Here is a 56,225-nt window from a genome sequence, read left to right on the forward strand (position 1 = left end):
GGGTTGCGCGGTCCGTGCAGCTGCGCGATCGGCACGAGCGTGCCGTCCAGGGCCACGAACGGCCACTGCTCGGTGCGGGCGGTGGCCAGGACGTCGTGCAGGTCGGGTGCCTTGTCGGCGACGACGTCGATCGCCTCGTGCAGGTACCGGTAGGCCGTCGCCAGCGAGATGCCCGCGTCCCGAGCGAGCAGGTGCACGCGGGTCGCGTCCTTGAACCAGCGCAGCACGAGCAGTGCTTGGGTGCGCGCGGTCGCGGCGCGCTGCCAGGGACGGATGTCGCGGGCGCGGCGATGGGCCGCGATCCATCGGGTCACGACCGTCAGGGTGTGGGCGGGCACGTCGAGGGTGGCACCATAAGTGATCAAGCAGGGTCCCAGTCGTCCAGTTTGTGCGTTTGGCGACTTGCATCCTGGTCCTGGGACCCTGCTGCTGCCAAACTCACGACCGAACGAACCTGCAGGTCAGCGCGCCGTCGCGCCGATCACATCACCGCGCCTGGTGAGAACGCCTCTCAGGTCAATCGTTCGGACAGGTGGACGGTCACGGTGTCCCCGATGCCCTTGCCGAGCTGTGTGCGGAGCTTGGCGCTGATCGAGAGCATGTGCCCGCCGGACCCTGTCGGCATCAGCCCGGCCCTGAGGGGGTGGTCGTCCACGGTCGCGACGACCCGCACGGCCTTGCCCGTTCCCAGCAGCTCGAGCGAGTCGGGAATCTCGACGCACGACCACACGTCGTCGCGCACCGTCACGCCGATCGGTGCGGTGAAGGTGACATCCATCGGACCTGGCCTGGCGCTCACCACGTACCTCCCTCGTCGTCGACGGGGCTCGTGTGCCCGCACGTCGTCGCTCCGACCCTATCGAGCGACACGGACAGAGCGCTCGGTGCGCGCCGTCCGTGCGCGGCCCGGGCCCCGACGTATCGGGCCGTGGGTCGGGTTCCGTGATCGGTCGTCGGGGGTGCGCTGCACCCAAAGTCTCTTGATATCGACAGACTTCCCCAGGAAGCGTTGAGAGCGTCGAACGCCTCGGGAGGACTCTGTCGTTTCGGGTGACTCGCGGCTCGTTCGAGGATTGTCGGCGATGACCGTTTCGCCCTCGTCTGCGGCCTGCCCCGTGAGTGCTAGACCCACGGGGCGAGCAGCCGGTCTCCCCCGGTTTCCCCTGGAAACTCAACGTTCTGAGCCGCCGACCGCGCCCCCTTCGGAGGTCCGTGGGCACACCCTGGGCACTAGCCGGGCGAGACCGCGCGCAGCCGGGCCGTCTCCAGGGCGACCGCGACGCCGTCGAGATCCTTCTCGAAGAGGTCCGCGTAGACGTCCAGAGTCATGCTCGCGGAGGCATGTCCCAGCATGCGCTGGACGGCCTTGACGTTCGCGCCCGCGGACACGGCGAGGCTCGCGGCGCTGTGCCGGAGGTCGTGCGGGGTGAGGTGGTCGTCGATGCCCGCCTCGCGGGCCGCGCGCGAGAACCAGCCCGTGCCGGACTTGGAGCGCTTGAGGTACGTGCCGCGGTCGCCGTGGAAGACGACGTCGTCGCGCCCCTTGCCCTCGCACGCCGCCGCGAGGCGCAGGGACAGGAAGGCGGGGAACGGGACGGAGCGCCGCTCGTGCGACTTGGGTGTGCCGATCACGATGTCGGAGCCGACCTCGACGGCGTTCTGGTTGATGCGCATGCGCTGTCGGAGCATGTCGAGGTCGCGGACGCGCAGCCCCGCGGCCTCTCCCCATCGCAGGCCGCAGTACGCGAGGACCAGGACGAGGGTCTCGTGCCTCCCGGCGGCAGCGGCGAGCGCGGCGACCTGCTGGTGGTCGAGGTAGGTGTGCTCGCGACGGACCTTGCGCGGCAGGTTGACTCCGCGGGCGGGGTTCGTCAGGATGCGGCGGTCGTCGACCGCGTCGTCGAGCAACGATGCCAGTGCGCCGTGCGCGCGGGCGACGGTCGTGGGGCTGTACGTCGCGCTCAGGTCGGAGACCCACGCCTGGACCGCGGTGCGCCGGATCTCCGCGACGGGCACGCTCCCCCAACGTGGCGTGACGTGCAGGCGCCACGAGCTCTCGATCGCGCGGGCCGTGGAGGGCTTGAGGTGGGTCTGGCGCTGGAGCCACGCTCCCCCGAGCTCGTGCACGGTCGAGCGGGCGGCCGTGGGGTCGATGAACTCCCCGCGCAGGATGGACACCTCGAGCGAGGACGCGAAGGCCTCGGCGCTGCGCTTGGTCTTGAAGCCGCGCTTCTTGGTCTGCTTGCGCTCGGGGGTACGGAATCGGACCATGTACCGCCGTCCGGCCGTGGTCTCGTACGCCTCAACGGTCGCCATGACCGCCCGTCCGCCGTGCGTCGTGTGCCTGGTTCCTCACAGGACGAACGGTACCGCGATTCAGCGCATTGACGACGATCCGGACAGGACGCCCCGGGGCTCAGGATCCTGCGACGCGTCGCCGACCAGCGCGTGCCGCGAACGCGTCGAGGGCGGCCAGCACCTCGGTCGCCTGCCAGGTCCGGCCTCGTCGTCGGCGCGGGTCGGTCGGCGTCAGGGCGCCTGCGTCGACGAGGCGATCGATCGCGCCCTGCGCTGCGGGCAGGCTCACCCCGAGCGCGTCTGCGAGGAACGAGACCGAGACGACGGGTTGCCCCAGGACGACGTCGATCGCCCGCCAGGCGGCTGCGCCTCGACGGGCGTCGATCCGTGCGGTCCAGGCGTTCCGCACCTGCGAGAGCTCGTCGGCCAGTGCCCTGCCGTTCCCGACGGCGACGAGCGCAGCCTCGTTGACCTGGTGGACGATGGGCACGACGTCTCCGCGACGGTAGGCCGTCAGGGCGTCGACGTAGGCATCGGTGTCGACGAGGAGCCCGGCGGAGACCGGGACGGTGACTCGGCGAGTGAGCCCGGCGTGGCGGAGCATCGCGTGAATGAGTGCCCTGCCCGACCGTCCGTTGCCGTCCGTGAAGGGGTGGATGGTCTCGAACTGCGCATGGGTGAGGGCCGCGTGGGCGAGCACCGGGAGGTCGGTGCGGCGCGCGAAGGCGACCAGGTCGTCGATCGCGGCCGGGATGCGTTCGTGATGGATCGCGACGTACTCGGCCAGGTGAGGGCCGGCGGACGTCCCCCCGATCCAGACCTGCTCCTGCCTCCACCGACCGGCCGAGCCGTCGCGCTCGCCCATGAGCGCACGGTGGACGGCCAAGATCGCGTCGCCGTCGAGGCGGTCCGCCAGGTCGATCGCCGCCTGCATGGCGTGGACGTTGCCTGCGACGGTCGTGGCGTTGCGGGAGGCGTCCTCGCCGATCTCCGCCAGGGCGAGCTGTCGTGCCCCGACGGTCAGGTTCTCGATCTGGGAGGAGGCTGCCGACTCGCTGCGGAGCAGAACGCTGCGCAGCGGGGCGAGCTCGCCGGTGCCGAGGAGGGTGTCCATCTCGACGTCGAAGCGGGCGACCTCGGTGGCGGCGTCCTCGCACTCGGCGACGAGGGCGGCGGGCAGCGGCACCTCGCGGCCTGCGATCGCCGGGGCGAGCGCCGACCTGTACGGCCCCGCGTGCAGCTCACGCTGGCGCCGAGAGACGGGTGAGTCGGCGTGGAGTCGCCACGGGTGCTCCTCGAACGAGATCGAGGGCCAGGGCCCGCCCGCCGCCGGAACGAGCGGGGAGCTGTCGGTTCCGTGCATGCGCCACCTCCTTGTCCAAGGATCATGCCGTAACCTTGGACAAGCGAGCGGGTGACGCACGGCTGCGTGTCGAGGCGCGCTGCCTCACATGCCTTGCCTCGGGCAACATCACACCCGTGTTCGTGCGTGTGGAGTTGCGCCGACCTGCGAAAACCGGAAACCTGGTCGGTGGTCTCGCGGGTGTGCGCGTCCTCCCCGATGCGCGTGGTCTGCTGGGCAGCCTCGACGGGTGGGTTTGGCGCGCCTCCTGCGTTCACCGGACCTTCACGCCCCTGCGGAACATGCGTTCCCGCCGGGACGTTGACCCCCATAGACAACCCTGCCGCTACCCCTTGGAGGACGACATGCCAGACCGGTCCCTACGTGGAATGAGCATCGGTGCGAAGAGCATGGAGTCCGACGCGGGCGTCGACTTCGCCCCTCGTTTCCAGGCGCACTACGACTGCCCCAACGGCCACACCATCATCCTGCCGTTCTCGACCGAGGCCGAGGTCCCGGCGGTGTGGGAGTGTCGGTGCGGCGAGGAGGCCCTCCTGCGTGACGCGGAGCGCCCCGAGCCCAAGGCCGGCAAGCCCGCCCGTACGCACTGGGACATGCTGCTCGAGCGCCGCACGATCAAGGAGCTCGAGGAGCTCCTCGACGAGCGCCTCGGCCTGCTGCGTGCCGGCAAGCTGCGCCGCAGCGCCTGACCGACTGCCTCGAAGGGCCCGGAACTCCTCGGAGCTTCCGGGCCCTTCGTCGTGCGCGGACCGGATAGTGCGCTGCGCAGGACGCCCCCGCCGTCGGCTCGCGTCACCACGTCGACGACGGTCCGGCTCAGGACGTCGAGGGCGGCGCGCTCGCTGCCGGCTGCGTGCCCGCCGTGCGGGCTAGCGGCGCTTCCCGGCGACCGGCCGGCTGGCGGCCTGCTTGCGGGCCGGGGCGCTCGCTGCCGGCGCCCGTCGCACCCGGGCCACCACTCCCCCCACGACGAACAGGACGGTCAGCCCGCCGGCGATCCATCCCGGCCAGTACCCGGCGCGAACGGCCGGGGTCAGCGAGTCGCGCAGCGGGAGCGTCGCGATCATCTGGTCGGCCGTGAACAGCTCGGTGCTCTCGAGCAGCGCCCCGTTGGGGGCGATGACGCCGCTCACGCCGACGGTCGAGATCTGCACGGTCGCGCGACCGGTCTCGATGGCCCGCAGGCGCGACATCGCGAGCTGCTGCGTGGACTCGGCGCTGTACCCGAACGACGCGTTGTTCGTCGGGACGACCAGCATCTCGGCGCCCTCGTTGACGGCGTCCCGGATCAGCTCCTCGTACGCCACCTCGAAGCAGATGACGTTGCCGAGCCGCACGACGCGCCCCAGCCGCTCGGAGGGCAGGTCGATCACGGCGACCTCGTCGCCCGCGATCATGTCGGTGGTCACCCGGTCCACCTGGTCGGAGAAGATCCGCACGAAGTCGCGCAGGGGGATGTACTCGCCGAACGGGGCCGGGTGCTGCTTGGCGTACCGGTCGATGACGCCCTCCCCCGGGGCCCACAGCAGGGACACGTTGTAGCGCCCGCCCGTCTCGGGGAACTCCTGCGCCCCGACCAGGACGGGGGCGTCGACGGCGCTCGCGGCCGCGTCGATGTCGGCGGCCACGTCCGGTGTGGTCTGGGGGTCGAGGTCCGACCCGTTCTCCGGCCACAGGACGACGTCGAGCTCGCCGGGCTCGACCTCCTCGAGCAGGGCGAGCGTGCCGTCGACGTGGTTCTGCAGGACCTCGCCGCGGTTGGCGAACGAGCCGAGGCCTGGCTCTCCGACGTTGCCCTGGACCGCGCCGACCGTGAGCGTGCCCGTCTCGGGGCGCACGTCGAGCGGGACGACGAGGCCGACCCCGAGGATGACCGCGGCGGTGCCGAGCGAGCACAGGGCCGGCAGGGTGCGGACCCGGCGCGCCTCGACGAGGAACACCGCGACGAGGACACCGATCGCGGCCGTCAGGAGCGACACGAGCAGTCCGCCGCCAAGCCAGGCCGTGCGTCCCAGGAGGGAGTCGACCTGGGAGAACGCGAGCCGCCCCCAGGGGAACCCGCCGAAGGGGAACTCCGAGCGCCACTGCTCGACCGCGACCCACACGACCGAGAACGTCACGACCTGCCAGGCGAGGTTGCGGGCGACGAACGGCAGCCGCCGCACCCAGGTCCACATCGCGCCGAAGAGCGCGAGGAACGCGGCCTCCAGGACGCTCAGCGCGAGCCACGGCACGGTGTCCGTCGCGATCTGGGCCCACTGGATGTGCGGGAGGAAGAACGCCAGTCCCCACAGGAGCCCGACGAGAGCGTTCCACCACGCGCCGTCGCGCCGCAGGGCGAGGAACAGTGCAGCGACCCCGGCGAACGCCATGGGCCACCACCCGCGGTCGGGGAAGGCGGTGTTGGTGAGGAAGCCGCCACCGACGGCGAGAAGGATCAGCAGCCAGCGGTTCGGCTCACGGGTCGACACCAGTGCAGGGTACGCCACGTACCTGCAGGTCGGCCCATGGATCCGGTGGATGTGGGCCGACCCGCGCGTCCTTCGGACCACGTCCCACCGCCACCGGTGGAGCCGTGTTGTCTACTGAACGCGCGGGTCGAACCGATGCGCGCCAGAACCGGCAGGACGAACGGTGAGATGGTGGCTCGTTCCCCTGTGGCGCTGACGGCCGGAACACGTCAACGAACTTACCTTCCCTCCGTGTGGTGTCAATCCGAACACCCGGGACGAAGGTCCCTCGTCCGCCGCGGTCCTGCGACCTGTACGCACGAGGGCGCGGACGAGGGGTGGGAGCGGCGGTGACGACGTTCAGTCGAACGTGTCGTACAGCACGACGCCGTCGCGCACCGTCTGCAGGCACGTCGGGTCGGGGGCGTCGTCCGTGAGGTCGGGCAGCAGGGGCGTGCCCGCGCGGGCGTCCGTGCTCCACGAGGACACCGCGGTCCCCGTGCCCTGCACCGCGAGGTGCTCGGCCCGCCAGACCGCGAGGTGCGCGGGGGCGCCGACGCGCAGCTGACCGGCGCCGGTGTGGTCGAGCCCGGCGATGCGCCAGCCCCCGCGCGTGTGCGCACGGAACGCCGCACGGGCGGAGATACGCTGGTCGGGGTCGGCGTGCGACATCGCCGCCCGGACCGCTGACCACGGGTCCATCGCGGTCACGGGCGAGTCGGACCCGAACGCGAGCGGGACGCCCGCGCCCGCCAGGTCCGCGAACGGCGACAGCCCGGCCACGCGTGTGGGCCCCAGGCGAGAGGCGTACATGCCGTCCGGGCCGCCCCACGCGGCGTCGAACACGGGCTGGATGCTCAGGGACACCCCGAAGAGCAGGAGTGTCGACAGGGCGTTGGTGTCGACGAACAGGGCGTGCTCGACTCGGTGCCCCGCCCGGCGGTGCGCGGCGGCGCCGTCGGCCTCCGCGGCGGCGCGCAGCCCCACGAGGAACGTGTCCATGGCGCGGTCACCGATGACGTGGAACCCGCCCTGCGTGCCGGCCGCCGCGACCGCGGACAGGTGCGCCGCGACCTCCTCGGGGCTCAGGTACTGGTTGCCGCGGCCGTCAGGACCGGCCTCCCCCGGGGTGCCGGTCCAGTCGGAGTACGGGTGCCGCAGGGCCGCGGTGCGCGAACCGAGCGAGCCGTCGACGTTGAGGTCCCCCGCGATGCCCGTGAGGCCCGGCAGGTCGGCGAGCAGGGCGCGCGCGTCGTCGGACGTGGCGCACAGCTCGCCCCGGTAGGCGACCAGGTGCGGCAGGGCACCCTGGGGGTCCCGCGTGAGCGCGATGAGCTCGCGCAGGCCGTCCCGCGTGTCGATCGAGGGGGCGCTGTTCTCGTGCACCGACACGATGCCACGCCGGGCCGCGGCGTCCAGGGCCGCACGGTACAGCGCGGTGCGCCGCTCGGGGCTCAGGGCGCGCGCCGCGTCCCGGGCGGCGTGGTGCGCGTCGAGCGTGACCCAGCCGCTGTCCGTCCAGCCCTGCCGGCCTTCGAGGCCCGCACGCTGCGCGAGGGACGTCGAGACGACCGCCGAGTGCACGTCGACCCTCGCCGCGTACACGGGGGCTCCCCCGCACGCCGCGTCGAGCTCCGCGCGCGTCGGGGCACGGTGCTCGGGCCACTCCTGCTCGTCCCACCCGAACGCGAGCAGGACGTCGTCGGCCTCCGCGGCCGGGCGGGCCGCGGCCGCGGCGCGCAACGCGTCCAGGGCGCCCGCGAGGGACGTGACGCCGGCGCTCGCGGACAGGTCGACGCCTGCGAGGGCGAGGCCGGTCTCGAGGACGTGGACGTGGGAGTCGACGAAGCCGGGGGCGACGAGGGCGCCGTCGAGGTCGATGACGCGGTCGGCGCGCGCGGCGAGCCCGGCGGCGGTGTCGTCCGCGCCGATCCAGGTGATCACCCCGTCGTCGACCAGCATCGCCTCGGCGAAGGGGTCGGTCGAGGAGTGGATGACGCCGTTGCGGTACAGGGTGGAGGCCACGAAACCACACGATATGCCACGGTGCGCCCGGTGCGCCCCTTCACGGGGGTGCGCCGGGCGCCCGTGACGCGAAGGTCACACGCTCGAGTAGGCCACGACGCCGCGGCGGACGGCCTCGATGGCGCGGACCGCGGTCCTGCGCATCGCGGGGGTGGGGGCCGCGGTCGCGAGCTGGTCGAGGACGTCGATGATCTGCTTGCACCAGCGCACGAAGTCGCCCGCGGCGAGCTCGGAGCCCCGCAGGACGGCGTCGAGGCTGCGGCCGGTCGCCCACCGGTGCACGGCCGCGACGAGCCCCAGGTCGAGGCTGCCGGTCGCGTCGATGTGGTGGGCCTCCTCGAGGTCGTCGACCTCGGACCACACGACGACGGTCGCGTCGAGCGCCCGTGCGAGCCTGCCCTGGGGGCCGCCGGGCACGTAGGGCTCGCCCGGCTCCTCGCGGCGCGCCGAGAAGACGAGGGCCGAGACGACGGCGGCGAGCCCTGCCGGGTCGAGGTCGTCCCACACGCCGCGGCGCAGGCACTCGGCGAGCAGCAGGTCGTTCTCGGCGTAGAGCCGGCGCAGCCACTGGCCGGCGTCGGTCACCCGGACGTCGGGGGCGGGCGTCCGTCCTGGTCGGGGGCGGGTCGTGGCGGGTGCTGTCCCGGTCGTGCCCGGGCCAGCGGCGGGCGTGTCCTCGAGTGCGCCACCGCTCGCGGGGTGCGGGTCGACCTCGAGGTAGCCCAGGCCCGTGAGGATGTCGCAGATGCGGTCGAAGACGCGCGCGATCGACCCGGTGCGGCCCTCGACGCGGCGCACCAGGGCGTCGTGCTCCTTCTTGAGCCGGGCCCAGCGCTCGGCCCAGCGGGCGTGGTCCTCGCGGTCGGGGCAGTCGTGGCAGGGGTGGGCGCGCAGGGCGGCGCGCAGGCGGCTGAGCTCCTTGTCGTCGGCGGCGGCCGCGCGCACCCGGTGGGCCTTGCCGTGGGCGGGTGCGCCGGGGGTGTCGACGAACGCGCCGAGGGCGTTGCGCAGCGACGAGGCCAGGTCGCGGCGGGCGGCGGGGACGCGCGGGTTGAAGGTCTTGGGGATGCGGACCTTGCCGACGGTGCGGATCCCTGACGGGGCGTCGGCGACCGTGAGCTTCTTGACGTGCTTGTCCTCGGTCAGCACGGTGGGGCGCGGGCCGTCGAAGCCGCCGTCCTTGCCCGGGTCGAGCACCACGACGTAGCCGGCGCGCCGGCCCGTGGGGAGCTCGACGACGTCGCCCACGCGCAGGTTCTCGAAGTCGGCCACGACCTGGGCGCGCCGGGCCCGCTGGTCCGACTTCGACAGGTCGGCCTCGCGGTTCGCGATGGCGCGCCGCAGCCGGGCGTACTCGCTGAAGTCGCCGCGGTCGCACGTCATGGCCTGCGCGTACCCCTCGAGGGCCTCGGCGTGCGCCTGGGCCTGCTTGGCCAGGCCCACGACGCCACGGTCGGCCTGGAACTGGGCGAACGACGTCTCCAGGACGTCGCGGGCGCGCTCGCGGCCGACCTGCGCCACGAGGTTGACGGCCATGTTGTACGTGGGCCGGAACGAGGACTTGAGGGGGTACAGGCGCTTGGACGCGAGTCCCGCGAGGGCGACCGGGTCGAGCCCGGGGTGGTCGACGACGACGGCGTGCCCCTCGACGTCGATGCCTCGCCGTCCGGCGCGCCCCGTGAGCTGGGTGTACTCCCCCGGGGTCATGTCGACGTGCGAGGTCCCGTCCCACTTCACGAGCTTCTCGAGCACGACCGAGCGGGCGGGCATGTTGATGCCGAGGGCGAGGGTCTCGGTCGCGAACACGACCTTGACCAGTCCCCTGCTGAACAGGTCCTCGACGATCTCCTTGAAGATGGGCAGCATCCCGGCGTGGTGGGCGGCGATGCCGCGCGCGAGGGACTCGCTCCACGTCCAGTACCCCAGGACGTCGAGGTCCTCGGCGGGCAGGGTCGCGCTGCGTTCCTCGACGGTCGCGCGGATCTCGGCCTCCTGCGCGGGCGTCGTCAGCCGCAGCCCCGCGGCCAGGCACTGGGTCACGGCGGCCTCGCACCCCGCGCGGGAGAAGATGAAGAAGATCGCGGGCAGCAGGCCGTCGGCGTCCAGGGCGTCGACCACGGCGAACCGCGGCGGGGTGCGGCGTCCGCCCCCGTCCCCCGACCCGCCGCCGCGGTACCCACCCGGCCCGCCGCGGCCCCCGCGTCCGCGATAGCCGCGGTCACCTCCCCGGCCGCCGCGCCCGGGGTACCCGCCGTCGCGGGAGCCGCTGCGGAACGCGGCGAGGAGGTCGGGGTTGATGGGCGGGTTGACCCCGGGGTCGGTCGGGTCGACGTGCCCCGCGTACAGGTCGATCAGGTCCGCCCCGGTGCCGGGGCGCACGACCTCGCCCGGGGTGCGGGGGCCGCGGTGGCGCGAGCCGACGAGGACGTGCTGCCACAGGGGGACGGGTCGGCGCTCGCTGACGATGACGGCGGTGTCGCCGCGGACCATCTCGAGCCAGTCGCCGAACTCCTCGGCGTTGGACACGGTCGCGGACAGGGACACGAGCTGGACGTCGTCGTCGAGGTGGATGATGACCTCTTCCCAGACGGGTCCGCGGAAGCGGTCGGCGAGGTAGTGGACCTCGTCCATGACGACGAACGCGAGGCCGTCGAGGGCGCGCGAGCCCGCGTAGAGCATGTTGCGCAGGACCTCGGTCGTCATGACGACGACGGGGGCGTCGCCGTTGATGGAGGTGTCGCCCGTGAGCAGGCCCACCTGGTCGGCGCCGTGGCGGCGGACGAGGTCGGCGTACTTCTGGTTCGACAGGGCCTTGATGGGGGTCGTGTAGAAGGCCTTGCGGCCGCCGGCGAGCGCGAGGTGGACGGCGAACTCCCCCACGACGGTCTTGCCGGCGCCCGTGGGGGCGGCGACGAGGACGCCGCGGCCCTCCTCGAGGGCTTGGCAGGCGCGGACCTGGAAGTCGTCGAAGGGGAAGCCGACGACCTCGCGGAACGCGGCGAGCTGGGTGCGGGACGCGGCCTGGAGGGCGCGTGAGGCCGCGTACCGTTCCGCGGGGCTCGCCGGGCCGTGGGTGTCGTCGTCTCCGGAGGTGCCGGCGGTGCGGGGTGCTGCGGTCATGCCACCACCCTACGGTCCGGGGGTGTCGGTCCGTGGGGCTTTTCGCCGTCGGGCGCGCACGGGCCGCGCGTGCCCGGGGCTGCGCGCCCGACCGGGTGGGTCAGTCCCGCGGCGCGGTGGTGCGTCCGTCGAGGACGTGCAGCGCACCGGGGACGACGCGCACGCGCACGGGCAGCCGGGAGATGCGTTCCCCGTCGGCGAAGGCCGGGGGTGGTGGGCGTCCTGCGTCGGTCGCCTCCAGGAGGACGGACGTGACCTGGCGGACGTCGACCGCGGGGTGGTGCACGTGCTTCCCCCGGTACATGCCGGGGAAGACGCGGGCGGCGCCCAGGCGGGTCAGGGGTCCGGCGGTGACGAGGTCGAGGAGGCCGTCGTCGATCGCGGCGTCGGGGGCGATCTGCACGCCGCCGCCGAAGCGGTGGCCGTTGGCGACGGCGACCACGGTCCCGGGCGAGGACCACACGAAGGGGTGCGCTGCGGCGTCGGGCCCGTCGCCGGGCGCGAGGTCGGCGGTGATGCGGTACCCGTAGGGGTGGAAGCGGGCGAGCTCGCTCGCGACGGCGCGCACGTACTTGGCGCCGCCGCGCGGCCACGTCAGGGCGTTGGCGTGGGCGTTGACGGCGGCGTCGAGCCCCGCGGACAGGACGCCGCAGAACCAGCGTGCGCGCCCCGGGCGGGGTGCGAGGTCGGTGTCGAGGGGTTCGGCGCGGGCGGCGTCCACGACCCGCACCCCGCCCGTCCCCGCCGAGCGGGCGGCGAGGGCCGTGGTGAGGAGCCCGACGGCGGCGGGCACGTCGTGCACGGGGAGGTCGAGGGCCGAGGCGAAGTCGTTGCCGGTGCCTGCCGCGACGACGCCCAGCGGGACGTGCGTCCCGGCGACGGCGTTGACGCCGAGGTGGACCATGCCGTCGCCGCCGACGACGACGAGCGCGTCGACCCGCCCGGCCGGGCCGCGGCCCGCCACGGCGTCGCGGGCGTTCTCGAGCGCGAGGGGTGCGTTGGGGGCGCTGAGGTCGACGACGTCGTGGCCGGCCTCCCGCAGGAGGGCGAGGGTGCGCAGCCCGTCCCCCCGTCCCCGCCCGCGGTCGGCCGTCGGGTTGACGACGACGGCGAGGCGGGCAGGGCGGGGTGCGGGCCGCTCAGGCACCGGAGAGCGCGGCGGCCAGGCGCTTGTCGGTGCTGCGGTCGCGCAGGATCGCGATCCCCAGGGCGGCGAAGTACAGGAAGCAGATGGGCAGGGCCACGAAGATCATGGTGAGCGCGTCGGGCGTCGGGGTCATGACGGCCGCGAACACGAACGCCACGAGGATGGCCCAGCGCCACCCGGCGAGCAGGGTCGTCGCCCGCAGCAGGCCGGCGAAGTTCAGCGCGACCAGGACCACGGGCAGGACGAACGCGAGCCCGAACGCCAGGACCAGGCGCATCACGAAGCTCAGGTACCCCTGGGCGTCCGTGAGGTTGGACGCCCCGTCCGGAAGGAACGACGCCAGGATGTCGACCGCGTGCGGCAGGACCCACCACGCCAGGAACACCCCGCCCAGGAAGAGCGGCACCGACGCCCCGAGGAACCCCACGGCGTAGTGGCGCTCCTTGCGCGTCAGTCCCGGGGTGATGAACGCCCAGAGCTGGTAGAGCCACCACGGGCACGACACCAGGACCCCGAGGAACAAGGAGACCTTGATCTTCATGTCGAGCGCGGTCGCCATGCCCGAGTAGTTCAGGTTGATGACCTTGTCCTGCGCGGCCGCGGCCGCCTCGAGAGGAGCCTGGAGCGCGGCCAGCAGCGGTTCGTACAGGAACCACCCGCCGATCGCACCCACGACGAGCCCGCACGAGACCAGGAAGAGCCGCTTGCGGATCTCCAGCAGGTGCTCACGCAGGGGCATGCGCCCCTCGGGGGACCTGGCCGTCTTCGAACCGGCCACGGGTCAGGCCTTGGGGGCGTCGTCATCCTTGACGGCAGGCTCCGCGGGCTTGTCGTCGTCGCGCAGGTCCTTGACCTCGCTCTTGAAGATCTTGAGCGACTGGCCCACGCTGCGCGCCAGGTCAGGAAGTCGCTTCGCCCCGAACAGGAGCAGCACGACGACAAGAAGGACGATGATGTGCCAGGGCTTCAGCATGCCCATGAGATGGCTCCTCGGAGTCGGACGCAAGTCTTGTTGTCGCAGATCCTACGCGTTGAATCGGCGCCACCGGACCCACGTCTCCTGGTTGCGTGTCCTGCGCAGCGCCCGACGCTCGGCGCGCTGCTCCCGCAGCTCCTCCACGCGCTCGCGCAGCGGCTCCGGGTCGTCGAACAGGGTGGGCGCCGTGCTGGGCTGGGAAGCCTGCAGGGCCGCCGTGATCTCGTCGGTCCGCTGCGCGAACCGGTCCATCACGACCGACGCCTCCGACACCTGCCGCAGGAGCGCCTTCGCCTTGCGCCACAGGTCGCGCCCCAGGAAGAACGCGCCGACGAGCGTGCCGACGACCAGGACCGACCAGATGGTGAACCACATGCCGTCCAGCCTAGTTCGCGGACGGCGCGCCCGGGGCCGGGTCCCCGAACTCGTGCCCGTACGCGGCCAGGGCGGCGCTCGCGGCCTGCGCGACGTCGTCGGCGACCTCCTGGGGCGTGACCGCCAGGACGTGGCGGGCGTGCTCGAGGAGCAGGCGGCGCAACCACACCGGGTTGGTGACGCGCAAGGACACCTCGAACGCGCCGTCGGGCAGGTTGCGGACCTTCTCGACGGGGACCTGCTCCGCGACCCAGCGCGCCGGGCTCGCGAACGTGATCGTCGCCAGCGGTGCGTCGCCCGTGGGCGTGAAGTCGACCTCGGTCGGCAGGTCGTGCTCGCCCGCGGGCACGTCGAGCTCGGTCGCGGCCAGGAGCCGGTCGAGCCGGAACGTGCGCTGCCCCTGCGCCCGGTGGCACCACGCGAGGAGGTAGGAGTACGCGTCCTGGGTGTGCAGGGCCACGGGGTCGATCTCGCGCTCGGACACGACGTCGGAGCTCGTCACGTACCGCACGCGCAGCCGGTGCCGGTTCGCCAGCGCCGACGACACCGCGGCCACGACCTCGGGGGCGCCGTCGGGAGACAGCCGCACGTCCAGTGCCGCCGCGGCCTCGCCCGTCGCGCCCGTGAGCTTGTCCAGGACGGACGCGACGACGTCGGCCCGCGCCCGGTCCGAGCGCACCGCCGGGGTCTCCCCCATGGCGCGCAGCGCCGCGATGAGCGCCACCGCCTCCCGCGTCCCCAGCCGCAGGGGACGCGTCATGCCGCGCGCCTCCGTGAGCCGTACCACGCCCCGCTCCAGGGAGTCCGCGTCGAAGTCGATCAGGTCGTCCGGCCAGTACCCCGGGGTGCCGGACACCCACAGGGCGTCGACGTCCTCCACGATCTGGCGCGTCGACACCCCGAACCGGGCCGCGAGCTCCTCCACGGGCACCCCGCCCGCACCGTCCAGGTAGGACACGATGCCCAGCAGCCGCACCAACCGGTCGTCCGCGCGCTCAGCCACGCTGCTCCTCCGTGCTCGTCGAACCCTGCTCGTCGGACCCGACCTGACCGGCCACCGCGGCAGGCGGCCGCCCCAGAGCCGCCGCGGACCACAGACGGCGCACGACGGCGTCACGCAGCTCCGCAGGGCTCAGCACCACGACCGCGTCGCCGTACCCCGCGATCTCGTCCGCGAACGCGTGCGGGTTCGTGAACGTCACGTGCACCACGTCCCGCCCGTCCGCACGCGGACCCGCGCCCGCACCGTCGCCGTCGCTGCGCCCACGGGCCCGCAACGCCTCGGCACGCTCCGGCCCGATCGCCAGCCGCGCCTCCTGCTCCGTGCCCGCCCGCGCCCCCAGCAACGCGTCCACGTCCACCCCGTCCGGGATCGTGAAAGCCCCCCCGCGGCCCAGCAGCCGCACCCTGCCCTCGATCCGGCTCAACCGGTACGCACGCGGCGCCAGGCGCTCGCGGTCGAACCCGAGCAGGTACCAGCCGCCCCGCCGGGCCGCGATCCGCCACGGCTCGACCGTGCGCGTCCGCACCTCGCCCGTCGACGCCGCCCGGTACGTGAACGACACGACCCGCAGGGCGTCGATCGCGTCGAGCAGCGGCCCGTACGCGTCGCCCACGGCCCGCACCCGCGGAGCCAGCCCCGCGACCGCGTCGTTCGCGACCTCCCCCGCACCCGCGGCCCGCAGCTTCGTCAGGGCGCGCGAGATGTCCGTGCGCAACGTCTTGTCCTGCCAGAACTGCGCCGCCAGGGACAGCACCCCGAACTCCGCCGGGGTCAGGTCCACCGCAGGCAACGCGTACGCGTCCTGGTCGATCCGGTACCCGACGTCGTCGCTGTGCCCCCCGGCGTCGACCGTCACGATCGGTATCCCCAGGTCGCGCAACGAGTCCTTGTCGCGCTCGAACATGCGCTCGAACGCCTCCGGGGACGGCGCGTCGGCGTACCCCGCGACGCTCGTGCGGATCTGCTGCTTCGTCATCGACACGCTCGTGTTCACGAGGGCGATCACGAGGTTCAGAAGCCTCGCGGCAGGGTTGACTGGTTGACTCGTCTGATCAGGCATCGGCACCCACGCTAACGAACGCTATCCTCACCCGTGTGATGACGTGGCGTACAGCAAGGGTGATCTCCCGCGGCCGAGCCTGGCAAGGCGCGCAGGAGCTGACCGTCGAGCTCGACCACCCCCTGCCCTCCACGGCCGCCCCAGGCGCCGAGGAACGCCCCCGCACCGTGCGCGCCCTCGCCTACACGCAGGTCGTCGGCGACCCCCAGGAAGGCGACCAGGTCCTCCTCAACGTCAGCGCCCTCGCCCGCGGCCTCGGGACCGGCGGCTACGCCCTCGTCGTCGCCCTCCCCGACGCGCTCCCCACCGACCCGGCGCCCGGCCCCGGCCACCTCGTCAAGGCCCGCTACACCCCCCTGCAAGCCCTCGTCCTCGGCGTCGACGAGCAGGAGTCCCCCCACCACGACACCCTGCGCGACGCCGACGACCTCCACGGCATGCCCGTCGTCGTCGCCGACCTCCACTCCGCGCTGCCCGCCATCGTCGCCGGCGCCCGCCTCGCCGCCGCCCAGGACGGACGCCCCGCCCCCCGCATCGCCTACGTCATGACCGACGGCGGCGCCCTGCCCGCCGCGTTCTCCCGCACCGTCGCCGGCCTGCGCGACGCAGGATGGCTCCACACCTGCCTCACCGTCGGCCAGGCCTACGGCGGCGACCACGAGGCCGTCACCGTCCACACCGGGCTCCTCGCCGCCCGCCACGTCACCGGCGCAGACCTCACCATCGTCACCCAGGGCCCCGGCAACCTCGGCACCGGCACCCGCTGGGGCTTCTCCGGCGTCGCCGCCGGCGAAGCCCTCAACGCCACCGCCACCCTCGGCGGCCTCCCCGTCGCCTCCCTGCGCGTCTCCGGCGCAGACCCCCGCGACCGCCACCTCGGCATCTCCCACCACTCCCTGACCGCCTACGGCCGCGTGGCGCTCGCGGCCAGCGACGTCGTCGTCCCCGTCCCCAGCCCCGACGTCGAAGCCCTCCCCGGGTGGGGGACCACCCTCACCACCCGCATCACCGAGCAGGCCGCACGGCTCGCCGCCCCCCACGGGCGCCACCGCCTCGTCCACGCCGACGCCGACGCCGCCCTCCTCAGCGCCCTGCGCACCACCCCCGTCGGCCTGTCCACCATGGGCCGCGGGCTCGACGACGACCCCGCCGCCTTCCTGGCCGCCGCCACCGCAGGCCTCCACGCCGAGAGGAACCGACCCGCATGAGCAAGCGGACACGACTGGGGGGTGTCGTCGTCCTGATCGCTCTCGTCCTCGTCGGCGCCGCCGCAGGCAACCGCTGGACCTACCACCGCCCCGGGTGGCTCTCCAGCGGACCCGACACCTCCACGCCACCACCCCCGCCCCCGGTCGACGAGCACCCCCCGGAGGTCGAGCTCCTCCGCGAAGGCCTCGACGACCGCGCCGCAGGCCTCACCATCGGCCAGTACATGACCGCCCTCGCCCTCGTGGTCGCCGTCGCCCTCGTCGTCATCACGATCGTCTACCTGCGCCGCCGCAGGCTCGAACCCCCAGAGATCAGCACCCCCCGCCACCACGTCACCGCAGGAGACGCGCTCGCGATCCCCGCCCTCGACGTCCAGCTCCCCGCCCTCCGCCGAGGCGTCAAGCACGCCAGACACCTGCTCGACACCGCCGGCACCCCCCGCGACGCCGTCACCGCCGCCTGGATCGCGCTCGAGGACGCCGCCGCGGACACCGGCCACCGCAGGCACCCCGCCCAGACCCCCACCGAGTTCACCACGACCGTCCTCGACGCCACCCCCGCCGACCCCGACGCCGTCACCACCCTCCTCGGCCTCTACCAGCGCGCACGCTTCACCACCCACGACCTCACCCCCCACGACGTCGAGACCGCCCGCCACTGCCTCGAACGCCTCGCCATCGCCTTCACCCCACCCGACGACGACCCCCTCCCCGACGACGTCCACACCAGCACCCCCCAGGACACGCGAGGAACGACGGCATGAAGCACCGGATCACCGCCGACCGCACGCTCCTCCCCCACGCAGCGCTCCTCGGCACGGCCGGGCTCCTCCTCGCCCTCCTCGGCCTCGACCTGCCCCACACCCTCGCCCTCACCACCAGCGCACTCGTCCTCCTCGTCCTCTACCGACGCACCGACCCCGGGTACGACGCCGAGCACCACGCGCTCCCCGACGTCAACCGCGACGGCGCCCGCCGAGACCTCTCCGAGCTCACCTGGGCCATGCACGGCTCCCACGGACGCGTCAGCGAACGCGCACACCGACGCGTCCGGGCGCTCGCGGCCACGGCGCTCGCGGACGAGGGCATCGACCTGTTCAGCACCGACCCCGCGCAGGCCGAGGCGGCCGCCGAGAGGCTCGGTCCGACGGTGCACCGGCAGATGACGTCCGACACCCGCCCGCCGACCATCAACGTCCTGCGGACCTGGGTGAGCGCGGTCGAGGCGCTGGCCGACGCCCCCGCAAGCAGCCACCACGTACCCACCCCGTAGCCACCCGCACCGAGAGGCGAACCCGATGACGGACTCCCCTGCCCCCGCGCTCAGCATCCCCGAGGTGGCCGCGCACGGCCGCCGCATCCTCGACGAGGTCGGCACGGCCATCGTCGGGATGCGCGACTCGCTCGAGCTCGCGCTCGCCACGATCCTCGCGGGCGGGCACGTGCTCTTCGAGGACGTGCCCGGGCTCGGCAAGACGCTCGCCGCACGCAGCCTCGCGACCGCTCTGGGGCTGGACTTCGCGCGACTCCAGTGCACCCCGGACCTGCTGCCCGCGGACATCACGGGCTCGTCGGTCTACGACCCGGCGACGACCGAGTTCGTGTTCCGCCCGGGCCCCGTCTTCACGGGCGTCTTCCTGGCGGACGAGATCAACCGCACGGCGCCCAAGACGCAGTCCGCGCTCCTGGAGGCCATGGCCGAGCGGCAGGTCTCGATCGAGGGCAGCACGTATCCGCTGCAGCGCCCGTTCCACGTGCTCGCGACGTCGAACCCGGTCGAGTACGAGGGCACCTACCCGCTGCCCGAGGCGCAGCTTGACCGCTTCATGGTGCGTCTCGGCGTCGGGTACCCGGGCCGCGACGACGAGCGCGAGGTCCTGCGCCGTCGTCTCGACCGTCGCCAGGAGCAGGCCGACGTCCGTCAGGTCGTCGACGCACGGACCGTGCTCGCGATGCAGGCCGGGGTCGAGGCGACCGACGTCGACCCGGACGTGCTCACGTACTGCGTGGACCTGGTCGCGGCGACGCGCACGGACTCGCAGCTCGAGGTCGGCGCCTCGCCCCGCGGGTCGCAGAACCTCGTCCTGCTCGCGCGTGCCGTCGCAGCCCTCGACGGCCGGGACTACGTGCTGCCGGAGGACGTCAAGCGGGTCGCCGTCCCGGTGCTCGCGCACCGGCTCACCCTGACCCCCACGGCCTGGGCGTCGAACGCGCAGCCGCAGGCCATCGTCCGAGCCATCCTCGACCGCGTGCCCGGCCCCGCTGCGGTCGCCAGCACGACGCGATGACCTCGCTCGCCACGACCGGGCGCCTGACGAGCTGGCAGCAGACCACGAGCCTGGCCGGCGGCGTGGTGCTGGGCCTGGTGCTCCTCACGACCGGCCTCCTCGCCGGGCGCGCGGACGTCGCCGTGCTCGGCGCACCCGCCCTGCTCGGGGCGGCCTGGGGGTGGACGACCCGTCCACGGGGCGAGGGCGTCGTCGCGACGTTCGTCCCGACGGACGCCACGGGTCGGCGGCCGGGGGAGCTGCGGGCGCGGCTGCGCCTCGACGTGCCCGACGACGCCACACCGGTCCGTCTGCGCGTCACCAGCCCCGGGAACGCGGACGCGGACGTCACGGTCCTCGTCGACCGGACCAGGACGCTCGACCTGACGACGCACTCGGCACGCACGGGGCCGCACCGCATGTTCAGGGTCGACCACGTCGGGGTGGGGCCGGAGGGCGCCTTCGAGTCCGTCCCGGACGCGGTCCAGGCGCCGGGGACGCTCGTGCTGCCCACCGCACGACCCCTGGGCCTGCTCCCCCTGCCGCGACAGCTCGCGGGGCTCACCGGCCCGCACACGACGCGTCGGCTGGGGGACGGTACCGAGCTCCGGGACATCCACCCGTTCGCTCCCGGTGACCGGCTGCGCCGCATCGACTGGCGCGCCACGGCGCGCCGGTCCCCCGGGCTCGAGACGCTGTACGTCCGGCGGACCCAGGCGACGGCAGAGGCGACCGTCGTGCTGGTGCTGGACTCGCGCGACGAGGTGGGGCCGGACGTGACGACCTGGCGCGGACGTGGCCCGCTGCCGATGGACCGGGCGACGTCGCTGGACATCGCCCGCCATGCCGCAGCCTCGGTCGCGCAGACCGCGCTGGACGGCGGTGACCGGGTGGGTTTCGAGGACCTCGGCTGGGTCCGCAGCCCTCTCCCGCCGGCCGCGGGCAAGCGTCAGCTCCAGCGGATCGTCCATGCGCTCGCGCTCGCGCACCCCGTGGGCGAGCCCAGTCGTCGCATGCGTCCTCCGCAGATCCCTGCGGGCGCGCTCGTGTACATGTTCTCGACCTTCCTCGACGACGAGAGCGCCACGATCGCCCAGACGTGGCGCTCCACAGGACACCCGGTGGTCGCGGTCGACATCCTGCCGACCGTGGAGGTCCCCCGGGACGAGCCCGGCGCCGCCCTGGCCTGGCGCATCACCCGCCTCGAGCGCGAGCAGCGGCTCGAGGCCGTCCGACGGGAAGGGGTCGTGGTGGTCCGGTGGAGCGCCGCGTCCTCCGGGCCGGGCGGCGCACGGTCCGCCCTCGAGCTCGCCGCTCGACGGCAACGCCACAGCCAGCGAGGGGTGACCCGATGAACGCACTGCCCGTCGACCGGTCGGACGAGCCCCACGGCCCTCCTGCGAACGAGGTGGACACGGGGCCCACCTTCTCGGGGAGGCACCTGCGGGTGGTCCTGGCCGCTGCGACGTTCCTGTTCGGCGTCCTCGCGGTGCACGGCCTGGTCCCGTCTCCGGTGGGCGGCGTGGTGGTGGGCGTGCTCCTGACGGTGGTCGTCCTCGTCCGCCCGCACACCCCGGTCCCCCAGCTCGTCCTGTTCGCCGGCGGTGCCGCGATGCTCGGGGCGGACACGGCGTTCTCGCCCGTGGTCTTCCTGCTCCTCCCTCTCGCGCAGACCGTGCTGCGAGCGTCCTGGTGGGTCGCGCGCGTCCCCCGAGCGGGTCGCGTCGAGCGCTCCGTCCTCCTGCTGGACCTGCGACGTGCGGGAGCGGTCCAGGCCGCGAGCCAGGGCCTCGCCCTGGTCGGGTACGCGGCGACCACGCTCGACGGGAGCGGGCTCTTCCTGGTCGTGGCCGCCGTCGCCCTGGCTGGACTCGTCGCTCTCACGGTCCCACGCTCCTGGTGGCCGTGACGGGTCCTTCGGCCCGCGGTCCCCGAGCGCGCCCTCGCTGACGTCTCAGGTCCGATCAGCTCCCTCGACGAAAGGCCCCGGCCCCTCGGTCCGGGGCCTTTCCCCTCGCCCCTGTCCTTCTGGGCTGTCTGGCGAGTCGGACAACTGACTGGTGTGGTGTCGTTTCGACGCTTGGCACACTATTTATTCCTCGAACAACGGAAGCAGATGATCGATCTCTGGCTACCGTGGACCCATGACCGACACCGACGCACGTCCCCCCGTCCTGCAGCTCCGTCTCGTCGTCGAGGCGGAGGACTACGAGGCGGCGCTCACCTTCTACCGCGACACGCTGGGCCTCCCCCAGCTCGAGGCGTACAGCGGCGAGGGTGACGCCGAGGTCGCGATCCTCGACGCCGGCCGCGCCACCCTGGAGATCGCCAACCCCGCGCAGAAACGCATGATCGACGACGTCGAGGTGGGCCGGCAGGTCGCCCCCCGGCTGCGCGTCGCGTTCGAGGTCACCGACGCCGCGTCGGTCACGTCCGACCTCGTCGACGGCGGCGCCACCCTCCTCGCCGCACCCGTCCGCACGCCGTGGGACTCGCTCAACGCGCGGCTCGAGGCACCCGCAGGGCTGCAGGTCACGGTGTTCCAGGAGCTCTCCCCCGCCCCTCCCCGCTCCCCCGCGCAGGCCGGGCCCACAGGGTGAGCGACGCCGTCGGGCCGTCTCCTCGCGGCACTACCCGGGCGACGCGGCCTCGTCCGTGACGTCCGCGTGCCAGGCCCGGCGGACCTGCTCGAAGCGCGTCGGCAGCGGCGGGCGCACCCCGCCGTAGCGCGCGTTGGTGCGCTGCACGAACCTGCGCCAGGACAGCACCAGCCCCTGCTTGGTGATGGGCAGGCCGCTCGCCACGGTCACCCCGTTGTCGTGCGTGTGGTGGACCGTCAGGAGCAGCGCGCGCGGTACCGAGCCCTCGAGCTCGGCGCAGAGGTCCTCCCGGACGTCCAGCCAGCGGCGCAGGACCATGACGACGCCCGGCTCGAGGCGGTGCACGCGCACCGTCCTGTGCTTGCCGTGCTGGACGACGACGCTCCCCTCCCCCACCTGCGCGCCGACGGGCCCGAGGTCCAGCGAGTCGACAGTGCACCGCAGCAGATCCGAGTACCGGGCACCGGTCGCGCGCGTCAGCCCGACGACGACCGCCAGACGCACCAGCTCCGGCTTGGTCGCAGCGTGCATGGCTCCGACCGACAGCTCGCGCCAGACCCACTCGGCCTCGTCGCGCGTGACCGGTGGGCGGGGGTAGCGCGGGGCGAGCGCATGGGCCTCCTCCTGCGGGGCCTCCTCGGCTGTCGAGGCGTCCTGCGGTGAGTCGGTGTCGTCGGTGACCATGGAGCGAACCTATCCGCTTGGCACACTATTTCCAAGAGGCGACGACGGTGAGCCGTCGGACGCCTCCGTCGATCAGCCTTCCCGCAGGCGACGCGTGAGGTCGTCGATCTCGCCCAGCACCTCGGTGGCCGCCCACACCCCGTGCCGCTGGGACGTCGAGAGCTGCGACAGCACCCCTGCCTCGGTCAGCCGGTGGAGCGCCTCGTAGGCGGCCGCCGACGAGGTCCCGGCGACCTGCCGGGCGAGGTCCCCGTCGAGCACCGGGTGGTCCAGCAACCTGTCCAGGATCGCCGCCGCCGCCGAACCTGCCCGCGGGCGCACCTCCCCCCGCCACGCCGCCGGCAGCTCGGAGAGGTTGTCGGCGGAGATCCGGGCCTCGCGCGCAGCAGCCGAGGCGCTGGTCGCCAGGTACCGCACGAACTGTGCGACCTGCCCGGCCCGGTAGGCGTTGACGCGGGAGAAGTACTCCCCCGTGTCGGCCAGCATGGCCGAGGCGACCGGGACGACCAGCGTCGGGGCGAGCCCACGCCGCCGCCACACGGCCCCGATCAGAGCGCGGCCGATCCGCCCGTTGCCGTCGGTGAACGGGTGGATGGACTCGAACTGGGCGTGCGCAATGGCCGCCTGCGCCACGGCAGGGAGGTCCTCGCGCCCCAGGAAGACGATCAGGTCCTCCATGTACCCGGGCACGAGCTCGGGCGGCGGGGGCACGTGCACCGCCCCGCGTGGCGACCAGTCGGACCCGCCGATCCAGTTCTGCACCGTCCTGAGGCTGCCCGCGGTGGGCCCGTCGAGCGGGTCGTCCTTGAGGAGCGTCCGGTGAGCCGCCAGGAGGTCCTCGAGCTCGATCACCCCCGCGCTGCCCGCGGCATCGACGAGCCGGGACACCGCCCGGGCGGCGGCGACCGTGACCTGGGCGTCCTTCCCTGCCTTCATGCCGATCGTCGCCCTGGCCAGGTCGGCCAGGCTCGCGTCGTGACGCTCGATCCGCGACGAGGCGACCGCCTCGGTGCGCAGCAGGAACGTCGCGAACGACGAGAGCACGGGCCCGTGGACCGCGTCGAGCCGGGTGATGTCGACCGCGGCCCGCTCGATGTCTGCGGCCTCCTCGGCCGACGGGACGTAGGCGAGGTCCGCGATCAGGGGTGGCAACGACACCGTGATCTCACGCAGCATGCGGTCCTCGCGCGGACCGCGCGAGGCCGACGCCCACGGCCTGACCTCGGCACCGTGCGGCGGCCACGTGACACCCGCCGGAGCGGCCCTCCCGGCACCTTCGTCCGTCATGACAACCCTTCCTTGTCGCTCGTCACGTCAAGGTTATGCCCCCTAACCTGGACTTGCGCCACCACAAGTCCAGGTTGGCTAGGCTGGCCGACGATGTCCTCCGCCCCGTTCTCCCCCGAGCGCGCGCCGCTCCCCTCGACCGTCGCCCGACCCGTCGAGCACGAGCTCGTGGTCAAGAAGTCGCGGTTCATCACGCTCCTGCACCCCGTCACGTCCGTCGCGGACGCCGAGGCGGTGATCGCTCGCGTCCGCAAGGAGCACTGGGACGCCCGGCACCACTGCACGGCGCTCGTCGTGGGGACGCACGCCGACCAGCAGCGGTCGAGCGACGACGGCGAGCCGTCGGGGACGGCCGGCATCCCCATGCTCGAGGTCCTGCGGCACCGTCACGTGACCGACGTCGTCGCGGTCGTCACGCGCTACTTCGGCGGGGTCCTGCTCGGCGCGGGAGGGCTCGTGCGGGCCTACTCGAACGCCGTGAGCGAGACCCTCGACATGGCCCCGATGCTGCGCCGCGAGATCATGGTCGAGGTCACGGTCGAGGTCCCGCACGCGGACGCAGGCCGGATGGGCAACGTCCTGCACGAGTGGTGCCAGACCCACGGCGCGGTCCTCGAGGGCACCGACTACGCGGGGTCCGCCGTCTTCCGCCTCCTGGTCCCGCCGGCACGGCTCGGGGCGCTCGACGCCGACGGCGCGGCGGCGGCGAGCGGCACCCTCTCCCCCGCGGTGGGGGACAGCCGCATCGTCGACGTCCCCGCCTGAGACCCTCCGTGCGCCCGGCGAGGGCCCCTTCCCGGCCGCGCGGCGCCGTCGGGCACCAGCAACTGCCCGACGGCGTCTCGCGGCCCCTCAGGGCGTGTCAGCGCCCTGGGGGGCCGCCAGAAGGTCCGAGCGCGACGACGCCGAGCGGTCCGCGGCAGGGCACGCGTCAGACCGTGCCGACGATGCCCTCGGGCCCCACGCGCGCGCCGTCCGGGACGGCCGAGGGCTCACCCGCGTCCTGCAGGACCGCGCTCCCCTCGGCCACCACACCCCGGCCGAACGTCCAGTCGCCCCGCACCGTGAGCCCCGACGCGCCCCGCAACGAGGGCGCCCCCCGGCCGAACCGCGCGTCGAAGTCCCCGACGAGCTTGTAGTACGTGCTGTCGAGGTCGACGAGCGGCGCCCCGACCTGGGCCGCGAGCGTGAAGTCCTCCCCCAGCTCGTACACGTCGGAGCGCAGCAGGAGCAGGTCGCTCGTGGCCTTGACCGGCAGGAAGCGGCTGCGGTCGACCTCGATGACGGTCGGGCCCTCGAAGACCTCGATCGCCGCGCCCATCGCGGACTCGACCTGGATCACGGGCGTCGACGACGCGTCGGTCGGGTCGACCGTCTTGGGGTTGACGATGAGCGGCAGCTCGAGGACTCCCCCGGTCCGGTCGAGCTCGGCGGCCAGCGCCCGCAGGTCGAGCCACAGGTTGTTCGTGTTGAAGTACCGGTGACGCTCGATGTCCCCCGCCGCGGCGAGGTCCTCCTGCGGCGTCTGCGCGGTCTCGCGCAGCACCAGCCGACCGTCCGAGCGCCGCACCACCAGGTGGCCGCCCTTGCGGTCCGCAGGGGTCCGGCGAGCCACCTCGGCCGCGAACGGGGCTCCCGACGCCGCGAACCAGCCCGCCATCGCCGCGTCCGGGGCCGCCCCGAGGTTGTCGGAGTTGGACACGCTCGCGTACAGGTAGCCCGCGTCGAGGAGCTGCTGGAGCACCCCCGACGTGACCAGGGCCGTGTAGAGGTCCCCGTGGCCCGGCGGGCACCACTCGAGGTCGGGGTCCGCGGGCCACTCCACGGGCTCGAGGTCGTCCGCGCGCAGCTTGGGCTCGCGGTTCTGCAGGAAGTCCAGGGGCAGGCCGTCGACCGCGAGGTCCGGGTAGGCCGCGAGCGCCGCGAGCGTGTCGTCGCGGGTGCGGAAGCTGTTCATGAAGAGCAGCGGGAGGGGCGCGCCGGTCGTGGAGCGGGCGGCGAGGGTCTGGCGGGCGATGATGTCGAGGAAGGTGAGTGCACCGTCGTCGGTGTCGCGCACGGTCAGGAGGGACTTGGCGCGGTCCATGCCCATGGAGGTGCCGAGGCCGCCGTTGAGCTTGATGAGGACGGTGCGGGAGAGGGCGGCGTTGGCGTCGTCGGGGGCGACGGTGAGGTCGTCGCGATGGGTGACGCCGGTGAGGGGTTGGACGTCCGTCTCGGGGACGGTGCCGGTGGCGCCGCTGTCGAGGAGTGCGTAGAAGCGGCTGAAGACGTCGATCGCGGTGCGGTGGACGCCGGCGTCGGCCATCTTGTGCTGGGAGTGGGTGAGGCCCTGGCTGCTCATGGTGTCGATGCTAGGGCGGGTGGGGCTGGTCGTGCCGGTCGGGCGGTGGGGTGTCGGTCACGGGGCATGGACCTGTGCGGTGCGGCGCCCCTACGCTCGGCGGCATGACGATGCTGGGGTGCGTTCCTGGGGGCGGGGCTGGACGGGTGCGGGGGCGGGCGTGGTGAGCGGGCCTGTCTCGCACCGGGATCGCGTGAAGATCTCGACGGCGTTGCTCACCCAGGTGGCTGATCACGTCGAGTCGGACGCGAGCCTGGTCACCAAGGAGGATGCGGTGCGGGTGCTGCGGGACCTGGCGCTGGTGCTCGATCTGCGGGAGTTCTTGCCGGAGATCGACATCGGGTGGCCGGGGAAGGGTCCGGGGACGGGTCCGGTGCAGGGGGCCGGGGGGTCCTGAGGGGGTCGGCCCGGACGGGTGGGGCTACTCGAAGCGGGTGGGGTCGCCGGCGCCGACGCGGACGACCTCGGCGCTGCCGGAGGAGAAGTCGACGACGGTGGTGGGTTCGGTGCCGCAGTCGCCGGAGTCGACGACGGCGTCGACCTGGTGGTCGAGCGCTTCCTTGATCTCCCAGCCCTGGGTCATGGGTTCGTCCTCGCCGGGCAGGAGGAGGGTGCTGGACAGCAGGGGTTCGCCGAGGGCGCGCAGGATGGCCTGGGTGACGGCGTGGTCGGGGATGCGGACGCCGACGGTCTTCTTCTTGGGGTGCGCGAGGCGTCGGGGGACCTCTGCGGTCGCGGGCAGGATGAAGGTGTAGCTGCCGGGGGTGGAGGCCTTGATGGCGCGGAAGGCGGCGTTGTCGATCTTGACGAGCTGCCCGAGCTGGGCGAAGTCGGCGCACACGAGGGTGAAGTGGTGCTTGTCGCCGAGATGGCGGATGTCGCGGATGCGCTGGGTGGCGCTGTGGGAGCCGATCCGGGCGCCGAGCGCGTAGCAGGAGTCGGTGGGGTAGGCGATGAGGGCGTCGTCGCGCAGGAGCGTGACGATCTGGTCGATCGCGCGGGGCTGGGGGTCGACGGGGTGCACGTCGAAGTACTTGGCCATGGCGTGAGCCTAGGCCTGCGTGGCCGGGGGTGCAGGGCGCGGGCCCGACGGTGGGCGGCGCTCCCGGGGTGGGGGCAGAATCGGTGCGATGCGACTTGCGACCTTCAACATCCTGCACGGTCGGTCCACGGCGGACGACGTCGTGGACGTGGACCGTTTCGCCCGTGCGGTGGCGGACCTCGACGCGGACGTCCTCGCGCTGCAGGAGGTGGACCGCAACCAGCGCCGTTCGGGGCGGGCCGACCTCGCCCGGGTGGCGGCAGAGGCCATGGGTGCGGTCGACGTGCGCTTCGCGCCGACGCTGGACCGGTGGGGGGCGAGCGGGCGGTCTCAGTACGGGGTGGCGCTGCTGTCGCGTTTCCCGGTGCTGGAGTGGCGCACGCTGCCGCTGCCGCGCCGCCCGTGGTGGCGGCCGCTGCCCCGAGGGGCTGGGGGTCGGCGTCTGCGGTGGGGGTGGGACGAGCCGCGGACCGCGGTCGTGGCGGTGGTCGCGACGCCGCAGGGCCGCCTGACCGTGGTCGCGACGCACCTGAGCTTCCTCGACGGGTGGGGTGAGCACCAGCTGGAGCGGCTGGCGCGGGGGCTGGAGGGCGCGCCGCGGCCGCTCGTGCTGCTGGGTGACCTGAACCTGCGCTCGGAGACCCCGGCGATCGTCACGGGGTGGAGCCCTCTGGTGGTCGCACGGTCGTACCCGGTGGCTCACCCGATGCTGCAGATCGACCACGTGCTGGCGGACGGCGAGGTCCGGCCGCTCGCGCCGGGCCGGGCGGTCGACACGGGGTTGTCGGACCACCGGGCGCTCGTCGTCGACGTCGAGCTCGACGGGCCGGGCGGCGCCTGACCTCCCACGAGCATCGCATCGAACAGGTGTTCGACACCTCAAGGCGCCCCGAGAGCGACCACTCGAACACCTGTTCGACATACGAGCCGTCGAGCGGCAGAATCCCTCGAACAGGCGTTCGACTTCTCACCCGCCCGTGGGGCCAGGGCACCTCGCCGGAGGTCAACGCCCCGTCGCTTCCCTCTCCCCGGAGGTGATCCGGACCACCGGAAGGCGCAGGGCCGCCGGGGCGGACTCCGGGACCCGCGGGGCACGGGGTGCCACCGGGGCCAGCCGCCGGTAGGCGCTGCCGAGCGGCGGCCGCTGGTCGGCCTCGCCGCGGTTCGGCCACAGGGCCAGGGCCCGCTCGGCCTGCGCCGTGATCGTGAGCGACGGGTTGACGCCCAGGTTCGCGCTCACCGCCGCCCCGTCGAGCACGTGCAGGCCCTCGTGCCCGAACACCCGCTGGTAGGCGTCCACGACCCCGTCCGCCGAGGACGCGCCGATCGCGCACCCGCCCAGGAAGTGTGCGGTGAGCGGCATCCCGAAGGGTTCCCCGATGCTCCCGCCCGGCGAGCCGCCCATGACCCGGGCCAAGCGCCTCGCGGCCTCGTGCGCCGCGGGGATCCAGCCGGGGTTCGGGGCGCCGTGGCCCTGGCGCGACGTCATCCGACGCCGCCCGGTCCACGTCCGACGCGTGTACGTCGTCAGCGAGTTGTCGTGGCTCTGCATGACCAGGGCGATCACGGTCCGCTCGGACCAGCCCCGCAGGTCGACCATGGCCGGCAGCCGTCGACGCTGGGCCCACAGCTCGCGCAACCACCCCCGGGGCGAGGGCGAGGATCCTGGGTGCGCGGCGCCGTCGGGCACCTCCCCCGGGGCGCCACCCGTGGACGGGCCGCGAGCGCCCCGGGGAGTGACGAGGACGGTCTGCAGGAGGGCCATGGCGTTGGACCCGCGGCCGTAGCGCACGGGTTCGACGTGCGTGTGGGCGTCCGGGTGGAACGAGGACGTGATGGCGACGCCGCGCGTGTAGTCGGGGACGGGGGCACCGGTGGGGCGCCGGTCGGCCGTCGCGCCCAGGAGCGCCTCGGAGTTGGTGCGCGTGAGCATCCCCAGGCGCTCGGAGAGGTGCGGGAGGGTGCCCGCGTCACGCTGGGCGTGCAGGAGCCGTTGCGTGCCGTGGGCCCCTGCGGCGAGGACGACGTGCTCGGCGGTCCATCGGTGCGGGCGGGCGAAGGGACGGTCCGTGCGCCGGGCCGTGACCTCGTAGCGCCCGTCGGGCAGCGGGGCGATGCGGTTCACGGTCGTCAGGGGGTGGATCGTGGCGCCCCCACCCTCGGCGAGGTGCAGGTAGTTCTTGACCAGGGTGTTCTTGGCGCCGTGGCGGCACCCGGTCATGCACTGCCCGCACTCGAGGCACCCGCGCCGCTCGGGCCCCGCACCGCCGAAGAACGGGTCGGGCACCGGGACGCCCGGGGCACCGAAGAGCACGCCCACGGGGGCGGGCGTGAACGTTTCCCCCACGCCCATCTCGCGGGCGACCTGGGCCATGGCCTCGTCGGCGGGCGTGCGGCCCGCGTAGGTGACGACGCCGAGCATGCGCCGCGCCTGGTCGTAGTACGGCGCGAGCTCGGCCTTCCAGTCGGCCAGGTGACCCCACGAGGGGTCGGTGTAGAACGCGTCGAGCGGCTCGTACAGGGTGTTGGCGTAGACGAGCGAGCCGCCGCCCACCCCGGCACCGGCCAGGACCAGGACGTCGCGCAGGCGGTGCACGCGCTGGATGCCGAGGCAGCCCAGGCGCGGCGCCCACAGGAAGTCGCGCAGGTGCCAGGAGGTCGCGGCGAAGTCCTCGTCCGCGAAACGGCGCCCGGCCTCGAGGACCGCGACCCGGTACCCCTTCTCCGTGAGGCGCAGGGCCGCGACCGACCCGCCGAAGCCCGAGCCGACCACGAGCACGTCGACGTCGCGACCGGTGTCCTGCCGGGCGTGGTGCCCGTCGTCCTGGGTCATGCGTGTGCCACCTCGTTCCGCCGGCCGGCACCCCGTCGTGACCGGCAGGTGCTCATCCTGCCACCGGGACGCGGGCCCACGGTGCGGCACGGCGCCCCACGCTGCGAGGCAGCGAGCGCCGACCTAGCGTGGACGAGACCCGTGACGGTCCCGGACCCCCTCCGCGCCGGGCCGTCACCACCGCCACCTCCGTCCCCGGGCGGACCGTCAGAAGGAGAACCACATGGCCGAGCAGCAGCCCGCCTTCCCCGCGCAGCAGCAGGAGCCTCCTGGGCTCACGAGCCCCATGGACCCACAGCCCGACCACGGGGAGCACTCCTACCGGGGGTCGGGCCGGCTCGAGGGTCTACGTGCCCTGGTGACGGGCGGCGACTCCGGGATCGGGCGGGCGGTCGCCATCGCGTTCGCCCGCGAGGGCGCCGACGTCGCGATCGGCTACCTGCCGCAGGAGCAGGAGGACGCCGAGGAGACCGCCCGCTGGGTCCGCGACGCGGGACGCACGGCCGTGCTGCTGCCCGGGGACCTGCGCGAGGAGGCGACCTCGCGGGCGACGGTCACCGGCGCCGTCGAGCAGCTGGGCGGCCTGGACGTGCTCGTGAACAACGCGGGCTTCCAGATGGCCCGGCGCGGGTCCGTCGCCGACGTGACGACCGAGGACCTCGACCAGGTCCTCAAGACCAACCTGTACGCGCTGTTCTGGGTCACGCAGACCGCGCTCGAGCACCTGGGCGAGGGGGGATCGATCATCAACGTCTCCTCGATCCAGGCCTACCAGCCGTCCACGTCCCTCCTGGACTACGCCTCGACGAAGGCCGCGATCAACAACTTCACGGTCAACCTGGCAGCCGAGGTGGGTGTGCGCGGCATCCGGGTCAACGCCGTGGCTCCGGGACCCGTCTGGACCCCGTTGCAGCCCGCGACCCAGCCGCCCGAGAAGATCGAGGCGTTCGGGACCGACACCCCGCTGGGGCGTGCCGGGCAGCCCGCCGAGGTGGCGCCCGCGTTCGTGTTCCTCGCCTCGCCGTCCGACGCGAGCTACGTCTCGGGCACGGTCCTGGGCGTCACGGGCGGCAAGCCCGTCTTCTGACAGCCGTACCCCTCCTCGACGCCTCCGGGAGGCGGTCCGGACCGGGCTCTCCCCGGACCGCCTCCCGCGCCGTCCGGGGCTAGTCTGGAGGCCGGGTCGAGGAGCGGCTCGACCTCGCTCGGAGGAAGTTCGCAAGAAGTTCGCAGGAACACGGAGGCGACGATGCCGACGACGATCGCGCAGCTCATGTCCACGACGTTCTCCACGGTCGAGCAGACCGCGACCGTGGCCCAGGCGGCCCGTGCCATGGTCGACGACGACTCGGGGGACGCGGTCGTGCTGGACGACGGCGACGTCGTCGGCATCCTCACCGACCGCAGCATCGTGCGGGCGCTGGCCGCCGACGCCTCGACCGACCACCCCGTCGGAGACCTCTGCACCGAGGACCTGGTAGTGCTGAGCCCGCAGGACCCGGCCCGGGAAGCCGTGCGGATCATGGAGCGCCACGCCCTGCTGCGCCTGCCCGTCATGGTCGGGGCAGAGCTCGTGGGCATCGTCCGGCTCTCCGACCTGGTCACCGCGATCGAGCGCGGCCAGGTCACGGTGGGCGCCCGCGACGACGACCTCCAGGACGCCTGACCTGCGACCCCGCGCACCACCGGGCACGCACGGCCCCGCAGCGCCCACGGACCGCGTAGCGTTGTCCCCGACAGGTGGAGGAACGGCGCGCTCGTGCGCCGGAGACCGCCCACCCCGAGCACGAACGGGAACGCACGATGACGCAGGATCTGCAGCAGACGAAGGACGACGCCCTCGACGTCCCCACGAGCGCCGAGTACGGCACCGGGGCGACCCCGGCCACCGCCATCGAGTCCTCGATCGCCTCCGCGGCCCGGACGCTGGCCGAGGAACCGTCCCTCCAGGAGACTCTCGACCGCACCGTCGAGCTCGCGGTCGCGATGGTCGACGGGTGCGACGCCGCAGGGATCTCCCTCGTGACCCGCAAGGGCCGGATCGAGACCCCCGCGGCTTCCCACGCGCTGGCCCGGCGCGGCGACGAGCTCCAGTACGCGCTGAACCAGGGGCCGTGCCTGGACGCGATCCGTGAGACCGACCTGGTGCGCACCAACGACCTCGCGGCCGAGCCCCGCTGGCAGACCTGGGCCGACCAGGTCCAGGAGGAGCTCGGCGTGCGCTCGATGCTATGCGTCCAGCTCTTCACGAGCGAGACGTCGCACGGCGCGCTGAACCTGTACTCCCGCTCCACGGGCGCCTTCCCCGCGACCGCGCTGTCGATCGTCTCGACGTTCGCCGCGGTCGCTGCGGCCGCCCTGACCGCGGCACGCACCGAGGAGCAGCTCACGAGCGCCGTGCAGACCCGCACCGTGATCGGCCAGGCGCAGGGCATCCTCATGGAGCGCTACCAGCTCTCCCCCCAGCGCGCCTTCTCGGTCCTGAGCCGCGTCTCGCAGGACTCGAACGTCAAGCTCTTCGACCTCGCGCTGCAGGTCGTCGAGACGCGCGAGCTGCCGGTCCCGTAGCGCGGCCGTCCGGCGCCGTCGCTGTCCCCGGCACCCGCCGTCACCCCGGCGAGGGGGGCGGCGGGGCCGGCGGGTCAGCCCGGGAGCGCGCCCTTGCGACGGAAGAGCTGTGCGCCTCCCAGGCGGGTCACGCTGCCCGGCTCGAGGGCCGCCAGTCGGGCCTCGACGCGCTCCTTGGCGTCCTCCCCCAGGCCCCCCTCGGCCGCCAGGGCGCCGATCAGCTCGCGCGCCACGTCGGGCAGGCGTCGGCTGCTCTCGCTCGCGTGGACGACGAGCAGGTCGAGCGCACCGTCCGGGTCGAGCCCGTGGGAGGCCATGAGGACGCCCTTGGCCTGGTCGACGACCGCGCGGTCCTCGAGCCCGACCGCGACCTGGCGCGTCACCTCGCGCCGCAGCGTCTCCTCGTACGCGGCCGAGGTGTCGATCACCATGCCGATGACCTCCACGACCGCCCCGGAGGCGTCCCGCCGGCCCTGCCCCGTGACGGTCACGGTCTTCGTGCGGCCGCGGGCGTCCACGATCCGGTGGCTGCAGCTGAAGGGGCGCCCCGTCGTGCGCAGGACCGAGAGCTCGCGCAGGACCGTGTCGCGGTCGTCGGGGTGCTTGTGGGAGGCCAGGAGGCCCGCGCTGGGCGCCGCGGCGTCCGGGGTCAGCCCGTGCAGGTGGTAGACCTCCTCGGACCACCACCACTCGCCGGTCCGCAGGTCGACGCGGTACTGGCCGGCAGGATGGGCTCGCCCGACGCTCAGCGCCTCGGCGAGCGGGTCGCGTCGGCGTCGACGGGGGGACTGTTCGGTAGGCATGGGGGCTCGCTCTCAGCACGTGCGTGTCGAGGGGCCTCTTCCTGACTCCTTGGTGGCCCATCGTAGTCGGCTGCGAGCGGGAGAACCAGCGAGTACCCTGCACCGGCCCTCGGGCACCGCCCCCGGGGCCGACCGCAGGACGGGCCCCGGGCACCCGGGCACCGCGCCACCGGGCCGGGCCCGTGCGATCCTGGGCTCGTGTCCGACCTGACGTCCCGCCGCATCCCGCCCGGCCCCATCCTGCAGGCGCTGCGCACGCACCGCTACCTGCCCGACTGGGCCCTCGAGGTCCCGCAGGTCGCGCTCGAGCACGCGCTGAACCTCGCGGACGGCGACCCGCACCGGCTCGTCCTCGAGCAGGACGGCACGATCCGGGTCGAGAACTCCCCGCAGCGCTGAGGCTCAGCGCTTCCCGTGCGGGTAGACGTCGGCGAGCACGGGCTCGAACGGCCGCGAGCGCAGGGTCATGCCCGCCTCCTGGGGCGTGCGCCCGGCCTTGGCGGAGTTGCACGGCTCGCACGCCGCGACGGCGTTGAGCCAGGTCGTCGCGCCGCCCTGGCAGCGGGGCACGACGTGGTCCATGGTCGTCGCGGGCTGACCGCAGTACGCGCACCGGTGCCGGTCGCGGCGCAGCAGCGCGGCGCGCGAGTAGGGGACGCGGCCCGTGCGCTCGTAGACCCAGCGGGTGTGGACGTAGCGGACGAGCTCGACCGAGACGGGACGCTGGTACGGGCCGAACGTCTCTCCCTCGACCGCTTCGCGCACGGCCGCGACGCGCCGGTGCAGCATGCGGATCGCGTGTCCGAGCGAGACGCGGCCGAGGACCTGCCCGCCACCCAGGTTGTAGATGAGGACCTCGCTCATCGACCGGCTCCTGTCTGCGGCCCGGAGCCGTCAGGCCCCGCGACCGCCCACGTCGTCTGCGGAGAGGGCGGGAATCGAACCCGCCCACGGGACGCTGGTGCGTTCCGTCGCCATCCTTGGCACATGCCTCTCCAGGGGTGCCGCCCGACTGCAGTCCGGGCGACTTGGGACCTCCACGCACACCACGGGTCCCCGTCGTGGCCAGGTTCATGTGCCTGGCTCGCCGCGCTACCACCGTGGCGCGGTCTCGTGTGCGTCAGCTCGTGCGGGCCGCCGGGGCGGCACCTCATGAGAACGGGCCAGGAGGGGTGCCGCCCGGGCTGGGCCGTGCGGCGACCGGTCTCCTGACCGGACGAGCACCACAGTAGCGGGGTCCCCCGGGGCGAGGGCAAGGGTTTTCCGCAGGATCGGCGAGGCGGGGCCGGGCGGTCACGGACCGTCCGGGACGTGGGAGGCGGTCCGGCACGTCGCGCACGTGCCGGACAGCGCGACGTGCGCGGGCGCCAGCGTGAAGCCTGCCTCGGTCGCGAGCCACGTGGTGACGGGGTCCAGGAGGTCGCCGGGCAGGTCGATGATGCGACCGCACACGTCGCAGATCGCGTGCAGGTGCTCGCGGGCGGGGGAACCCGCCGCGAGGTGGTACGCGGTGGCTCCGCCGCCGATGTGCACGTGGGTCAGCACGCCCAGCGTCGTGAGCCGGTCCACCGTGCGGTAGACGGTCGCTCGGTGGATGCCCGGGTGGCGTTCGTGCACCCGGGCGCAGAGCTCGTCGGCGCTGGGGTGCCCCTCCCCCGTCGCGAGGACCTCGAGGACCGCGCGCCGGGCCTCGGTCACGCGGTGCCCTCCCGAGCGCAGCAGCCCCAGGGCCTCCTCGACCCGACCGGGACCGGGACGGTCGCCTCCCGGCCCGGGTCCCGTCCCCCTGTCCGTCGCGTCGTCCACGGTCATGTCCTCCGCTCCCTTCACAGCGCCGCGATCCCGTCGCCGACCATCTTGGCCCCGAGCACCACGAGCAGCACGGCCATGATGACGGCGTTGTTCCGTGTCATCCAGGTCTTGAGCCCGTCGAGGAGCGTGGCCGCGCGCTCGCCCATCGACAGGTAGATCACGAGGGGGGCGGCGACGCCGAGGCTCGCCACGACGACGAACACCGCGAGCGCCCCGAGCTGCTCACCGGTCTGGGAGGTCGCGGCGGCGATGGCCGCGGCCCCGGACACGACGAGGAGCAGGTTCTTGGGGTTGACCGCACCGAGCAGGACGGCGAGGCCGAACGCCTTGACGGGCGTGAAGGCGTCGATCGCGGTCATCCACCTCGGTGTCGCGGGGGTCGTGCCCGCGCGCGGGCGCCCGCGCCACTGCGTGACGGCGAGGAGCAGCAGGAGCACGCCCAGGAGGATCTTCACGACGCTCGCCCAGGCCGGCGGCCCGCCCGCGGCGGGCGTCGCGGCCCCGGCCACGAGCAGCACGATCGTCCCGAGGGCCGCGATCCCCACGATCCACCCCAGCAGGAACGCGAAGCCGTTGGCCCTGGCCCTCGCGCTGACGAGCATCAGCACGACCGCGACGATCGGCATGGGGCTGATGAGGACCCCGACCGCGATGGGCAGGGACTGACCGATGGCTGGGCCCACGGCACTTCCTTCCGTCGTGCGGCGCCCCGGGTGGGGCGTCGTGTCCCCGGCGCTGCGGGCTGCCCGCGGGCCGGTCACCCCGACCGTAGTGCCGGGCCCGGCGGACCGCGCGCGAGGGCGGCGGTGGCCGCGCGGGGTGGGCGGCGTCGTCGGGCCTCAGGCGGGCGGCGCGTCCGCCCGGGCCGGGCCGACGCGCCCGGGAGCGGTCGGCAGGAGGTCGCGCAGGGCGGTGTCGACGTCGGGGTACGTGGGGGGCAGGTCGTCGGGCCCGACGGCGCCGCGCAGCACGTCGCGCACCTGGCCCACGTCCCGGGCCAGCACGAGCCGCGCGCCCGTGCGGTCCAGGTCGCGGCGCAGCGTGGCGAGCATCTCGGCGGCCTCGACGTCGACGAACGGCACGGTCTCCGCGTCGAGGACCACGACCCGGGGCGACGCGTCGGCGGCCAGGCGCCGGACGGCCGCGCGCACGGTGTCGGCGTTGGCGAAGAACAGGCCCGACTCGACGCGCACCACGAGCGCCCCCTCGACGCCCTGGCCCCCGTCCTTGCCCGTGGCCACGCGGCGCGCGCGGTCGACCCACACGCCGTGCGGGTTGCGCACGAGCACGGCCACGTGCGGGCGCGAGGCCCGCCCCAGGAGCAGGAACAGCGAGAGCACGATCCCGAGCACCAGGCCGGGCAGGGTGTCGAACACCAGGACGCCGACCATGGCCGCGAGCGCCGCCCAGAAGTCGTGCCGGGCCGCGCCCCCGTACAGGGCCGTGCTGCGTGGGGTCGCGAGGCGGTAGAGGCGGCGCAGCGCCGCGACGTCGACGAGCTCGACCACGGCCCCGATGACGACGGCCGCGAGGGTGGCCTCGGGCAGGGACTCGAACACGGGCGTGAGGAACAGCAGGGTCAGGAGGGTCAGGGCGGCCGCGACGAGGCCCGAGACCTGGCTCTGGGCCCCCGCTCCGCCGTTGACCGCGGTCTTGGACAGGCTGCCGTTGACGACCATCCCGGACGCGAGGCCCGAGCCGAGGTTCGCGGCGCCCATGCCGACGAGCTCGCGGTCGGCGTCGATGTCGTAGCCCTCGCGCGACGCGTACGCCTTGGCGGCGCCCAGCGCCTCGGCGAAGCCCACGAGCATGACGCCCGCGGCGGGCCCGATCAGGTCGGTGTACGTGGTCCAGTCGACGCCGGTCGGCAGGCCGAGCGTGGGGAGACCGGCCTGGATGGGGCCGACGACGTCGACGCCGTCGTCGTCGAGCCCGAGCAGCAGGACCAGGGCGATCCCGGCCCCGACCACGACGAGCGAGCCGGGCACCCTGGGCAGCCAGCGCTTGATCGCGAGCACCGCGGCGAGCGATCCGAGCCCCAGGACGACGGTCAGGGGGTGCGCGGTGCCGAGCTCGGTGAGGATCGCCCAGAGCTCCTCGAAGAAGTTCCCCTCGCCCTTGTCGACGCCCAGCAGCGCGGGCACCTGCCCGATGACGATCGTCAGGGCCAGGCCCACGATGAAGCCCTTGAGCACGGGTTCGGAAACGAACGAGGCCAGGAACCCCAGGCGGGCGATCCCCGCGACGAGGCACAGCACGCCGGTCACGAGCGCGACGGCCGTGGTCAGCGCGACGAACGCCGCGTCGTCGCCGGGCGCGAAGGCCGCGACGACGCTCGCGGACAGGGCCGCGGTCGCGGACATGGGCCCCACGACCAGGTGGCGCGAGCTGCCGAACGCCGCGTAGAGGACCAGCGAGGGGACCGCGGCGTACAGGCCCACGACGGGGGAGACGCCCGCGATCGTCGCGTAGGCGAGCGACTCGGGCACGAGCACGGCCCACACGGTCAGGCCCGCGAGGACGTCCCGGCGCAGCCATGCCCCGCGGTACCCCTGCAGGGACGCGAACAGGGGCCACGGCCGCCGGGTGGTCGTCCTGGTGCTGGTCGGCATGCGCCCTGCCTCTCGCCCGCGGGCGCGGTGCGCGCCTCCGGGCGAACGTATCCGCGCGGGCCGCGCTCGGCATCAGGAGCGCGTCAGGGGGCGGCGTGCTGCCCGACGGCGCCGCTCACGTCCCCGGGGGGCGTCATGTCGTGCGGGTGGCGCGGTCGTGGGCTCCACGATCCTGTCGAGCCGCGCCACGAGCTGGTCGACCCGGGCCGGGCCGAGGGCCTCGGTGAGGGTCTCGCCGAACCACCGGAGCCAGATCGCGTCGACCTGGGCCGCGGTGATGGTGCCGTCCTTGAACAGCCGCACGGCGATGGGGGCGGCCTCGTACTCGTACTCGTCCTCGGGCGCCCCCTCGGGGAGGCCGGGCTCCAGGCCGTACGGGTCCACCTCGTTGAGCAGCAGGAGCACCTGCCTGACGGTGCTCCTCCACCTCCTCGTCGTCTCGCGCACGGCGCCAGGGTCTCACACACCCGTCCGGGGCGGGTGCACCCGCGAGCCGGAGCCGGAGCCGGGGGCACCGGGCGGCCAGGGCGCCCGCGCGCGCGAACGGCCGGGGCACGTCACAGTGGATCCGACCCGTCCACGCCCGATCACCCGGGAGGTCCCGTGCGTGCACGCAGGCTGACCTTGCTCCTCGTCGCGCTCACGACCGCCGCACTGACCGTCACGGTGGGGCTGGGCGCGAGCGCACCGGCGCGCGCCGCGGGGGCCGGGGACGTGACGGGGCTCGTCAACGGAGCCCGCTCGGCCGCGGGGCTGGGTCCCCTCACGCCGGACTCCCGGCTCGCGGGCGTCGCCCAGGCCTGGGCCGAGCAGATGGCCGCGGACGGCTCCCTGAGCCACAACCCGTCGACGGGCGCCCGGATCCCGGGCGGCTGGTCTGCCTGGGCCGAGAACGTGGCCTGGTCCACCGATCCCTCCCCCGCCGGGCTGCACGCGAACCTCATGGGGTCTGCGGGGCACCGGGCGAACATCCTGTCGCCGACGTTCACGTCGGTGGGCGTCGGGTACGCGACCGACGGCGCCGGGGGCGCGTACGTCGCCGAGGTCTTCGCGGCGTACCCGGGCGCCGCCGCACCGGCCCCGCAGCCGCCGCCCGCGCAGGCCGCCCCCGACACGTCCTCGGCAGGCGCGGGAGGACAGGGGGGCGCCGACGGCACGGGGAGCACGGGTCGCGCGAGCGAAAGGGACATCACGGATAGCGGTGCGGCGGTCGCACCCCGTGCCCCCACGGGCCTCGTCCTCGGTGCGTCGGGCGCCGACGTCCGCACGCTCCAGGAACGCCTGCAGGTGCACGGCCAGGTCCTCGAGGCCGACGGCGCCTACGGGCCCGCGACCGCGGCCGCCGTCATCGCGTTCCAGAGGACCCGGGGCCTCGACCCGGACGGGATCGTGGGTCCCGCGACCCTGGCCGCGCTGGCCCTCGACCCGGCACCGCCGGTCACGCCCGCCCCGGCGTCCCCCGAGGCGCAGGCACCGCCCGCCGGGCCGACCGACGCCGACCGTGCCGCCGCGGCGCGCGAGGTGAGCGCGGCGGACCGCGCCCAGGACGCGCGGGGCGCGGCGCCGTCGGGCAGCGCCTCCGGCCCCACGCCGAGCCCGGGCCCGAGCTCCCCCGCCGACGAGGCGCTCCCCGCCGTGCCCGCCTACGGCTGGGTGATCGCGGCCCTCGCGGTCCTGGCCGCGATGTCGCTCAGCGTCGTGGGCGCCCGTCGCCGGTCGGCGCAGGTCCGCAGGGCGCGGCCACCGCAGGACTGAGGGCCGTCCGCGCGGTCGCGCCGCCCCGAGCGCTGCTCAGATGCCCAGGACCACCTTCGCGACCGAGAAGTAGATGACCAGGCCCAGCGTGTCGACGAAGGTCGAGATGAAGGGGGCCGCGACGATCGCCGGGTCGATGCCGACGCGGCGCGCCAGGATCGGGATGCTCGACCCGACCGTCGTGGCGAGCAGGCACACGCCCACGACCGTGATCGCGAGGACCTGCGCGATCTGCACCCCCGCGACCCACGCCGCAGGACCGAAGCCGACCGCCGCGAGCACCGTCCCGAGCAGCAGGCCCGTGAGCATCTCGCGACCCACCACGCGCAGCAGGTCACCCCGACGGATGTCCCCCACCGCCAGGGCGCGGACCACCGTGGTGGCGGCCTGCGAGCCCGCGTTCCCGCCCGTGCCGATGAGCAGCGGGATGAACAGCGCGAGGGCGACGACCGCGTCGAGCTCGGCCTCGAAGTAGCTCTGCACGCCCACGGTGAGGCTCGCCGCGACGATCAGCAGCAGGAGCCAGACCACGCGAGCCCGCACGAGCCCCAGGACGGACACCGTCAGGTACGGGCGGCGCAGCGGCTCCGAGCCGCCCACCCGGGCCGAGTCCTCGTCGTCCTCGGCCTCGAGGATGCGCATCGCGTCGTCGACCGTGAGGACCCCCAGCAGGCGGTGCTCGTGGTCGACCACGGGCACCGCGACGTACCCGCCGTCGCGCACCACGTTGGCCGCGTGCTCCTGGTCGTCGGTCGCCTCGACGGTCACGGCCGGGGACATGACGTCCTCGACCAGCGCGCCCGGGTCGCTCACGAGCAGGCGCCGCAGCGACACCACACCCTCGACGACCCGCCCCGGACCCAGCACGGGCACGGTGTAGATCGTCTCGACGTCGTCGCCCGCCCGGCGCAGCGCGTCGAGCGCCCCCGAGACCGTCGTGCCGCGCCGCACCGAGGCCACGCGGGGAGACATGCGTCGCCCCGCGCTGTCCTCCGGATACCCCAGCAGGGCGGTCGTCAGGGCCCGCTCGTCGGGCCCCAGGCCGCCCAGGAGCCGGGCCGCGACGCCCGCGGGCAGCTCGTCGAGCAGCGACGCCCGGTCGTCGGGGTCGAGGGCCGCGAAGATCTCCGCGGTCGCCTCGGACCGCAGCGCCTCGACGAGCTCGGCCTGGATCGCCGGGTCGAGGTCCTCGAAGACCTCGACCGCACGCCCCTTGGGCAGCAGCCGGAACGCGACCGCACGCCGCTGGTCGCCCAGGCGCCCGAGCTCGTCGACCACCTCCTGGGTGTCCATGCCCGCGATGCGGTGCTGCAGGTCCTCCAGGTCGCGAGGGAGCTCGGTCCGGACGTCGGGGTGTGCACGCATGGCCCCACCTTCTCAAAGGCTGCGGGACCACGGCCCGGCGAGGGCGCCCGACGTGACCAGGCGCACGCCGCCCGGCGCCGGCCCGGGGCGCCGCGCCGCAGGGCCTCAGGGCCTCAGGGCCTCAGGGCCTCAGCGAGGCAGCCAGTACCGGGAGTACACGACGCCGCCCGTGAAGCGCCGCTCGTCGAGCAGCTCGAGGTCGAGCCGGACGCCCGCTGGGAAGAACGACGTCCCGCCGCCCACGAGCACCGGGTGCACGAGGATCCGCAGCTCGTCGACGATCCCGGCCGCGAGCGCCTGCGCGGCGAGGGTCGGCCCGCCGATGCCGACCTCACGCTCGGCACGGTCGACCAAAGAGCGTGCGGCCTGCGGGTCGAACGACCGCTCGACCCGGGTGCGCGGGGCGCCGGGGTCGTCGAGCGTGGTCGAGTACACGACCTTGTCCGTCGCACGCCAGATGCGCGCGTAGTCACGGACGGCCGGCGAGTCGTCCTCGAGCAGGGCGGGGTCATTCCACACCCGCATGACCTCGTAGACGCGGCGGCCCAGGAGGAAGGTGCCGACGTCGCGCTCGAGGTCGTCGACGAACGCGTGCACCTCCTCGTCGGGGGCGCTCCACCCGAACGAGCCCGAGGCGTCGGCGACGTAGCCGTCGAGGGACATGATGCCGGTGCAGGTCAGGTGTGCCACGGTGCGCTCCTCCCCCGCCCGGGCGATACGGGCCCCGGCGCGGCTCCCGACCAGGGTAGGCCGCGCACGGGGCAGGACGCACGGTGCACGGGGCGTGCGCGGGGGTGCGTGCTCAGGAGGTCAGGCCGTCGGGTCCTCCGGCCAGTCGTGCTTGGGGTAGCGGCGGCGCAGCTCGGCGCGCACCTGCGCGTACCCCGTGCGCCAGAACGACTCGAGGTCCGCGGTGATCGCCGCGGGTCGGCGGGCCGGGGACAGCAGGTGCAGCAGCACCGGCACGCGCCCGTCGGCGACGCGGGGCGTGGTGCGCCACCCGAACGCGTCCTGGACCTTGACCGCGAGCACGGGCTGGTCCCCCGTGTAGTCGAGGCGCGCACCGCGCCCTCCGGGCAGGTCGACGCGCACGGGCGCGAGCTCGTCGAGCCGGCCGGCCGCGGGCCAGGGCAGCAGCCGCCGCAGGGCGCCGGTCAGGTCGAGGCGCTGGAGGTCGGCCGCGGTGCGGACCCGGGCGAGGTCGGGTCCGAGCCAGGTGTCGAGGCCGGCGAGGAGCGCGTCGTCGCCGACGTCGGGCCACGGCTCGCCCAGGGCACGGTGCAGGAACGCGAGCCGGTGCCGCAGCTCGCGGGCGGGCTCGCGCCAGGGCAGGACGTCGAGCCCGTCGCGCTCGAGCCCGTCGCGCAGCGCCGCGACGACCCGGTCGGCGGGCGGGTCGGTGATCCGCTGCGAGGCGATCTCGATCGCGCCGAGGCGCGTCGTGCGCCGTGCCTGGACGCGTCCGCCCGTCCACGTGACGGTCTCGTCCTCGCGCAGGGCCGCGGACGCGGCCTCGTACGCGAGGTCCTCGTCGATCGGGGCGGCCGACCGGACGGTCGCGTCGCGGCGGCCGGCGCCGCGGTCGGCGTCCGCGACGGCGAGCCAGTCGTAGCCCGCGAGGGGAGACCCGGGCGGCAGGGCGGCCCCCGTGCCCGAGGCCATGAGGTACGTGGAGCCGTTCGCCCGCCGACGGGCGACCCGGTCGGGGTGCGCGAGCGCGACCACGAGCCCGACCGCCAGGTCCAGGCTCAGGTCCTCGCGGCGCCCCCGTCCGGCCGTCGGGACGAGCCCCTGGAGACGCTCGACCTGCGCCCGCCACGCCCCGCTCGCCGGGCCGCCGCGGCGGGCGTCCCGCAGCGCGGCGACCAGGTCCGCCCCGGGCGCACGCACGTCGTCGGACAGGAGGGCGACCACCTCGGCGGCGAGCCGCGGCCCGACGACGTCGCTCGCGTCCAGGAGGGCGCGCGCGAGCCGCGGGTCGGCCGGGACGCGAGCGATCTCACGCCCCCGGGGGGTCACCGTGCCGTCGGGGTGGACGGCCCCGAGCGCCTCGAGCGTCGCGCGGGCCACCGCCATCGCGGCCGCGGGCGGCGGGTCGAGCAGCGCGAGGCCCGCACCGTCGGGGCTCCCCCAGCAGGCGAGCTCGAGCGCGAACGCGACGAGGTCCGCGGTGAGGATCTCGGGGGTCGGGTGCGCGACGAGCTGGGCGTGCTCGCCGGGCGACCAGCACCGGTACACCGCGCCGGGCCCCTCGCGCCCGGCACGACCGGCGCGCTGCTCGGCGGCCGCGCGGCTCACGCGGACCGTCACGAGCCCCGCGAGGCCTCGACGGTGGTCGGTGCGTGGCTCGCGCGACAGCCCCGCGTCGACGACGACCCGCACCCCGGGCACGGTGAGCGACGACTCGGCGACGGCCGTCGAGACCACGACCCGGCGACGCGGGCCCGGCGTCAGGGCCAGGTCCTGCTCGCGCGCGGGCAGCCGCCCGTGCAGGGGGCGCACGTCCGCGTCGACCCCGCCCAGCCGCCGTGCGACGCCGTCGACCTCGCCCGCGCCGGGCACGAACACCAGGACGTCGCCGGGCTGCTCGGCCAGCGCCCGTCGCGTGGTCGCCGCGACGTGGTCGAGGAACGCGCGCGGCACGCCCCGCTCGTCGAGTCGCGGACCGGGCGACGGCGCCCACACCTCGCGCACCGGGAAGAGGCTGCCGTCGGCCACCACGACCGGGGCGGGGGCCCCGTCGCCCAGCAGGCTCGCGGTGCGCTCGGCCTCGATCGTCGCGGACATCGCGACGACGGCCAGGTCGGGGCGCAGGGTCGCCCGGACGTCGACGAGCAGGGCCAGGGTCAGGTCGGCGTCGAGGTGCCGCTCGTGGACCTCGTCGAGCACCACGACCGCCACCCCCGCGAGCTCGGGGTCGCGCTGCAGACGACGCAGCAGGACGCCCGTCGTGACGACCTCGATGCGGGTCTCGGGCCCGGTGCGGGACTCGCCACGCACCGAGAACCCGACCGTGCGCCCGACGGGTTCGCCCAGCAGGTGCGCGAGCCGGCGCGCCGCGGCCCGCGCCGCGATCCGTCGGGGCTGGGTCACGACCACACGACCGGCACGGGCCGGCCCGGGCGACGCGGGGCCGGCCGGCGCTGGACCCGTGCCCGCCGGGGTGCCCGTCGCAGGGGAAGCGGTCATGGCCGCGAGCGCCGGCGGGACCAGGGTCGTCTTGCCCGTGCCGGGCGGGGCCTGGAGGACCGCGACGCCCCGGGCGCGCACCGCGTCGACGAGGTCGTCCAGGTGGTGGCGGACCGGGAGGTCGGGCGGGGAGGCGAGCAGGCGGGCGATCGGGTCCAGGTCCACGGGGCCATTGTCCCTGCCGCCCGACCGACGGGCGGTACGCTGACCGGACACGGTGGACCGGTACCGTGGGCAAGGACCTGAGGACCATGGACGGACGACAGGAGGTGGCGAGGATGACGACGGCACATGCCCTGCGCGAGCGCTACGACCGCCTGACGTCCGCCTCCTCCGCGCGAGCCGTCGCCCTGGTGCCGCTCGTGCTGGTGCTGGCGCTCGCCGTCGGGCAGTCGTTCGGCTCGACGTCCCTGGGCGGCGTCCTGTCCCTGCTCGGAGCCGCGACCCTCGCGGCCACCGCGGGGGTGCTCGGCGTCGCGCTCGCGTGCGTCGCGGTCGCCGTCCTGCTGCTGCTCGCGGTGCCCGTGGGCCCCGAGCCGCTGCCGCTGCCCGCCCCCGCGCGGCAGCACAGCCCCACGACGCCCGGGCGCCCTCAGCCGCGAGCACCGGGAGCGGCCTCGCTCCCGCGCGCCGCCTGAACCACCAGCACGTCCCGAGCCGTCGACGGCGGGGGCCTGCCGGACTTCCCTGCGGAACTGGCGCGGGAGCCTCGCGCTCCCCTTCCCCTCCACCCGCAGGAGTCCTGCCGTGCCCGTCGTCGATGCCCTCACCCGTACCCTGTCCACGCTCGTCCACCCGCTCGAGCTGCTGGTGGCCTGGACCCTCGTCCATCTCCACTCGGCGCTGACCGCGCTCGGTCTCGATCCCGCCGGGGGCGCCGCGTGGGGCCTCGCGATCGTGGGCCTGGTCGTGGTCGTCAAGGTCCTGCTCGTCCCGCTCGTCGTCGTGCAGGTCCGGGGCATGCGCGCGATGCGTGCGGCCTCGCCCGAGATCCGCCGGATCCAGGAGAGGTACCGCGGGAAGACGGACCCTGCGAGCCGGGACGCGGCCCGCCGCGAGCAGCAGGAGCTCATGTCGCGCACCGGGGCCAACCCGCTCGCGGGCTGCCTGCCGGTGCTCGTGCAGGCGCCGGTCCTCTTCGCGCTGTACTCGGTGCTCTCGGGGATCGGGCGCCAGGTGCCCGTCGGGGCCCTGACCGGTGACCTGGTGCGCGAGGCCGACGCCGCGGCGCTCCTCGGCGCGCCGCTGTCCGGGTCGCTGACCGCGGCGCTGGGCGGTGCGGGAGGACTGGCCGGAGTCCTGGTGCCCGCGGTCCTGATCGTCGTCATGTACGCCGCGCAGGTCCTGACCCAGCGGCTGAGCGCGCGCAGCAACCCGCCTGCCGACCCCACGAACCCGATGGCCCGGCAGCAGGGCGTGCTCATGCTGGTGCTCCCCGCGGTCTCCGCGGTCGTGTCCGTGGGCTTCCCCGTGGGTGTCGTCCTGTACTGGGCCACGTCCTCGCTGTGGGGGCTGGGCCAGCAGCTCGTGGTCGGGCGGCTCCTGACCGGCACGGGCGCAGGTGAGGACGTCGGTGGGCCCGCGACGTCGGCCCCCGCGACCGCCGGACCGCGCGGCGGTCAGCGCCCGCAGCCGCGGCGCGGCGGCACGAGGCGAGGACGCCGGGGGTGAGCGCCTCCGGAGGTGAGGGGACCAAGGCCTGCGCCCGGGCCGGCACGCGTCAGGATCCCGTCAAGGCGCCTTGACTTCGACGCGCCGCGGCAGGTTGATGGAGAGATGGGAACGAGGTCTCGCCGGTCCGTCCTGGTGGTGACGGGGGCGTTGGTCGCACCTTTCGTCGTGTGCGCGGTGCTCGCACCGTTCCGCGCGGACGTGGCGAACACCAACGCCGCCCTGGTCCTGGTCCTCGTGGTCGTGGGCGCGGCAGCCACCGGGCGCAGGGCCGCGGGGATCGGGGCGGCCCTGTCGAGCGGCGTGTGGTTCGACTACTTCCTCACCGAGCCGCACCACCGGCTCACGATCACCGACCGGACCGACGTCGAGACCACGGTCCTGCTGCTGCTCGTGGGCGTGGCCGTCACCGAGATCGCCCTGTGGGGCCGGCGTCAGCAGGCGCGGTCGAGCCGTCGCGTGGGCTTCCTCGCGGGGATCGTGTCATCGGCCCGCCTGGTCGCCGCGGCCGACACCCCGCCGTCGGTCCTGATCAACCACGTCCAGCGACAGGTCGTCGAGGCGCTGGACGTCGACGAGTGCCGTTTCGACACCGCGACCGGTGGGGCCCACCCGCGTCTGCATGCGGACGGGAGCGTGACGAGCGGTGGGCGCGTCGTCGACGTCGACCGGGAGGGTCTGCCCACGGGCGACCGGATCGAGCTGCTGATCGAGCATGCCGGGGCCGTCCACGGCCGCTTCCTCCTCGACGCGTCGACCCGGGTGCGTCGCCCCGACCTCGACCAGCGCGTCGTCGCCGTCACCCTCGCACAGCTCGTCGGTGCGGCGCTCGCCGCACCCCGCAGCGGCGAGCGCCGCTCCAAACCACCGGAGGTCCGTCCGGACGCACCTGGGCGGGTCCTGGCGACGCGGGCCTCAGCGCGCGACGTCCTCGAGCGCGACGGGCGCCAGGCACGGGATCGCGAGCAGGTCGTGGCGGCGCAGGTCGACCGGGAGGCGCACGAGGCCCGGCAGCGCGTCCGCGCGGTCCGGTCGGAGCCGGTAGCGCGTGGTGCGCGCAGACCCCGCGCGCCCCAGCAGCCGCACCGCGGTCAGCAGCGCAGAGCATCCTTCGAGCTCGGCGTCCACCCATGCCTCGCTGGGTCGGTGCAGCGGTGGGACCACGGCCTCGACCTGGACCACGAGGACGACCCGACGACCAGGGGCCCCGGGGACGCCCTGCGCCTCCGGGACTCCGTCGGACCAGAGGGCCGGGGTCCCGACCGTGCGTCCGAGGTCGGCCAGCGAGGTCCCCGCGACCAAGACGTCCTCCGGGGTCAGCAGGGTCCCGGCGGGCCAGAGGAGGGTCTCGGCGGACCGCAGCGCCGCGACGCGGCTCGAGAGGATCGTGTGCAGGAGAGTCACACCAGGCTCCCCTCGGGGGCGGCGTCGGTCGCGGTCCGCGCGACACGGACGTCTCGCAACGCGAGCAGACCACGGCACGGGACCGCCAGCAGGTCGCCCGCGCGGACGTCGGACGGGAGCGTGAGCGTCTCGTGCCCGCCGCCCCGGAGCCTCGCGAGCGCGTGGCGGGCCGTCGAGGCTCGCCCGACGAGCCGCACCTCGGACCACGACGCGGAACCGGCCGGCACGTCGGCGTCGAGGGTCAGCCAGGGCAGGCCGGTGCCGACGTCGTGGACCGCGGTCACGGAGGTCACCACGACCGTCCCCGCGGGGTCGCCGGGACGCCCGGGCGCCGGTGCGGCGACGTCTGCGACGTGCACGCACGGGGTGCGGCACAGCGCTGCCAGGTGGGCCAGCGAGACGCCCGCCACCAGGACGTCCGTCACGGTCGCCCGGGTGCCCACGGGCCAACGGTCGGTGGCGATCGGGTCGGGGATGCTCGCACGGAGCGTGGGAAGGATCGATGTCAAGGTCATGGTCCCGGTCTACGGCCGGCGCCCGCGCGGCGTCGCGCGTCTTGACGGAACCCGGACGGGCACCGCCGCGATCTTGACGGTTCTCGGACAGACCTGGGCGTTCGGGTCGCCCTAGCGTGGACGCATGCCTGTTCAGCAGAACCCCTTCGGTCAGCTCCTCGTCGCTCTCGTCACCCCTTTCACGCCCGACGGCGAGGTGGCGTGGACCGATGTCGAGCGCCTCGTCGACGCCGTCGTCACCGGAGGGGCCGACGGCGTCGTGGTCGCGGGCACGACGGGAGAGTCCAGCACCCTGACCGACCGGGAGAAGATCCGGCTCGTGCAGACCGCCCGCGAGGTGGCGGCCGGGCGCGCGACCGTGGTCGCCGGAGGGGGGTCGAGCGACACCGCCCACACGATCTCGCACCACCTGGCGTGCGAGGCGGCCGGCGCGGACGGCCTCCTGGTCGCGTCTCCCGCGTACGTGCGCCCGGGCCAGGAGGGCGTCCTGGCCCACGTCCGCGCCGTCGCCGACGCGACCGACCTGCCCGTCATGCTCTACGACGTGCCGGCCCGCACCGGTACCGGGTTCGAGCTCGCGACCCTCCTGTCGGCCGCGAGGCATCCGAACGTCTGCGCCGTGAAGGACGCCGACGGCGACCTCGCGAGGGCGGCGCACCTCATCGGCAGCGGCGACCTGCTCTACTTCGCCGGGTCCGACGCGGCGGCGCTCCCCACCCTCGCGATCGACGGTGCGGGCATCGTCGGCGTGAGCGCCAACGTCGCGCCGGGCTCGTACCGGAAGCTGCTCGACGCCGTCGCGGCCGGGGAGCTCCGCGCGGCGACGGGCGTCCATCAGCGCATCGAGCCGCTCGCCCGGGCCCTCAACACGTTCATGCCGCCCGCGGTCGCCACCAAGCTCGTGCTCCACGCGCTCGGGCGCATCGGGAGCCCACGAGTCCGGCTGCCCCTGGTCGGGCCGGACCCCCGGGCCGCGAGGGCCGTCAGCCGCGAGCTCGACCGCGTCCGTTCGCTCCCCGACGCCCGGACCACCGGGGTCCGCCTCGACCTCGACGCCGCCGCGGGAGGTGCGGTCGCCGCCCGGCTCGTCGACGCGTAGGTCCGCGTCGCCCCACCCCCGCACTGCCCGCACTGCCCCGCACAGCCCGCACGTGCGGGGCAAGGCCCGGAGGGGCCGGGGAGCCTCGTGCGCCACGCGGCCACCGCGGCACGAGCCCTGCCGCCCGCCGGCTCAGTCGCGCGAGACGACGATGCTCGCGCTGTGCCCGCCGAACCCGAACGCGTCGACGAGGGCGTGGCGAGCAGCGGTGGGGCGGGCGGAGCCTCGCACCACGTCGAGGCCGATCGTGGGGTCCAGCTCGTCGAGGTTGAGCGTGGGCGGCACGACGCCGTGGCGCAGGGCCTGCAGCGCGACGACGACGCCGAGCGAGCCGGACGCGCCCAGCAGGTGGCCGGTCGCCCCCTTGGTCGAGGTGACCGGAGGGGGGTCGGGCAGGGCCGCCCGCAGCGCGTCGGCCTCGTTGCGGTCGCCGACCGGGGTCGACGTGGCGTGCGCGTGCACGAGCCCCAGGTCGCCGGGGTCCAGCCTCGCCGAGCGCAGCGCGAGCGTGATCGTGCGCGCCTGGTTCACCGGGTCGCCGCCCACGATGTCGTAGGCGTCCGACGTGAGCGCGGCCCCGGCCACGGCGCCGAGGACCCGTGCACCCCGCGCGCGGGCGTGCTCCTCGCTCTCCAGGACGACGAGCGCGGCCCCCTCGCCCATCACGAACCCGTCGCGGGCCAGGTCGAACGGCCGCGAGGCGCGCGCGGGCTCGTCGTTGCGCGTCGACATGGCCCGTGCCCGGGCGAAGGCGGCGAGGGAGAACGCCTCGACACCGGCCTCGACTCCCCCGCACACCACGACGTCGGCGGCTCCCGCCAGGATCATCTCGCGTCCCGTGATGATCGCCTCGCTGCCCGCCGCGCACGCGCTGATCGGGGCGCGGGCCCCCGCCTTGGCCCCCAGCTCGATCGAGAGCCATGCCGCGGGGCCGTTGGCCATGAGCATGGTCACGGCGTGCGGGGAGACGTGGCGGTAGCCCTGCGTGTCCAGCAGGCGGCTCTGCGCGAGGGTCGACGCGATCCCGCCGTTCGCCGAGCCGACCACGACGGCGAGCCGTTCCGGGTCGACCTCGGGGCGTCCCGCGTCGTCCCACGCCTCCCGGCCCGCGACGAGCGCGAGCTGCTCGGCCCGGTCGGTCCGGCGCAGCACCCGGACCCCGAGCCCGTCCGCGAACGTGTCGTCGACCCGGGCGGCGATGCGCACCGGGAGGTCGCGCGCCCAGTCGTCCGCGACCGCGCGGACACCCTGGTCGCCCCGCACGAGCGCGGCCCAGGTCGCGGGCGCGGTCGTCGCGAGCGGGGTCACGGCCCCGAGGCCTGTCACCACTACGCGTGCCATCCGCAGCTCCCGTCGCCGTCGCGGTACCGCCCGGTCCTGGGCTGCACTGTAGGACGCGCGTCCCGGACTCGCTCCGCGGCGCGCGCTGGGCGAGGGAGCGATCCCACCGCGCAGGTGTGCTCAGGGCGCGCTCAGGAGGCCGCGAGCGCCATGACGGTCTGCGTGTGCCCGTCCTCGTCGACGTACGTGCCGCGGGCCGCGAACCCGGCGCGGGTGTAGGCGCGCAGGCCGGCGGCGTTCTCCGCGTCGACGACGAGGACGACCAGGGCGAACGCCTCGCGACCGGTCCGCCTGGCCAGTGCCGCCACGAGGCCCGGGAGCGCGGCCGCGACCGCGGTCCCGACGCCGACCCCCTGGTGGCGGTGGTCCACGAGGAACCCGCGGAACAGGACGACGTCCTGGGGGCGGGCGCCGTCGAGCAGGGCGAGCATCCGGTCGTTCGCGCCGCCCGGGTGCAGGACCCCGAGGCCCGCGACGTCGCCGTCGTGCCGGACGACGAGCACGTGGCGTGCGGGGTCCGCCTCGGCGAGCGTGAGGATGCTGGGGGCGGACGCGGAGAACCGGTCCTGCCCGGGAGCGCCCGTGACGCCGCGCAGCGCTCGCAGCAGGTCGCGGCGCGCGGGCGGGTCCCCCGCGAGGTCGTCGAGCATCCCGACGTCGATGCTCGTCGCTCGCCCAGTGGTCTCGTCCGTCACCGGGAGACCCTACGTCGGGCGCCCGCGGCCCGCGAAACCCTGACGCCCGGCGCGCGCGAGCCCTACTCTCGGGAGATGACAACGCCGTCGCCGGGCGCCGAGCGCCCGCTCGAGCCAGACATCGTGACCGATCTGCGCGACCGCATGACGTACGGCTCGTACCTGCGTCTCGACGCGCTCCTGGACGCACAGGTCCCGGTCAGCGAGCCCGCGCACCACGACGAGATGCTCTTCATCGTCCAGCACCAGACGACCGAGCTGTGGCTCAAGCTGGTCCTGCACGAGCTGGTCTCGGCGCGCGCGCTCATCGCGGCCGACGACCTGCAGTCCGCGCTCAAGCGCATCGCGCGGGTCAAGCACGTCCAGCGCACCCTCACCGAGCAGTGGTCGGTCCTGGCGACGCTGACCCCGAGCGAGTACGCGCAGTTCCGGGGCTTCCTGGGGCACGCGTCGGGGTTCCAGTCCTGGCAGTACCGCGCGGTCGAGTTCCTGCTGGGCAACAAGAACGCGCGCATGCTGTCGGTGTTCGACGCCGAGCCCGCGGCGCGTGCCGGGCTCGACCGTCTGCTGCACGAGCCGAGCGTCTACGACGAGTTCCTGCGCTACCTCGCGCGCCACGGCCACGACGTGCCCGTCCGCGTCCTGGAGCGCGACGTGACGCAGGGGTACACGCTCGACGAGGACGTGGTCGGGACCATCCGCGCGATCTACGAGGACCCGGAGGGGAACTGGCTCGCGTACGAGAGCTGCGAGGAGCTCGTCGACCTCGAGGACAACTTCCAGCTGTGGCGCTTCCGTCACATGAAGACCGTGCTGCGCATCATCGGGACCAAGCGCGGCACGGGCGGTTCGAGCGGCGTGGGCTTCCTGGAGCGGGCCCTCGACCTGACCTTCTTCCCCGAGCTGTTCGCGGTGCGCACCGAGATCGGGCGGGCGTGAGCGGCGTCGCGCCCGCCCGCGCGGTGACCGTCACGGTCGACGCGCGGTGGGAGCGGGGCACGGGGTGGTCCGGCCCGACGGCGCTCGTCGCCACCCCGGACGGCTTCCGGCCCGCGTCGGGTGCCGACCCCGCACCGACCCGTCACCTGGCGGGCGCCCTGCTGCCCGGCTTCCGTGACGCGCACGTGCACCTGGGGCTGGTCGACGCCGTGGCCCTGTCCCGGGGCGGCCTCGCGGCGGTCGACGACCTGGGCGGTGACCCCGTGGCACTGGCCGCGCTGGCGGCCCGCGCGGCCCGGTCCGTCCCCCGCCCCGGTGCGCCCGGGCTGCCCGAGGTCCGCTTCGCCGGTGCCTTCCTCACGGCTCCCGGGGGCTACCCCTCCGACCGCTCGTGGGCCCCGCGCGGCTCGGTCGTGGAGGTCGCCGACGCGGGCCGTGCCGTGGCCGCGGTCGACCGTCAGGTCGCGGCCGGGGCCAGCTTCGTCAAGGTCGCCCTGCACGCCGGGGCGGGCCCCGTGCCCGACGACGCGACCCTGCGCGCGCTCGTCGGTCGCGCCCACGAGCGGGGCCGACCCGTGGTCGCGCACACCGAGGGCGCGGGCCAGGCCCGGCGCGCGCTCGTGGCGGGCGTGGACCGGCTCGCCCACGCACCGTTCAGCGAGCGCCTGACCGACGACCTCGTCGCGGCCATGGCAAGGGGTCAGACGTGGGTCAGCACGCTCGACGTCCACGGCTGGGGCGAGCCCACGGACCAGCACGCCGTGGCGCTCGACAACCTGACGCGCTTCGTCGCTGCCGGCGGGACCGTCGTCTACGGCACGGACCAGGGCAACGGTCCGCTGCCCGCCGGGATCGACGCGCGCGAGCTGCGCGCGCTCCTGGCGGTGGGGCTCACCCAGGACGCGCTGCTGCGTGCGCTGACGTCGGGTCCGGCGACCGCCGCGCTCACGCACCTGCCCGGCCCCCGCCCCGGGCCCGGGGCCTCCCCCGAGGAGCTCGCCGCCTGGTTCGCCGGTGCCCGTGTCCTCACGCCCCACGACCTGCACGGCCGCCCGCGCCCCACCCCGCCCACCCACAGTGAGGACCTCTCGTGACCAGCTCGCCCGGCGCGTCCCCGACCACCTCCACCGGCTCGCCCGCCGAGCGCGCGGCCACCCTCGACCGGGCCGACCCGCTCGCCCGGTTCCGCGAGGAGTTCGTGCCCTCCGAGGACGTGGTCGCCTACCTCGACGGCAACTCCCTCGGCCGGCCCACGCGAGCGAGCGCCGAGCGCCTCGCACGCTTCGCGACCGAGCACTGGGGCGCGCGCCTGATCCGCGGCTGGGACGAGTCCTGGTACGGCCTGCCGCTCACGGTCGGCGACCGGATCGGGGCGACCGTGCTCGGCGCGGCGCCGGGCCAGACGTTCGTGGGCGACTCGACGACCGTGATCCTCTACAAGCTCGTGCGCGCGGCCCTCGACGCGCGCCCGGACCGCACCGAGATCGTGGTCGACACGGGGAACTTCCCCACGGACCGGTTCGTGCTCCAGGGCATCGCGGCGGAGCGGGGCGCGACCCTGCGCTGGCTCTCCCCGGAGCCCGACGCGGGCGTGACCCCCGCCCAGGTCGCGGGCGTCGTCGGGCCGGGGACGGCGCTCGTGGTCCTGAGCCACGTCGCCTACCGGTCCGGGCACCTCGCCGACGCCGACGTGATCACGCGCGTCGCCCACGACGCGGGGGCGCTCGTGCTGTGGGACCTGTGCCACTCGGCGGGGGCCGTCCCGGTCGAGCTCGACGCCTGGGGCGTGGACCTCGCGGCGGGCTGCACCTACAAGTACCTGAACGGCGGTCCCGGGTCGCCCGCGTTCGGGTACGTGCGCGCAGGCCTCCAGGCGACCATGACCCAGCCCATCCAGGGCTGGATGGGCAGCGACGCCCCCTTCGAGATGGGACCCGCGTACGCGCCGCACGAGGGCGTGCGGCGGTTCCTCAGCGGGACGCCCGCCGTCGTCGGGATGCTCGCGATGCAGGACATGCTCGACCTGCTCGCGGAGGCCGGCATCGACGCCGTCCGGGCCAAGTCCGTGCGACTGACGGGGTTCGCCCTGGACCTCGTCGACGAGCTGCTCGTCCCGCTCGGGGTCCGCGTCGCCTCACCTCGCGACCCCGCGCGGCGCGGCAGCCACGTGACGATCGACCACGCGGCGTTCGAGCAGGTCCTGCGGCGGCTGTGGGCGCAGGGCGTCGTCCCGGACTTCCGGCGGCCCGACGGCCTGCGGCTCGGGCTCTCGCCCCTGTCGACGAGCTTCACCGAGGTGCAGGTCGGGGTCGAGGCGATCCGCACGGCGCTCCTCGACGAGCCCGCGAGCGCCTGAGGGGTCCGACCGGCCGGTTGTGGTCGGCCGGTCATGCCCCCGGTTGTCGCGCCCCGGCGCCGGTGCCACGCTGGAGGGGTCGTGGTCCCGGGACGTCGCCGAGGAAGGCGCACCGATGTTCGCCAGCATCGCTCGCACGGTGATCGCGCACCCGTGGCGCGTGATCAGCGTCTGGGTGCTCCTCGCGGCCGCCGTCGTCGTCTTCTCGCCGAGCCTCGACGACTACACGACGGGCGACCAGCAGTCGTTCCTGCCGGCGTCCTTCGAGTCGGTCAAGGCCCAGGACACGGGGGACGAGAGCTTCCCCGCGCAGTCGGGGGCGACGGGCAGCCTCGTGGTCGTCCGGACCGACGGCGCGGCCCTCACCCCGGACGACCAGACGACGGTCGCGGGACTCGTGACCACCCTGCAGGGGGACGCGGTGCCCGGGGTCGTCTCGGTGCAGGAGACGCCGCAGTCCTTCTCCCAGGACGGCCTGACCGCCGCCCTGTCCGTCGCGTTCGACGGCCAGCCCGGCGACGAGGCCGTCGACGACGCCGTGGCCGCACTGCGGACCGCGACCGACGCCGCCCTCGCGGGCACCGACCTGACCGGTGCGCTCACGGGCAACGCCGCGATCCAGGTCGACACCACCACGGCCTACGCGAGCGCCGAGCGGACCATCACCATCGCGACCGTCCTGCTCATCGTGGTGCTGCTCGGCCTGGTGTTCCGCAGCCCGGTGATCGCGGTCGTCCCCATCCTCGTGATCGGCGTCGTGCTCTCCGTCGTCACGGGCCTCACGGCGTGGCTCGCCGACCTGCTCGACTTCCAGGTGAGCGACACCCTGCAGCCGATCCTCGTCGTGGTGCTGTTCGGGATCGGCACGGACTACATCGTGTTCGTGCTGTTCCGCTACCGCGAGCACCTGCGCCGGGGCGAGGACCACCGCGCGGCGCTCCACGCCTCGGTGAGCACCGTGGGGCGGGTCGTCGCGTCCTCGGCCCTGACCGTGATCGGCGCGTTCGCCGCGCTGCTCTTCGCGCAGCTCGAGTCGCTGAGCACCCTGGCACCCGGACTGATCGTGGCCGTGGCCGTCATGCTCGTGACGGCGCTGACCCTGATCCCCGCGGTGTTCGTGCTGCTCGGCCGCGCCCTGTTCTGGCCCCTCGGGCCCGGCCACGACCCCCGACGCAGCCCGTTCGCGGCCGTGGGCTCGTTCACGGCCCGTCGCCCGGCCGTGCCGGCGCTCGCCGTCGGTGCCGGGCTCGTGGTCCTCACGCTGTTCGCCTCGGGGTACCAGGCGACCTACGACACGCTCGACGAGCTCCCGGCCGACACCGCGTCGCGCCAGGCCTACTCCACGCTCGACGCGTCGTTCCCCGCGGGCGCGCTGAGCCCCACGCAGGTCTACGTCGTGGGGACGGCGCCGCTCGACCCGGCCTCGCTCACCGCGCTCGCGACCGACCTCGCGGCGGTCCCCGGCGTCACGTCGGTCGCCCCGCCCACCACGACGACCGACGGGACGACGGCACTGCTGACCGTGGTGCTCGCGGACGACCCCTACTCCGACGCCGCGATGGCCACGGTCGAGGGGCCGTTGCGCGACGCCGCGCACGGGTCGGTCCCCGGGGCCGAGGTGTACGTCGGTGGCCAGACCTCCGCGTTCGTCGACGTGCGCGACCAGCTCCGCGCCGACACCGGACGCGTGTTCCCCGTCGCCGCCGTCATCATCGTCGTCATCCTCGGGCTGCTCCTGACCGCGGTGCTCGGCGCCGTCAGCCTGCTCGTGTGCGTCGCCCTGACCTTCACCGCGACGCTGGGAGCGGTCGTCCTGCTGTACCTGCACGCGCTGGGCTACGCGGGCATCGACTTCTCGATCCCGATCGTGCTGTACCTGTTCGTCGTCGCGATCGGCACCGACTACAACATCCTGATCGCCGCGCGCATGCACGAGGAGTACCGCGCCGGCGCGACCCCGCGGGAGGCCGCCCGCGTCGCGATCACCCAGGACGCACCGACCGCAGCCGCGGCCGGGAT

Annotated in this window: 54 protein-coding genes and 2 pseudogenes (1 of these 56 running past the window's edge); 24 read left to right on the forward strand and 32 right to left on the reverse strand. The window is 74.6% G+C overall.

Annotated features, from left to right (window positions below):
* The 4 genes and pseudogenes from H9623_RS08575 to H9623_RS08590 all read right to left on the reverse strand — a co-directional run.
* Window positions 1-365 (reverse strand): annotated as a pseudogene (locus H9623_RS08575) (IS5/IS1182 family transposase); the annotation flags it as partial.
* Window positions 366-511: 146 nt separating this feature from the next.
* Entirely contained in the window at window positions 512-778 is a 267-nt protein-coding gene (locus H9623_RS08580) for a DUF1905 domain-containing protein (RefSeq protein ID WP_193719645.1), read from the reverse strand.
* A 452-nt stretch (window positions 779-1,230) separates the two neighbouring features.
* The gene (locus H9623_RS08585; protein WP_193719646.1) at window positions 1,231-2,316 is read right to left on the reverse strand and encodes a site-specific integrase; all 1,086 of its coding nucleotides are present in this window, start codon (window positions 2,314-2,316) and stop codon (window positions 1,231-1,233) included.
* 100 nt (window positions 2,317-2,416) lie between these two features.
* Window positions 2,417-3,661, reverse strand: coding sequence for a Fic family protein (locus tag H9623_RS08590; RefSeq protein ID WP_193719647.1), 1,245 nt, complete (start codon window positions 3,659-3,661; stop codon window positions 2,417-2,419).
* Between the two features lie 344 nt (window positions 3,662-4,005).
* On the opposite strand from H9623_RS08590, the gene H9623_RS08595 reads away from it, so the two are divergent.
* A complete protein-coding gene (locus tag H9623_RS08595) occupies window positions 4,006-4,350 on the forward strand; it encodes an RNA polymerase-binding protein RbpA (protein ID WP_138824427.1) in 345 nt (114 codons plus the stop codon).
* A 180-nt stretch (window positions 4,351-4,530) separates the two neighbouring features.
* On the opposite strand, the gene lnt is transcribed toward H9623_RS08595, so the two are convergent.
* From lnt to H9623_RS08640, 9 genes are all read right to left on the reverse strand, one after another.
* Window positions 4,531-6,132 (reverse strand): apolipoprotein N-acyltransferase, encoded by a 1,602-nt coding sequence (gene lnt, locus H9623_RS08600; protein WP_193719648.1) that lies wholly within the window; start codon window positions 6,130-6,132, stop codon window positions 4,531-4,533.
* 339 nt (window positions 6,133-6,471) lie between these two features.
* On the reverse strand, window positions 6,472-8,136 hold the full coding sequence (locus H9623_RS08605) for an amidohydrolase (protein WP_193719649.1): 1,665 nt from the start codon (window positions 8,134-8,136) through the stop codon (window positions 6,472-6,474).
* 75 nt (window positions 8,137-8,211) lie between these two features.
* On the reverse strand, window positions 8,212-11,256 hold the full coding sequence (locus H9623_RS08610) for a DEAD/DEAH box helicase (RefSeq protein WP_193719650.1): 3,045 nt from the start codon (window positions 11,254-11,256) through the stop codon (window positions 8,212-8,214).
* A gap of 100 nt (window positions 11,257-11,356) precedes the next feature.
* Entirely contained in the window at window positions 11,357-12,403 is a 1,047-nt protein-coding gene (locus H9623_RS08615; RefSeq protein WP_193719651.1) for a diacylglycerol/lipid kinase family protein, read from the reverse strand.
* Complete coding sequence (gene tatC / locus H9623_RS08620) at window positions 12,396-13,142, reverse strand: twin-arginine translocase subunit TatC (protein ID WP_193719748.1); 747 nt, start codon at window positions 13,140-13,142, stop codon at window positions 12,396-12,398. Before tatC ends, H9623_RS08615 begins: the two co-directional genes overlap by 8 nt.
* A 42-nt stretch (window positions 13,143-13,184) precedes the next feature.
* Window positions 13,185-13,382, reverse strand: a complete 198-nt coding sequence (gene tatA / locus H9623_RS08625) for a Sec-independent protein translocase subunit TatA (RefSeq protein WP_193719652.1) — start codon at window positions 13,380-13,382, stop codon at window positions 13,185-13,187.
* Between the two features lie 45 nt (window positions 13,383-13,427).
* Window positions 13,428-13,754 carry a hypothetical protein gene (locus H9623_RS08630; RefSeq protein ID WP_193719653.1) on the reverse strand — a complete coding sequence of 109 codons (327 nt, stop codon included), beginning with the start codon at window positions 13,752-13,754 and terminating at the stop codon, window positions 13,428-13,430.
* Between the two features lie 10 nt (window positions 13,755-13,764).
* Window positions 13,765-14,757 carry a helix-turn-helix transcriptional regulator gene (locus H9623_RS08635; RefSeq protein ID WP_193719654.1) on the reverse strand — a complete coding sequence of 331 codons (993 nt, stop codon included), beginning with the start codon at window positions 14,755-14,757 and terminating at the stop codon, window positions 13,765-13,767.
* Complete coding sequence (locus tag H9623_RS08640) at window positions 14,750-15,817, reverse strand: helix-turn-helix transcriptional regulator (protein WP_193719655.1); 1,068 nt, start codon at window positions 15,815-15,817, stop codon at window positions 14,750-14,752. The genes H9623_RS08635 and H9623_RS08640 overlap by 8 nt, the downstream gene beginning before the upstream one ends.
* A 35-nt stretch (window positions 15,818-15,852) precedes the next feature.
* On the opposite strand from H9623_RS08640, the gene H9623_RS08645 reads away from it, so the two are divergent.
* From H9623_RS08645 to H9623_RS08675, 7 genes are all read left to right on the forward strand, one after another.
* A complete protein-coding gene (locus tag H9623_RS08645; RefSeq protein ID WP_193719656.1) occupies window positions 15,853-17,025 on the forward strand; it encodes a DUF3866 family protein in 1,173 nt (390 codons plus the stop codon).
* On the forward strand, window positions 17,022-17,789 hold the full coding sequence (locus H9623_RS08650) for a DUF4129 domain-containing protein (protein WP_193719657.1): 768 nt from the start codon (window positions 17,022-17,024) through the stop codon (window positions 17,787-17,789). Before H9623_RS08645 ends, H9623_RS08650 begins: the two co-directional genes overlap by 4 nt.
* Window positions 17,786-18,298 carry a hypothetical protein gene (locus tag H9623_RS08655; RefSeq protein WP_193719658.1) on the forward strand — a complete coding sequence of 171 codons (513 nt, stop codon included), beginning with the start codon at window positions 17,786-17,788 and terminating at the stop codon, window positions 18,296-18,298. The genes H9623_RS08650 and H9623_RS08655 overlap by 4 nt, the downstream gene beginning before the upstream one ends.
* Window positions 18,299-18,323: 25 nt before the next feature.
* On the forward strand, window positions 18,324-19,313 hold the full coding sequence (locus tag H9623_RS08660) for an AAA family ATPase (protein ID WP_193719659.1): 990 nt from the start codon (window positions 18,324-18,326) through the stop codon (window positions 19,311-19,313).
* Complete coding sequence (locus H9623_RS08665; protein WP_193719660.1) at window positions 19,310-20,647, forward strand: DUF58 domain-containing protein; 1,338 nt, start codon at window positions 19,310-19,312, stop codon at window positions 20,645-20,647. The genes H9623_RS08660 and H9623_RS08665 overlap by 4 nt, the downstream gene beginning before the upstream one ends.
* Entirely contained in the window at window positions 20,644-21,201 is a 558-nt protein-coding gene (locus H9623_RS08670; protein WP_193719661.1) for a hypothetical protein, read from the forward strand. The genes H9623_RS08665 and H9623_RS08670 overlap by 4 nt, the downstream gene beginning before the upstream one ends.
* 235 nt (window positions 21,202-21,436) lie before the next feature.
* Window positions 21,437-21,892 (forward strand): VOC family protein, encoded by a 456-nt coding sequence (locus H9623_RS08675; protein WP_193719662.1) that lies wholly within the window; start codon window positions 21,437-21,439, stop codon window positions 21,890-21,892.
* 30 nt (window positions 21,893-21,922) lie between these two features.
* On the opposite strand, the gene H9623_RS08680 is transcribed toward H9623_RS08675, so the two are convergent.
* Window positions 21,923-22,576 (reverse strand): site-specific integrase, encoded by a 654-nt coding sequence (locus H9623_RS08680; RefSeq protein ID WP_227748407.1) that lies wholly within the window; start codon window positions 22,574-22,576, stop codon window positions 21,923-21,925.
* Window positions 22,577-22,648: 72 nt separating this feature from the next.
* Window positions 22,649-23,863, reverse strand: coding sequence for a Fic family protein (locus H9623_RS08685; protein WP_193719663.1), 1,215 nt, complete (start codon window positions 23,861-23,863; stop codon window positions 22,649-22,651).
* Window positions 23,864-23,956: 93 nt separating this feature from the next.
* On the opposite strand from H9623_RS08685, the gene H9623_RS08690 reads away from it, so the two are divergent.
* On the forward strand, window positions 23,957-24,628 hold the full coding sequence (locus tag H9623_RS08690; RefSeq protein ID WP_193719664.1) for a YigZ family protein: 672 nt from the start codon (window positions 23,957-23,959) through the stop codon (window positions 24,626-24,628).
* A gap of 166 nt (window positions 24,629-24,794) precedes the next feature.
* On the opposite strand, the gene H9623_RS08695 is transcribed toward H9623_RS08690, so the two are convergent.
* On the reverse strand, window positions 24,795-26,207 hold the full coding sequence (locus tag H9623_RS08695; protein ID WP_193719665.1) for a UTP--glucose-1-phosphate uridylyltransferase: 1,413 nt from the start codon (window positions 26,205-26,207) through the stop codon (window positions 24,795-24,797).
* A gap of 193 nt (window positions 26,208-26,400) precedes the next feature.
* Here H9623_RS08695 and H9623_RS08700 point away from each other — a divergent pair, with 193 nt between their 5' ends.
* Window positions 26,401-26,604, forward strand: a complete 204-nt coding sequence (locus tag H9623_RS08700) for a hypothetical protein (protein ID WP_193719666.1) — start codon at window positions 26,401-26,403, stop codon at window positions 26,602-26,604.
* 24 nt (window positions 26,605-26,628) lie between these two features.
* Here H9623_RS08700 and H9623_RS08705 read toward each other — a convergent pair whose 3' ends face one another.
* Window positions 26,629-27,249 (reverse strand): L-threonylcarbamoyladenylate synthase, encoded by a 621-nt coding sequence (locus tag H9623_RS08705; protein WP_193719667.1) that lies wholly within the window; start codon window positions 27,247-27,249, stop codon window positions 26,629-26,631.
* An 88-nt stretch (window positions 27,250-27,337) separates the two neighbouring features.
* Here H9623_RS08705 and H9623_RS08710 point away from each other — a divergent pair, with 88 nt between their 5' ends.
* Window positions 27,338-28,090: an endonuclease/exonuclease/phosphatase family protein gene (locus tag H9623_RS08710; protein WP_193719668.1), complete on the forward strand. Its 753-nt coding sequence runs from the start codon at window positions 27,338-27,340 to the stop codon at window positions 28,088-28,090.
* 162 nt (window positions 28,091-28,252) lie between these two features.
* Here H9623_RS08710 and H9623_RS08715 read toward each other — a convergent pair whose 3' ends face one another.
* Window positions 28,253-30,082 carry an FAD-dependent oxidoreductase gene (locus tag H9623_RS08715; protein WP_193719669.1) on the reverse strand — a complete coding sequence of 610 codons (1,830 nt, stop codon included), beginning with the start codon at window positions 30,080-30,082 and terminating at the stop codon, window positions 28,253-28,255.
* A gap of 223 nt (window positions 30,083-30,305) precedes the next feature.
* On the opposite strand from H9623_RS08715, the gene H9623_RS08720 reads away from it, so the two are divergent.
* From H9623_RS08720 to H9623_RS08730, 3 genes are all read left to right on the forward strand, one after another.
* Complete coding sequence (locus H9623_RS08720) at window positions 30,306-31,169, forward strand: SDR family oxidoreductase (RefSeq protein ID WP_193719670.1); 864 nt, start codon at window positions 30,306-30,308, stop codon at window positions 31,167-31,169.
* Between the two features lie 162 nt (window positions 31,170-31,331).
* Complete coding sequence (locus tag H9623_RS08725; protein ID WP_193719671.1) at window positions 31,332-31,748, forward strand: CBS domain-containing protein; 417 nt, start codon at window positions 31,332-31,334, stop codon at window positions 31,746-31,748.
* A 137-nt stretch (window positions 31,749-31,885) separates the two neighbouring features.
* Window positions 31,886-32,650, forward strand: coding sequence for a GAF and ANTAR domain-containing protein (locus H9623_RS08730; protein WP_193719672.1), 765 nt, complete (start codon window positions 31,886-31,888; stop codon window positions 32,648-32,650).
* Between the two features lie 74 nt (window positions 32,651-32,724).
* On the opposite strand, the gene H9623_RS08735 is transcribed toward H9623_RS08730, so the two are convergent.
* Window positions 32,725-33,453, reverse strand: coding sequence for a PAS and ANTAR domain-containing protein (locus tag H9623_RS08735; protein WP_193719673.1), 729 nt, complete (start codon window positions 33,451-33,453; stop codon window positions 32,725-32,727).
* A 198-nt stretch (window positions 33,454-33,651) separates the two neighbouring features.
* Here H9623_RS08735 and H9623_RS08740 point away from each other — a divergent pair, with 198 nt between their 5' ends.
* Entirely contained in the window at window positions 33,652-33,852 is a 201-nt protein-coding gene (locus tag H9623_RS08740) for a hypothetical protein (RefSeq protein WP_193719674.1), read from the forward strand.
* A gap of 3 nt (window positions 33,853-33,855) precedes the next feature.
* On the opposite strand, the gene H9623_RS08745 is transcribed toward H9623_RS08740, so the two are convergent.
* From H9623_RS08745 to H9623_RS08765, 5 genes are all read right to left on the reverse strand, one after another.
* Window positions 33,856-34,317 (reverse strand): HNH endonuclease, encoded by a 462-nt coding sequence (locus tag H9623_RS08745; RefSeq protein WP_193719675.1) that lies wholly within the window; start codon window positions 34,315-34,317, stop codon window positions 33,856-33,858.
* 429 nt (window positions 34,318-34,746) lie between these two features.
* Window positions 34,747-35,259, reverse strand: coding sequence for a Fur family transcriptional regulator (locus H9623_RS08750; protein WP_321575356.1), 513 nt, complete (start codon window positions 35,257-35,259; stop codon window positions 34,747-34,749).
* Window positions 35,260-35,279: 20 nt separating this feature from the next.
* Window positions 35,280-35,948, reverse strand: coding sequence for a GAP family protein (locus tag H9623_RS08755; protein ID WP_193719677.1), 669 nt, complete (start codon window positions 35,946-35,948; stop codon window positions 35,280-35,282).
* 156 nt (window positions 35,949-36,104) lie between these two features.
* Window positions 36,105-37,877: a SulP family inorganic anion transporter gene (locus tag H9623_RS08760; protein ID WP_193719678.1), complete on the reverse strand. Its 1,773-nt coding sequence runs from the start codon at window positions 37,875-37,877 to the stop codon at window positions 36,105-36,107.
* Between the two features lie 72 nt (window positions 37,878-37,949).
* Window positions 37,950-38,282, reverse strand: coding sequence for a hypothetical protein (locus H9623_RS08765; protein WP_193719679.1), 333 nt, complete (start codon window positions 38,280-38,282; stop codon window positions 37,950-37,952).
* A gap of 198 nt (window positions 38,283-38,480) precedes the next feature.
* On the opposite strand from H9623_RS08765, the gene H9623_RS08770 reads away from it, so the two are divergent.
* On the forward strand, window positions 38,481-39,632 hold the full coding sequence (locus H9623_RS08770; protein WP_193719680.1) for a CAP domain-containing protein: 1,152 nt from the start codon (window positions 38,481-38,483) through the stop codon (window positions 39,630-39,632).
* A 36-nt stretch (window positions 39,633-39,668) separates the two neighbouring features.
* Here the strand turns inward: H9623_RS08770 and mgtE are convergent, their stop codons facing one another.
* The 3 genes from mgtE to hrpB form a co-directional block, all read right to left on the reverse strand.
* Entirely contained in the window at window positions 39,669-40,997 is a 1,329-nt protein-coding gene (gene mgtE / locus H9623_RS08775) for a magnesium transporter (protein ID WP_193719681.1), read from the reverse strand.
* A gap of 129 nt (window positions 40,998-41,126) precedes the next feature.
* A complete protein-coding gene (locus tag H9623_RS08780) occupies window positions 41,127-41,687 on the reverse strand; it encodes a dihydrofolate reductase family protein (RefSeq protein WP_193719682.1) in 561 nt (186 codons plus the stop codon).
* Between the two features lie 120 nt (window positions 41,688-41,807).
* Window positions 41,808-44,351, reverse strand: coding sequence for an ATP-dependent helicase HrpB (hrpB, locus tag H9623_RS08785; protein ID WP_321575357.1), 2,544 nt, complete (start codon window positions 44,349-44,351; stop codon window positions 41,808-41,810).
* Window positions 44,352-44,464: 113 nt separating this feature from the next.
* Between hrpB and H9623_RS19425 the strand changes: the two genes are divergently transcribed.
* The 3 genes and pseudogenes from H9623_RS19425 to H9623_RS20175 form a co-directional block, all read left to right on the forward strand.
* A complete protein-coding gene (locus H9623_RS19425; protein ID WP_227748408.1) occupies window positions 44,465-44,824 on the forward strand; it encodes a hypothetical protein in 360 nt (119 codons plus the stop codon).
* Window positions 44,825-44,933: 109 nt separating this feature from the next.
* Window positions 44,934-45,857, forward strand: coding sequence for a membrane protein insertase YidC (gene yidC, locus H9623_RS08790; protein ID WP_193719684.1), 924 nt, complete (start codon window positions 44,934-44,936; stop codon window positions 45,855-45,857).
* 105 nt (window positions 45,858-45,962) lie between these two features.
* Window positions 45,963-46,304, forward strand: a pseudogene (locus H9623_RS20175) (DUF4118 domain-containing protein); the annotation flags it as partial.
* Between the two features lie 36 nt (window positions 46,305-46,340).
* Here the strand turns inward: H9623_RS20175 and H9623_RS19435 are convergent.
* The 3 genes from H9623_RS19435 to H9623_RS08805 form a co-directional block, all read right to left on the reverse strand.
* Window positions 46,341-46,589, reverse strand: coding sequence for a hypothetical protein (locus tag H9623_RS19435; protein ID WP_227748436.1), 249 nt, complete (start codon window positions 46,587-46,589; stop codon window positions 46,341-46,343).
* A 183-nt stretch (window positions 46,590-46,772) separates the two neighbouring features.
* The gene (locus H9623_RS08800; protein ID WP_193719757.1) at window positions 46,773-47,261 is read right to left on the reverse strand and encodes a hypothetical protein; all 489 of its coding nucleotides are present in this window, start codon (window positions 47,259-47,261) and stop codon (window positions 46,773-46,775) included.
* Entirely contained in the window at window positions 47,258-47,776 is a 519-nt protein-coding gene (locus H9623_RS08805; RefSeq protein ID WP_193719758.1) for a hypothetical protein, read from the reverse strand. Before H9623_RS08805 ends, H9623_RS08800 begins: the two co-directional genes overlap by 4 nt.
* Before the next feature lie 124 nt (window positions 47,777-47,900).
* On the opposite strand from H9623_RS08805, the gene dapA reads away from it, so the two are divergent.
* Window positions 47,901-48,875, forward strand: coding sequence for a 4-hydroxy-tetrahydrodipicolinate synthase (gene dapA, locus H9623_RS08810; protein WP_193719685.1), 975 nt, complete (start codon window positions 47,901-47,903; stop codon window positions 48,873-48,875).
* A 132-nt stretch (window positions 48,876-49,007) separates the two neighbouring features.
* On the opposite strand, the gene H9623_RS08815 is transcribed toward dapA, so the two are convergent.
* Both H9623_RS08815 and H9623_RS08820 read right to left on the reverse strand, forming a co-directional pair.
* On the reverse strand, window positions 49,008-50,216 hold the full coding sequence (locus H9623_RS08815; protein WP_193719686.1) for a beta-ketoacyl-[acyl-carrier-protein] synthase family protein: 1,209 nt from the start codon (window positions 50,214-50,216) through the stop codon (window positions 49,008-49,010).
* Between the two features lie 131 nt (window positions 50,217-50,347).
* The gene (locus H9623_RS08820; RefSeq protein WP_193719687.1) at window positions 50,348-50,911 is read right to left on the reverse strand and encodes a GNAT family N-acetyltransferase; all 564 of its coding nucleotides are present in this window, start codon (window positions 50,909-50,911) and stop codon (window positions 50,348-50,350) included.
* Between the two features lie 75 nt (window positions 50,912-50,986).
* On the opposite strand from H9623_RS08820, the gene H9623_RS08825 reads away from it, so the two are divergent.
* From H9623_RS08825 to H9623_RS08840, 4 genes are all read left to right on the forward strand, one after another.
* Entirely contained in the window at window positions 50,987-51,850 is an 864-nt protein-coding gene (locus H9623_RS08825) for a tryptophan 2,3-dioxygenase (protein WP_193719688.1), read from the forward strand.
* Window positions 51,847-52,944 carry an amidohydrolase family protein gene (locus tag H9623_RS08830; protein ID WP_193719689.1) on the forward strand — a complete coding sequence of 366 codons (1,098 nt, stop codon included), beginning with the start codon at window positions 51,847-51,849 and terminating at the stop codon, window positions 52,942-52,944. The genes H9623_RS08825 and H9623_RS08830 overlap by 4 nt, the downstream gene beginning before the upstream one ends.
* On the forward strand, window positions 52,941-54,206 hold the full coding sequence (locus tag H9623_RS08835; protein ID WP_193719690.1) for a kynureninase: 1,266 nt from the start codon (window positions 52,941-52,943) through the stop codon (window positions 54,204-54,206). Before H9623_RS08830 ends, H9623_RS08835 begins: the two co-directional genes overlap by 4 nt.
* Window positions 54,207-54,321: 115 nt before the next feature.
* On the forward strand, window positions 54,322-56,225 hold the 5' portion of the coding sequence (locus H9623_RS08840; RefSeq protein WP_193719691.1) for an MMPL family transporter. The gene runs 247 nt beyond the window's last position; the window shows 1,904 of its 2,151 coding nt (coding positions 1-1,904); its start codon is at window positions 54,322-54,324; its stop codon lies beyond the right edge, outside the window.

Origin of the sequence: Oerskovia douganii (assembly GCF_015142735.1) — a bacterium.
Taxonomy (GTDB): domain Bacteria; phylum Actinomycetota; class Actinomycetes; order Actinomycetales; family Cellulomonadaceae; genus Oerskovia; species Oerskovia douganii.

What these genes read in the sequence shown, in the direction of transcription:
- H9623_RS08805 (WP_193719758.1), bottom strand. Translation starts at nt 47,776, where the DNA reads ATGACCTTGACATCGATCCTTCCCACGCTCCGTGCGAGCATCCCCGAC.
- H9623_RS08660 (WP_193719659.1), top strand. Translation starts at nt 18,324, where the DNA reads ATGACGGACTCCCCTGCCCCCGCGCTCAGCATCCCCGAGGTGGCCGCG.
- H9623_RS08710 (WP_193719668.1), top strand. Translation starts at nt 27,338, where the DNA reads ATGCGACTTGCGACCTTCAACATCCTGCACGGTCGGTCCACGGCGGAC.
- H9623_RS19425 (WP_227748408.1), top strand. Translation starts at nt 44,465, where the DNA reads ATGACGACGGCACATGCCCTGCGCGAGCGCTACGACCGCCTGACGTCC.
- mgtE (WP_193719681.1), bottom strand. Translation starts at nt 40,997, where the DNA reads ATGCGTGCACACCCCGACGTCCGGACCGAGCTCCCTCGCGACCTGGAG.
- tatA (WP_193719652.1), bottom strand. Translation starts at nt 13,382, where the DNA reads ATGGGCATGCTGAAGCCCTGGCACATCATCGTCCTTCTTGTCGTCGTG.
- tatC (WP_193719748.1), bottom strand. Translation starts at nt 13,142, where the DNA reads ATGCCCCTGCGTGAGCACCTGCTGGAGATCCGCAAGCGGCTCTTCCTG.
- H9623_RS08705 (WP_193719667.1), bottom strand. Translation starts at nt 27,249, where the DNA reads ATGGCCAAGTACTTCGACGTGCACCCCGTCGACCCCCAGCCCCGCGCG.
- H9623_RS08695 (WP_193719665.1), bottom strand. Translation starts at nt 26,207, where the DNA reads ATGAGCAGCCAGGGCCTCACCCACTCCCAGCACAAGATGGCCGACGCC.
- H9623_RS08610 (WP_193719650.1), bottom strand. Translation starts at nt 11,256, where the DNA reads ATGACCGCAGCACCCCGCACCGCCGGCACCTCCGGAGACGACGACACC.
- H9623_RS08585 (WP_193719646.1), bottom strand. Translation starts at nt 2,316, where the DNA reads ATGGCGACCGTTGAGGCGTACGAGACCACGGCCGGACGGCGGTACATG.
- H9623_RS08760 (WP_193719678.1), bottom strand. Translation starts at nt 37,877, where the DNA reads ATGCCGACCAGCACCAGGACGACCACCCGGCGGCCGTGGCCCCTGTTC.
- H9623_RS08815 (WP_193719686.1), bottom strand. Translation starts at nt 50,216, where the DNA reads ATGGCACGCGTAGTGGTGACAGGCCTCGGGGCCGTGACCCCGCTCGCG.
- H9623_RS08665 (WP_193719660.1), top strand. Translation starts at nt 19,310, where the DNA reads ATGACCTCGCTCGCCACGACCGGGCGCCTGACGAGCTGGCAGCAGACC.
- H9623_RS08725 (WP_193719671.1), top strand. Translation starts at nt 31,332, where the DNA reads ATGCCGACGACGATCGCGCAGCTCATGTCCACGACGTTCTCCACGGTC.
- H9623_RS08640 (WP_193719655.1), bottom strand. Translation starts at nt 15,817, where the DNA reads ATGCCTGATCAGACGAGTCAACCAGTCAACCCTGCCGCGAGGCTTCTG.
- H9623_RS08715 (WP_193719669.1), bottom strand. Translation starts at nt 30,082, where the DNA reads ATGACCCAGGACGACGGGCACCACGCCCGGCAGGACACCGGTCGCGAC.
- H9623_RS08595 (WP_138824427.1), top strand. Translation starts at nt 4,006, where the DNA reads ATGCCAGACCGGTCCCTACGTGGAATGAGCATCGGTGCGAAGAGCATG.
- dapA (WP_193719685.1), top strand. Translation starts at nt 47,901, where the DNA reads ATGCCTGTTCAGCAGAACCCCTTCGGTCAGCTCCTCGTCGCTCTCGTC.
- H9623_RS08650 (WP_193719657.1), top strand. Translation starts at nt 17,022, where the DNA reads ATGAGCAAGCGGACACGACTGGGGGGTGTCGTCGTCCTGATCGCTCTC.
- H9623_RS08735 (WP_193719673.1), bottom strand. Translation starts at nt 33,453, where the DNA reads ATGCCTACCGAACAGTCCCCCCGTCGACGCCGACGCGACCCGCTCGCC.
- H9623_RS08655 (WP_193719658.1), top strand. Translation starts at nt 17,786, where the DNA reads ATGAAGCACCGGATCACCGCCGACCGCACGCTCCTCCCCCACGCAGCG.
- H9623_RS08630 (WP_193719653.1), bottom strand. Translation starts at nt 13,754, where the DNA reads ATGTGGTTCACCATCTGGTCGGTCCTGGTCGTCGGCACGCTCGTCGGC.
- H9623_RS08690 (WP_193719664.1), top strand. Translation starts at nt 23,957, where the DNA reads ATGTCCTCCGCCCCGTTCTCCCCCGAGCGCGCGCCGCTCCCCTCGACC.
- H9623_RS08730 (WP_193719672.1), top strand. Translation starts at nt 31,886, where the DNA reads ATGACGCAGGATCTGCAGCAGACGAAGGACGACGCCCTCGACGTCCCC.
- H9623_RS08825 (WP_193719688.1), top strand. Translation starts at nt 50,987, where the DNA reads ATGACAACGCCGTCGCCGGGCGCCGAGCGCCCGCTCGAGCCAGACATC.
- H9623_RS08670 (WP_193719661.1), top strand. Translation starts at nt 20,644, where the DNA reads ATGAACGCACTGCCCGTCGACCGGTCGGACGAGCCCCACGGCCCTCCT.
- H9623_RS08590 (WP_193719647.1), bottom strand. Translation starts at nt 3,661, where the DNA reads ATGCACGGAACCGACAGCTCCCCGCTCGTTCCGGCGGCGGGCGGGCCC.
- H9623_RS08675 (WP_193719662.1), top strand. Translation starts at nt 21,437, where the DNA reads ATGACCGACACCGACGCACGTCCCCCCGTCCTGCAGCTCCGTCTCGTC.
- H9623_RS08580 (WP_193719645.1), bottom strand. Translation starts at nt 778, where the DNA reads ATGGATGTCACCTTCACCGCACCGATCGGCGTGACGGTGCGCGACGAC.
- H9623_RS08685 (WP_193719663.1), bottom strand. Translation starts at nt 23,863, where the DNA reads ATGACGGACGAAGGTGCCGGGAGGGCCGCTCCGGCGGGTGTCACGTGG.
- H9623_RS08720 (WP_193719670.1), top strand. Translation starts at nt 30,306, where the DNA reads ATGGCCGAGCAGCAGCCCGCCTTCCCCGCGCAGCAGCAGGAGCCTCCT.
- H9623_RS08745 (WP_193719675.1), bottom strand. Translation starts at nt 34,317, where the DNA reads ATGAGCGAGGTCCTCATCTACAACCTGGGTGGCGGGCAGGTCCTCGGC.
- H9623_RS08680 (WP_227748407.1), bottom strand. Translation starts at nt 22,576, where the DNA reads ATGGTCACCGACGACACCGACTCACCGCAGGACGCCTCGACAGCCGAG.